Source organism: Ruegeria sp. BC1, from assembly GCF_056539305.1.
Window position 1 is genome coordinate 335,817 of record NZ_JBQFUT010000002.1, and the last position, 56,340, is coordinate 392,156.

57 protein-coding genes (1 of these 57 cut by a window edge) are annotated in these 56,340 nt (G+C 57.9%); 21 read left to right on the forward strand and 36 right to left on the reverse strand.

Annotated features, from left to right (window positions below; translation table 11 throughout):
* On the forward strand, positions 1-595 hold the 3' end of the coding sequence (locus tag ACR0IY_RS07415) for a bifunctional sulfate adenylyltransferase/adenylylsulfate kinase (RefSeq protein WP_480671788.1). It extends 1,124 nt beyond the left edge of the window; 595 of the gene's 1,719 nt are visible here — the last part of the coding sequence; its start codon lies off the left edge, out of view; the stop codon is at positions 593-595.
* A 125-nt stretch (positions 596-720) separates the two neighbouring features.
* A complete protein-coding gene (locus ACR0IY_RS07420) occupies positions 721-1,569 on the forward strand; it encodes a hypothetical protein (RefSeq protein ID WP_480671790.1) in 849 nt (282 codons plus the stop codon).
* A gap of 14 nt (positions 1,570-1,583) precedes the next feature.
* Here ACR0IY_RS07420 and ACR0IY_RS07425 read toward each other — a convergent pair whose 3' ends face one another.
* The 3 genes from ACR0IY_RS07425 to ACR0IY_RS07435 form a co-directional block, all read right to left on the reverse strand.
* Complete coding sequence (locus ACR0IY_RS07425) at positions 1,584-2,471, reverse strand: PhzF family phenazine biosynthesis protein (protein ID WP_480671792.1); 888 nt, start codon at positions 2,469-2,471, stop codon at positions 1,584-1,586.
* A gap of 82 nt (positions 2,472-2,553) precedes the next feature.
* Positions 2,554-2,778, reverse strand: coding sequence for a DUF1150 family protein (locus tag ACR0IY_RS07430; RefSeq protein WP_480671794.1), 225 nt, complete (start codon positions 2,776-2,778; stop codon positions 2,554-2,556).
* Positions 2,779-2,783: 5 nt separating this feature from the next.
* Positions 2,784-3,197 (reverse strand): Hsp20 family protein, encoded by a 414-nt coding sequence (locus ACR0IY_RS07435; protein ID WP_010441788.1) that lies wholly within the window; start codon positions 3,195-3,197, stop codon positions 2,784-2,786.
* Positions 3,198-3,361: 164 nt separating this feature from the next.
* Between ACR0IY_RS07435 and ACR0IY_RS07440 the strand changes: the two genes are divergently transcribed.
* Positions 3,362-3,586 (forward strand): YdcH family protein, encoded by a 225-nt coding sequence (locus ACR0IY_RS07440; RefSeq protein WP_170325931.1) that lies wholly within the window; start codon positions 3,362-3,364, stop codon positions 3,584-3,586.
* 88 nt (positions 3,587-3,674) lie between these two features.
* Here the strand turns inward: ACR0IY_RS07440 and ACR0IY_RS07445 are convergent, their stop codons facing one another.
* Positions 3,675-5,060: an FAD-binding oxidoreductase gene (locus tag ACR0IY_RS07445; protein WP_480671796.1), complete on the reverse strand. Its 1,386-nt coding sequence runs from the start codon at positions 5,058-5,060 to the stop codon at positions 3,675-3,677.
* 161 nt (positions 5,061-5,221) lie between these two features.
* On the opposite strand from ACR0IY_RS07445, the gene purE reads away from it, so the two are divergent.
* Together purE and ACR0IY_RS07455 are read left to right on the forward strand one after the other, a co-directional pair.
* Entirely contained in the window at positions 5,222-5,710 is a 489-nt protein-coding gene (gene purE / locus ACR0IY_RS07450; RefSeq protein ID WP_480671798.1) for a 5-(carboxyamino)imidazole ribonucleotide mutase, read from the forward strand.
* Entirely contained in the window at positions 5,703-6,770 is a 1,068-nt protein-coding gene (locus ACR0IY_RS07455) for a 5-(carboxyamino)imidazole ribonucleotide synthase (protein WP_480671800.1), read from the forward strand. Before purE ends, ACR0IY_RS07455 begins: the two co-directional genes overlap by 8 nt.
* A 13-nt stretch (positions 6,771-6,783) precedes the next feature.
* On the opposite strand, the gene ACR0IY_RS07460 is transcribed toward ACR0IY_RS07455, so the two are convergent.
* From ACR0IY_RS07460 to ACR0IY_RS07485, 6 genes are all read right to left on the reverse strand, one after another.
* A complete protein-coding gene (locus ACR0IY_RS07460; protein WP_480671802.1) occupies positions 6,784-7,935 on the reverse strand; it encodes an alpha-D-ribose 1-methylphosphonate 5-triphosphate diphosphatase in 1,152 nt (383 codons plus the stop codon).
* A complete protein-coding gene (locus tag ACR0IY_RS07465; RefSeq protein WP_480671804.1) occupies positions 7,932-8,705 on the reverse strand; it encodes an esterase/lipase family protein in 774 nt (257 codons plus the stop codon). The genes ACR0IY_RS07460 and ACR0IY_RS07465 overlap by 4 nt, the downstream gene beginning before the upstream one ends.
* Positions 8,706-8,743: 38 nt before the next feature.
* Positions 8,744-9,586 carry a DMT family transporter gene (locus tag ACR0IY_RS07470; protein WP_480671806.1) on the reverse strand — a complete coding sequence of 281 codons (843 nt, stop codon included), beginning with the start codon at positions 9,584-9,586 and terminating at the stop codon, positions 8,744-8,746.
* A 242-nt stretch (positions 9,587-9,828) separates the two neighbouring features.
* Positions 9,829-11,472 carry a chaperonin GroEL gene (groL, locus tag ACR0IY_RS07475; RefSeq protein WP_480671808.1) on the reverse strand — a complete coding sequence of 548 codons (1,644 nt, stop codon included), beginning with the start codon at positions 11,470-11,472 and terminating at the stop codon, positions 9,829-9,831.
* Positions 11,473-11,526: 54 nt separating this feature from the next.
* Positions 11,527-11,814 (reverse strand): co-chaperone GroES, encoded by a 288-nt coding sequence (gene groES / locus ACR0IY_RS07480; protein WP_039523824.1) that lies wholly within the window; start codon positions 11,812-11,814, stop codon positions 11,527-11,529.
* Positions 11,815-11,967: 153 nt separating this feature from the next.
* Positions 11,968-12,642, reverse strand: a complete 675-nt coding sequence (locus ACR0IY_RS07485; protein ID WP_480671810.1) for a DUF2161 domain-containing phosphodiesterase — start codon at positions 12,640-12,642, stop codon at positions 11,968-11,970.
* A gap of 135 nt (positions 12,643-12,777) precedes the next feature.
* Here ACR0IY_RS07485 and ACR0IY_RS07490 point away from each other — a divergent pair, with 135 nt between their 5' ends.
* From ACR0IY_RS07490 to ACR0IY_RS07510, 5 genes are all read left to right on the forward strand, one after another.
* Positions 12,778-13,758, forward strand: a complete 981-nt coding sequence (locus ACR0IY_RS07490) for a TraB/GumN family protein (RefSeq protein ID WP_480671812.1) — start codon at positions 12,778-12,780, stop codon at positions 13,756-13,758.
* Between the two features lie 110 nt (positions 13,759-13,868).
* Entirely contained in the window at positions 13,869-14,789 is a 921-nt protein-coding gene (locus ACR0IY_RS07495) for a manganese-dependent inorganic pyrophosphatase (RefSeq protein WP_480671814.1), read from the forward strand.
* 132 nt (positions 14,790-14,921) lie between these two features.
* Complete coding sequence (locus ACR0IY_RS07500) at positions 14,922-15,998, forward strand: DUF389 domain-containing protein (protein WP_480671816.1); 1,077 nt, start codon at positions 14,922-14,924, stop codon at positions 15,996-15,998.
* 95 nt (positions 15,999-16,093) lie between these two features.
* A complete protein-coding gene (locus tag ACR0IY_RS07505) occupies positions 16,094-16,969 on the forward strand; it encodes an HAD family hydrolase (protein ID WP_480671817.1) in 876 nt (291 codons plus the stop codon).
* 100 nt (positions 16,970-17,069) lie between these two features.
* A complete protein-coding gene (locus tag ACR0IY_RS07510) occupies positions 17,070-17,513 on the forward strand; it encodes a MaoC family dehydratase (RefSeq protein WP_480671819.1) in 444 nt (147 codons plus the stop codon).
* A 78-nt stretch (positions 17,514-17,591) separates the two neighbouring features.
* Here the strand turns inward: ACR0IY_RS07510 and ACR0IY_RS07515 are convergent, their stop codons facing one another.
* Together ACR0IY_RS07515 and ACR0IY_RS07520 are read right to left on the reverse strand one after the other, a co-directional pair.
* The gene (locus tag ACR0IY_RS07515) at positions 17,592-18,581 is read right to left on the reverse strand and encodes a methylenetetrahydrofolate reductase (RefSeq protein ID WP_480671821.1); all 990 of its coding nucleotides are present in this window, start codon (positions 18,579-18,581) and stop codon (positions 17,592-17,594) included.
* Positions 18,578-19,159 carry a methylenetetrahydrofolate reductase C-terminal domain-containing protein gene (locus tag ACR0IY_RS07520; RefSeq protein ID WP_480671823.1) on the reverse strand — a complete coding sequence of 194 codons (582 nt, stop codon included), beginning with the start codon at positions 19,157-19,159 and terminating at the stop codon, positions 18,578-18,580. The genes ACR0IY_RS07515 and ACR0IY_RS07520 overlap by 4 nt, the downstream gene beginning before the upstream one ends.
* Before the next feature lie 253 nt (positions 19,160-19,412).
* Between ACR0IY_RS07520 and ACR0IY_RS07525 the strand changes: the two genes are divergently transcribed.
* From ACR0IY_RS07525 to ACR0IY_RS07545, 5 genes are all read left to right on the forward strand, one after another.
* Entirely contained in the window at positions 19,413-20,345 is a 933-nt protein-coding gene (locus ACR0IY_RS07525; RefSeq protein WP_480671825.1) for a bifunctional riboflavin kinase/FAD synthetase, read from the forward strand.
* On the forward strand, positions 20,342-20,815 hold the full coding sequence (locus ACR0IY_RS07530; protein ID WP_480671827.1) for a YcgN family cysteine cluster protein: 474 nt from the start codon (positions 20,342-20,344) through the stop codon (positions 20,813-20,815). The genes ACR0IY_RS07525 and ACR0IY_RS07530 overlap by 4 nt, the downstream gene beginning before the upstream one ends.
* A complete protein-coding gene (locus tag ACR0IY_RS07535) occupies positions 20,815-21,849 on the forward strand; it encodes a threonine aldolase family protein (RefSeq protein WP_480671829.1) in 1,035 nt (344 codons plus the stop codon). The genes ACR0IY_RS07530 and ACR0IY_RS07535 overlap by 1 nt, the downstream gene beginning before the upstream one ends.
* Before the next feature lie 224 nt (positions 21,850-22,073).
* Positions 22,074-23,093 carry a ribose-phosphate pyrophosphokinase gene (locus tag ACR0IY_RS07540; protein ID WP_480671831.1) on the forward strand — a complete coding sequence of 340 codons (1,020 nt, stop codon included), beginning with the start codon at positions 22,074-22,076 and terminating at the stop codon, positions 23,091-23,093.
* Between the two features lie 180 nt (positions 23,094-23,273).
* Positions 23,274-24,092, forward strand: a complete 819-nt coding sequence (locus ACR0IY_RS07545) for a M15 family metallopeptidase (protein WP_480671833.1) — start codon at positions 23,274-23,276, stop codon at positions 24,090-24,092.
* 36 nt (positions 24,093-24,128) lie between these two features.
* On the opposite strand, the gene ACR0IY_RS07550 is transcribed toward ACR0IY_RS07545, so the two are convergent.
* From ACR0IY_RS07550 to ACR0IY_RS07580, 7 genes are all read right to left on the reverse strand, one after another.
* Positions 24,129-24,479: an H-type lectin domain-containing protein gene (locus ACR0IY_RS07550; protein WP_480671835.1), complete on the reverse strand. Its 351-nt coding sequence runs from the start codon at positions 24,477-24,479 to the stop codon at positions 24,129-24,131.
* Positions 24,480-24,595: 116 nt separating this feature from the next.
* Positions 24,596-25,006, reverse strand: a complete 411-nt coding sequence (locus ACR0IY_RS07555; RefSeq protein ID WP_170670045.1) for a F0F1 ATP synthase subunit epsilon — start codon at positions 25,004-25,006, stop codon at positions 24,596-24,598.
* Between the two features lie 12 nt (positions 25,007-25,018).
* Positions 25,019-26,443, reverse strand: a complete 1,425-nt coding sequence (atpD, locus tag ACR0IY_RS07560) for a F0F1 ATP synthase subunit beta (RefSeq protein WP_480671837.1) — start codon at positions 26,441-26,443, stop codon at positions 25,019-25,021.
* A 20-nt stretch (positions 26,444-26,463) separates the two neighbouring features.
* Positions 26,464-27,342, reverse strand: coding sequence for a F0F1 ATP synthase subunit gamma (locus tag ACR0IY_RS07565; RefSeq protein WP_480671839.1), 879 nt, complete (start codon positions 27,340-27,342; stop codon positions 26,464-26,466).
* A gap of 12 nt (positions 27,343-27,354) precedes the next feature.
* Positions 27,355-28,893 carry a F0F1 ATP synthase subunit alpha gene (gene atpA / locus ACR0IY_RS07570; RefSeq protein ID WP_480671841.1) on the reverse strand — a complete coding sequence of 513 codons (1,539 nt, stop codon included), beginning with the start codon at positions 28,891-28,893 and terminating at the stop codon, positions 27,355-27,357.
* Complete coding sequence (locus ACR0IY_RS07575; protein WP_480671843.1) at positions 28,894-29,454, reverse strand: F0F1 ATP synthase subunit delta; 561 nt, start codon at positions 29,452-29,454, stop codon at positions 28,894-28,896.
* A gap of 308 nt (positions 29,455-29,762) precedes the next feature.
* The gene (locus tag ACR0IY_RS07580; protein WP_480671845.1) at positions 29,763-30,497 is read right to left on the reverse strand and encodes a class I SAM-dependent methyltransferase; all 735 of its coding nucleotides are present in this window, start codon (positions 30,495-30,497) and stop codon (positions 29,763-29,765) included.
* A gap of 61 nt (positions 30,498-30,558) precedes the next feature.
* On the opposite strand from ACR0IY_RS07580, the gene gloB reads away from it, so the two are divergent.
* Both gloB and clpA read left to right on the forward strand, forming a co-directional pair.
* Entirely contained in the window at positions 30,559-31,326 is a 768-nt protein-coding gene (gene gloB, locus ACR0IY_RS07585) for a hydroxyacylglutathione hydrolase (RefSeq protein WP_480671847.1), read from the forward strand.
* A gap of 165 nt (positions 31,327-31,491) precedes the next feature.
* Positions 31,492-33,816, forward strand: coding sequence for an ATP-dependent Clp protease ATP-binding subunit ClpA (gene clpA, locus ACR0IY_RS07590; protein WP_480671849.1), 2,325 nt, complete (start codon positions 31,492-31,494; stop codon positions 33,814-33,816).
* Between the two features lie 49 nt (positions 33,817-33,865).
* Here the strand turns inward: clpA and ACR0IY_RS07595 are convergent, their stop codons facing one another.
* From ACR0IY_RS07595 to ACR0IY_RS07610, 4 genes are all read right to left on the reverse strand, one after another.
* A complete protein-coding gene (locus ACR0IY_RS07595) occupies positions 33,866-34,360 on the reverse strand; it encodes a phosphotransferase (RefSeq protein ID WP_480672098.1) in 495 nt (164 codons plus the stop codon).
* A 270-nt stretch (positions 34,361-34,630) separates the two neighbouring features.
* Positions 34,631-36,289 carry a peptidoglycan -binding protein gene (locus tag ACR0IY_RS07600; protein WP_480671851.1) on the reverse strand — a complete coding sequence of 553 codons (1,659 nt, stop codon included), beginning with the start codon at positions 36,287-36,289 and terminating at the stop codon, positions 34,631-34,633.
* Positions 36,290-36,292: 3 nt separating this feature from the next.
* On the reverse strand, positions 36,293-37,471 hold the full coding sequence (locus ACR0IY_RS07605; protein ID WP_480671854.1) for a biopolymer transporter ExbB: 1,179 nt from the start codon (positions 37,469-37,471) through the stop codon (positions 36,293-36,295).
* A gap of 69 nt (positions 37,472-37,540) precedes the next feature.
* Positions 37,541-38,071 (reverse strand): gamma-glutamylcyclotransferase, encoded by a 531-nt coding sequence (locus ACR0IY_RS07610; protein WP_480671856.1) that lies wholly within the window; start codon positions 38,069-38,071, stop codon positions 37,541-37,543.
* A gap of 67 nt (positions 38,072-38,138) precedes the next feature.
* Between ACR0IY_RS07610 and ACR0IY_RS07615 the strand changes: the two genes are divergently transcribed.
* A complete protein-coding gene (locus tag ACR0IY_RS07615) occupies positions 38,139-39,140 on the forward strand; it encodes a DUF2125 domain-containing protein (RefSeq protein ID WP_480671858.1) in 1,002 nt (333 codons plus the stop codon).
* Here ACR0IY_RS07615 and ACR0IY_RS07620 read toward each other — a convergent pair.
* The 4 genes from ACR0IY_RS07620 to ACR0IY_RS07635 all read right to left on the reverse strand — a co-directional run bounded on the left by ACR0IY_RS07620 (position 39,137) and on the right by ACR0IY_RS07635 (position 43,446).
* Positions 39,137-39,967: an extensin-like domain-containing protein gene (locus ACR0IY_RS07620; protein ID WP_480671860.1), complete on the reverse strand. Its 831-nt coding sequence runs from the start codon at positions 39,965-39,967 to the stop codon at positions 39,137-39,139. The genes ACR0IY_RS07615 and ACR0IY_RS07620 overlap by 4 nt on opposite strands.
* Positions 39,964-40,884, reverse strand: coding sequence for a prephenate/arogenate dehydrogenase family protein (locus tag ACR0IY_RS07625; protein ID WP_480671862.1), 921 nt, complete (start codon positions 40,882-40,884; stop codon positions 39,964-39,966). Before ACR0IY_RS07625 ends, ACR0IY_RS07620 begins: the two co-directional genes overlap by 4 nt.
* Positions 40,881-41,966 carry a histidinol-phosphate transaminase gene (gene hisC, locus ACR0IY_RS07630; protein ID WP_480671864.1) on the reverse strand — a complete coding sequence of 362 codons (1,086 nt, stop codon included), beginning with the start codon at positions 41,964-41,966 and terminating at the stop codon, positions 40,881-40,883. Before hisC ends, ACR0IY_RS07625 begins: the two co-directional genes overlap by 4 nt.
* A 64-nt stretch (positions 41,967-42,030) precedes the next feature.
* Positions 42,031-43,446 (reverse strand): aminotransferase class V-fold PLP-dependent enzyme, encoded by a 1,416-nt coding sequence (locus ACR0IY_RS07635; protein WP_480671866.1) that lies wholly within the window; start codon positions 43,444-43,446, stop codon positions 42,031-42,033.
* Positions 43,447-43,548: 102 nt separating this feature from the next.
* Between ACR0IY_RS07635 and ACR0IY_RS07640 the strand changes: the two genes are divergently transcribed.
* On the forward strand, positions 43,549-44,010 hold the full coding sequence (locus ACR0IY_RS07640; RefSeq protein WP_480671868.1) for an Lrp/AsnC family transcriptional regulator: 462 nt from the start codon (positions 43,549-43,551) through the stop codon (positions 44,008-44,010).
* A gap of 123 nt (positions 44,011-44,133) precedes the next feature.
* Here ACR0IY_RS07640 and rpsD read toward each other — a convergent pair whose 3' ends face one another.
* From rpsD to ACR0IY_RS07655, 3 genes are all read right to left on the reverse strand, one after another.
* Positions 44,134-44,754, reverse strand: a complete 621-nt coding sequence (rpsD, locus tag ACR0IY_RS07645) for a 30S ribosomal protein S4 (RefSeq protein WP_480671870.1) — start codon at positions 44,752-44,754, stop codon at positions 44,134-44,136.
* Positions 44,755-44,960: 206 nt separating this feature from the next.
* Complete coding sequence (locus ACR0IY_RS07650) at positions 44,961-45,473, reverse strand: hypothetical protein (protein ID WP_480671872.1); 513 nt, start codon at positions 45,471-45,473, stop codon at positions 44,961-44,963.
* 190 nt (positions 45,474-45,663) lie between these two features.
* The gene (locus tag ACR0IY_RS07655; protein ID WP_480671873.1) at positions 45,664-47,946 is read right to left on the reverse strand and encodes an adenosylcobalamin-dependent ribonucleoside-diphosphate reductase; all 2,283 of its coding nucleotides are present in this window, start codon (positions 47,944-47,946) and stop codon (positions 45,664-45,666) included.
* Between the two features lie 115 nt (positions 47,947-48,061).
* On the opposite strand from ACR0IY_RS07655, the gene ACR0IY_RS07660 reads away from it, so the two are divergent.
* On the forward strand, positions 48,062-48,493 hold the full coding sequence (locus tag ACR0IY_RS07660) for a DUF1489 family protein (RefSeq protein WP_480671875.1): 432 nt from the start codon (positions 48,062-48,064) through the stop codon (positions 48,491-48,493).
* Here the strand turns inward: ACR0IY_RS07660 and hisG are convergent, their stop codons facing one another.
* From hisG to hisS, 3 genes are read right to left on the reverse strand one after another with little or no spacing between them, the layout of a single operon-like run.
* On the reverse strand, positions 48,494-49,183 hold the full coding sequence (hisG, locus tag ACR0IY_RS07665; RefSeq protein ID WP_480671877.1) for an ATP phosphoribosyltransferase: 690 nt from the start codon (positions 49,181-49,183) through the stop codon (positions 48,494-48,496). It abuts the gene before it with no gap.
* On the reverse strand, positions 49,180-50,268 hold the full coding sequence (locus tag ACR0IY_RS07670) for an ATP phosphoribosyltransferase regulatory subunit (RefSeq protein ID WP_480671879.1): 1,089 nt from the start codon (positions 50,266-50,268) through the stop codon (positions 49,180-49,182). Before ACR0IY_RS07670 ends, hisG begins: the two co-directional genes overlap by 4 nt.
* 3 nt (positions 50,269-50,271) lie before the next feature.
* On the reverse strand, positions 50,272-51,759 hold the full coding sequence (gene hisS, locus ACR0IY_RS07675; protein WP_480671881.1) for a histidine--tRNA ligase: 1,488 nt from the start codon (positions 51,757-51,759) through the stop codon (positions 50,272-50,274).
* A 126-nt stretch (positions 51,760-51,885) separates the two neighbouring features.
* Here hisS and ACR0IY_RS07680 point away from each other — a divergent pair, with 126 nt between their 5' ends.
* Positions 51,886-52,080, forward strand: coding sequence for a SlyX family protein (locus tag ACR0IY_RS07680; RefSeq protein ID WP_480671883.1), 195 nt, complete (start codon positions 51,886-51,888; stop codon positions 52,078-52,080).
* Positions 52,081-52,083: 3 nt separating this feature from the next.
* Here ACR0IY_RS07680 and ACR0IY_RS07685 read toward each other — a convergent pair whose 3' ends face one another.
* The 3 genes from ACR0IY_RS07685 to dnaE all read right to left on the reverse strand — a co-directional run bounded on the left by ACR0IY_RS07685 (position 52,084) and on the right by dnaE (position 56,271).
* On the reverse strand, positions 52,084-52,455 hold the full coding sequence (locus ACR0IY_RS07685) for a hypothetical protein (protein WP_480671885.1): 372 nt from the start codon (positions 52,453-52,455) through the stop codon (positions 52,084-52,086).
* 2 nt (positions 52,456-52,457) lie between these two features.
* Positions 52,458-52,679, reverse strand: coding sequence for a YMGG-like glycine zipper-containing protein (locus tag ACR0IY_RS07690; protein WP_480671887.1), 222 nt, complete (start codon positions 52,677-52,679; stop codon positions 52,458-52,460).
* A gap of 88 nt (positions 52,680-52,767) precedes the next feature.
* Positions 52,768-56,271: a DNA polymerase III subunit alpha gene (gene dnaE / locus ACR0IY_RS07695; RefSeq protein ID WP_480671889.1), complete on the reverse strand. Its 3,504-nt coding sequence runs from the start codon at positions 56,269-56,271 to the stop codon at positions 52,768-52,770.
* Positions 56,272-56,340 lie beyond the last annotated feature (69 nt).

A 56,340-nucleotide genomic window follows, 5' to 3' on the forward strand; every position in this document is an offset into this window, starting at 1 on the left:
CAGCTTCCCCGAGGTTGTGGCCGAACTGCGCAAAACCAAGCCACCGCGCAGCCAGCAGGGCTTTACCGTCTTTTTCACCGGCTTCTCGGGTTCGGGCAAATCCACCATCGCCAACGCGCTTATGGTCAAGCTGATGGAGATGGGCGGACGTCCGGTAACGCTGCTGGATGGCGACATCGTGCGGAAAAACCTGTCGTCCGAGTTGGGTTTTTCTAAAGAGCACCGCGACCTGAACATCCGCCGCATTGGTTACGTGGCCAGCGAGATCACCAAAAACGGCGGTATCGCCATTTGCGCCCCGATCGCGCCCTACGCCAGCACCCGCCGTGCCGTGCGTGAAGATATCGAACAGTTCGGTGCCTTCTGCGAGGTCCACGTCGCCACCAGCATCGAGGAATGCGAACGCCGCGACCGCAAGGGCCTGTACAAGCTGGCGCGTGAAGGCAAGATCAAGGAATTCACCGGAATTTCTGACCCCTATGACGTGCCCGCAAACCCCGAGCTGAGCGTCGAAACCGAGAATGTCGAGGTTGACAACTGCGCCCATCAGGTTCTGCTCAAGCTGGAAAGCATGGGTCTGATAGCCGCGTCGTAACCTTCAGCGAAATGAAATCAAAAAACGGCCGCCGGAACCCGGTGGCCGTTTTTTCTTTGCCCAGATTGACAAGGCGCGTTTCAGTTGGTGCATTTGCCGGGGCAAGACCCAAAGGTATTGAGCCTATGACCTCGACCCTGCCCACGATAGCCAGCTTTTGGTTCGGACCCGACCTGAGTTGGCTTGAGGCGTTGTGCATCCGGTCCTATCTGGATAACGGCCACCGCTTTGTTCTCTATGTCTCGCATGAGGTCAAAGGTGCTCCCGTCGGAACCGAGATCCGGCATGCCAAGGAGATACTCTGGCCGCCTCCATTCGAATTACGCGCGGATGACCGGTTAGGCGTCGCGGTATTCTCAGATATCTTTCGGCTGAGACTGATGCGGGAAACCGAATTCATCTGGGTCGATCTGGACGCCTTGTGTGTCAGGCCATTTGACTTCGACACACTTTACATTTTCGGCCAGTCCCATACTGGGAACTTCCCAACCGGGGTACTGCGTTTACCGAAAGACTCCGAAACACTTGCCCTGATGCTAGAGTTTGTAACGTCGGCCAACCCCACGCCCCCCTGGCGCGGAGCACGAATGCATCGCCGTAACAGACGCCGCGTCAGAAAAGGTGAGGCGTGGGGGATCGAAGCGCTGCCCTGGGGAAGTTCCGGGCCCAAGTCCTTTCAACGTTTCCTGCACCAAACCCATGAAAGTCGTCATGCCATGTCGGCGGATGTTTTTTACCCTCTGCCCCCCAAAGAGCTGTGGAAGCTGCACGACCCTGACACCCAGACATCCGAAATCGAACGCACAGATGTTCATTCGGTCCATGTTTACGGCCACCAAAAGAAGATAATGTCACAACGGCTTGAGGGGCTGCCCGCCCGTGGATCATATCTGGACAGGCTATGTGACCGGCACGCTATTGATGCCTCTGCCAACCCGATTTTGCCAACGGGCTGGTTGGCCCCTACCGGATAAGATTGCCGCAACGGTCAATGCCGGGGCATCGGCAAATCAACCTGACCGCGCATCAGAACATGGCCGCAGCCCGAGACTTTTATGCCGGTCATTGCTTCTGCTGGGCCAACTCGCGTGACTGTGGCCTGACCGGGGCGGCCCATGTCGTGCCCCTGTTCAGCAACAAAACTGTCCGTTGGCATCAGCCCGTGCTTCCACAGATAGGCAGCCATCGCGCCGGTGGCCGATCCGGTGAACGGATCCTCGGGCGGGCTGGGCGGTGCCATCAGCAGGCGCGAGAAGGTGTCGCCCGCGTCGGTCGCTCCTTTGAGGGTTACCAGGAACGGCTCGGCCATGTCAGAACCGGAATAACCGGCTTTCTCAGTAATTCTGCGCAATGCCCCAAGCTCCAACTGCGCAGCACGCAGGGCCTCGTGATCACGCAGAACGGTGATACAGAAAGGTAAACCGGTCGAGACGAACTGCGGTGGTGAGACAATCGCATCCTCGGGCAACGTGACGGCGGCTGCGACCAGATCGGCGGGTACGAGATCGCCGAATTTCGGTGCGACCTGGGTCATCTCGATCTCGTCCCCGTTCAGGCGGATCGACACGACCCCTGCCCCGGTCTCCAACGTCAGCGCGTCGCCTTCAAACGCGCCGCGTGAACGCAACGCTGCAACAGTTGCAATCGTCGGGTGCCCGGCAAAAGGAATCTCTTTGCTGGCCAAAAAATAGCGAACCCGGATATCCGCCACATCGGACGGCCCGGTGAATGTACATTCGACCAATGAGGTTTCGCGTACATAGGCCATGCAGACATCTTCAGACAGAACTGCCCCACCGTGAACGACGGCACAACCATTGCCGCCAAACGCACGGTCGCTGAAGGCGTCCACCCAGTCAAAGTCAAACCAGCTCATGTCTCGCGCCCTCCGATATGCGAACCACATGGCCCGCATATCTGGCCCTTGGCAGGGCTTATGTCACGGGGAATTCTGAAATTTAGTGAACGGCGACCGGAGAAAAGTCGTGTTCACGCGCCAGGATGAATGCCAGCTTGCGATCAGCGACCAGCGCCAGTTGCTGACCATCGGAGTCATAGACCCCATAAAGCTGATCCAAATCACCGGCCTGTTCACGAACTTCCCGGGGAAGATCCGCGACTTCGACCGCTTTGACATAAACGATGCGGTCGCCTTCGGTGTTCAGTTCGATCGGTGTATTCATAGCTCTTACCCCTTCTTTATATTGATCGTTTGCACCACGGTTTCAGGCACAGCACGGGTCAGATCCACGTGCAGCAGACCGTTTTCCATGATCGCCTCGCCCACCTCGACACCGTCGGCCAGCACAAACATGCGCTGAAACTGACGCGCGGCGATGCCACGGTGCAGGAAAATACGCCCTTCGCTGTCGTCGCGTTGACGGCCCCGGATCACCAGCTGGCGATCCTCGATGGTGATCGACAGGTCCTCTTCTGCGAAACCGGCCACCGCAAGAGTGATGCGGTACGAAAAGTCCGAGGTCTGTTCGATGTTATAGGGCGGGTAACCTTCATTGCCAGCCTTTGCAGACCGTTCCAGAAGGCGTTCCAACTGCTCGAACCCCAAAAGATGCGGGTATGAGCCAAGAGTAAGTTTTGACACGTATTCTCGTCCTTTTTTGTCAAAGCGACGTGTTGTGCGGCCCCGTTGCGGCAACCGCGTGTTATAGAATATGGGAAGAAACCAGGATGTCCACAAGGTCTGGCCCGATAACGCCTGACACACTATCTTGTGTGACAAGCACCACAATAACGACTGAGTCGCCAATGAACGCGCCCACCGATCTTTCGATGAAAACAGATGAGGTTTTGCGGGTTGAACTGGAGGTTTTCCGCCGCCAGCACCGTGACCTGGACGAAGCGATTGAGGCGCTGCAGGCCACCGGCACGGCAGATCAACTGACGATCAAGCGGCTGAAAAAGCAGAAACTTCGTCTGAAGGACATCATCCGCCTGATCGAGGACCGTCTGACTCCGGACATTATTGCATAAAGACCCCGTGACAGACCAGTTATCCGGTCTGTCTGCCGATTGATGACATGTGCACGCTTTTTACAGATATTTTGCGTGGATGCCCTAGTCAGGGCGCAATGTTTGCATTTGCGCTGAAGAAATTGGTCGGGTCGTATTTCCGTTTCAGTTCCTTCAATTGCCCCAGGTTGTCTCCAAAAGCCGTGGCGATTGCACTGTCTTCGTCATCCCCCAGATAGTTCAGATAGGTTCCGCCTGTTGAATGTGGCATCATCGCAGCGTGCATCTGACGCGCCCATGCAATTTGATCGGCATCGTCAGCCGGATCTGTCCAAAGCGGCAGAATGGCAATAAGGAAATCGTGCCCGCGTTGCGCAAAGGCATTGTCACCATTTGTCTTGGATTTCGCGGCCCCGGCGCAATGTTCAATCAGAATACCGGAACCGGGAATGGTCATGCCTTCCGAGTGCGCAAAAATCGTATCGATTGCCTCATCCGACAGTGTGTCGAGATAGGCAGATTTCCAATAATTGCGGCTGCCGGGGCCATAGGCGGCATCCAGCATGGACTGCATGGCCGGAAACGGCATTTCCTGTACGTCGGCCACCAATGGTTCACCAATTTCCGCCAGCGGTTGGATGGCTTTGCGACCGGCCTCTTTGTCATCGCCAATCCAGCAAGGCACCAACGCAGTCAGCGGGGTCCCGTCCGGCCCCCAAAGCAGCGCGGCGTAAACCGTTAGCTCGTCCGGAGCCCGTGACATGATATCCCGATATCCCCGAAGAACTTCGGCTGCTGCAGCACGCGGATAAGCGATCATTCCGCCCAATACTGTGGAAAGAGGGTATGCTCTGTACAGAAACGATGTCACTACTCCGAAATTTCCACTGCCACCGCAAATCCCCCAAAAAAGATCGGGGTTATGGTTAGGGCTGGCAGTCCTGATCGATCCATCCGCTGTGACCACTTCAGCTTCGATGACATTGTCACAGGCCGGGCCGAATTTGCGCGCCAACCAACCGAAACCTCCACCGGTGGTCAGTCCACCGATACCGGTTTGCGATACGACACCCAACGGCACGGCAAGGCCATGAGCATGCGTTTCCCGATCTACGTCGCCTAGCAGCGCTCCGCCCTGCGCCCGCACGGTCTGAGCGCCCGGGTCGACATGGACCGCACGCATGTTGGACAGGTCGATGACAAGCCCATCGTCACAAACGGCGCGCCCACCTACGTTGTGGCCACCCCCTCGAACCGAAACCAGAATATTGTTAGCCGAGGCAAATCTGGCCGCAGCGGAAACATCGGCAGTACCGTGACACAAAAGGATGGCGCCGGGACGTTTGTCGATCAACGCGTTCCATATGCTGCGCGCGCGGTCATAATCCGTGTCACCGGGCAAAATTAAAGTGCCGCGAATTTGCGTTCTGAACTCTTCAATACGGTCCTTCGGTACGGCTTTGCCGTCCCGATCTTTCAAAACTGTAACTGTCATGGGTTCCTCCTCGGGGACCAAAGTCCCGAGGGAATTATACACTAATTCGAATGTATTTTCAGCCTCCCGCCAAATGGACCGTCGAGTGCCCATGCCACATTGCCTCTGGGTCCGATTTGGCTATAGTGCGCGCTCTTTCTGGAAGGCAGGGACGCAAGCGGATGAGCGATGTGAAAGTGGGTATCATTATGGGCAGTCAGTCGGACTGGCCCACGATGAAAGAAGCCGCGAATATTCTGGATGAGCTGGGGGTTGCGTATGAAAAGCGCATCGTTTCGGCACACCGCACACCGGACCGCCTGTGGGACTATGGAAAGACCGCCGTTTCACGCGGATTACACGTGATCATCGCCGGGGCCGGTGGTGCCGCGCACCTGCCGGGCATGATGGCGTCAAAGACCCGGGTGCCGGTGATTGGTGTTCCAGTGCAGACACGAGCGCTTTCCGGGGTCGATTCGTTGTATTCCATCGTCCAGATGCCCAAAGGGTTCCCGGTCGCGACCATGGCGATTGGCTCAGCCGGTGGTGCGAATGCCGGTCTGATGGCAGCTGGCATTCTGGCGTTGCAGGACGACGCACTGGCCGAACGGCTGGACGCGTGGCGAGATGCCCTGTCGGCCTCGATCCCCGAGGAGCCTGTCGATGACTGAGGCGCTGCAAACCGGAGCAAAAATCGGAATTCTGGGCGGCGGCCAGCTGGGCCGGATGCTGTCTGTGGCAGCGGCACGTCTGGGATTTGTGACCCACATATATGAACCCGGTGCCAACCCGCCCGCCGGGCCGGTCGCCGATCGCGTGACCACGGCGGCTTATGACGATGCCGATGCATTGCGCGCTTTTGCCGAGTCGGTCGATGTCATCACCTATGAATTTGAAAACGTCCCGACCGAGGCGTTGGACCTGCTGGAATCTCACCGCCCTATCCGCCCCGGGCGCGAGGCGTTGCGCGTCAGTCAGGACAGGCTGACCGAAAAAAACTTCCTGCAAGGGTTGGGTCTGAAAACCGCACCCTTTGCCGACATCACCGATCTGGACAGCCTGAATGCGGCGATTGACCAGATCGGAACACCCGCCATCCTGAAAACACGCCGGTTCGGCTATGACGGCAAAGGTCAGGCAAGGTTGCGAGCGCCCGAAGACGCCGAGGCCGCTCTGGCCGATATCGCCGGTGCGCCCGCCATCCTAGAAGGGTTTGTGGACTTCAGCCATGAGGTATCGATCATTGCCGCACGCGGACTGGACGGTCAGGTCGCCTGTTTCGATCCCGGCGAGAACGTACATCGGGATGGCATCCTGCGCACCACCACGGTCCCGGCTCGCCTACCTTCGGCGCAGCGTACCGACGCAGTATTGCTGGCGGCGAACATTCTGAATGCGCTGGATTACGTTGGTGTGATGGGAGTTGAACTGTTCGTGACACCTGGCGGCCTGATCGTGAACGAGATCGCCCCTCGGGTGCATAACTCGGGTCACTGGACACAGAACGGCTGCGCTGTGGATCAGTTCGAACAACACATCCGCGCCGTGGCCGGGTGGCCGCTGGGCGACGGGCAACGACATTCGGATGTAATCATGGAAAACCTGATCGGAGACGATATGGACCGCGTCCCCGAATTGGCCGGCACGCGCGACGTGGCCCTGCACCTATATGGCAAAGCCGAAGTTAAGGCGGGCCGCAAAATGGGGCATTTCAACCGTATCGCGAGATGAGCAACCTGCGCGGTCAGTTCATGAACCGCGCTGCAATATCACCTGACATATAGCTGACCCGCCCACCTGCCAGTGTGGCGGCAACGCGGTGGGTCTGCGCGTCCAGAATGACCAGATCGGCGCGCTGACCCGGAGCAAGGCTGCCCCGGTCCTGCAATCCAAGAACCCGGGCAGGGCCCGACGACACAAGCGCCCACGCGCCCGCCAAGTCCAGTAGGCCCGTCTTGGCCAGCATCAATGCCGCGCGTCGCGGGCTGGGATAGTGATAATCCGACGCCAACGCATCGCAAAGGCCCATGGTAATCAGGTCCAGCGCGCTGACATTTCCCTTGTGCGATCCGCCGCGCACGACGTTGGGAGAGCCTAAAATGATGTGATCCCCAGCGGCACGGGCAGCCTCGGCGGCCTCGAGCGTTTCGGGGAATTCCGCGATCTGAGCACCTCGGGCACGCCAGTCGGCCCGCATCTGGGCGGTGGCGTCGTCATGGCTGCCCATACGGACGCCTTTTTCCGCTAGATCCGCGCACAGATTATCCAAAGCCGCCGGAACCTCATCCTTGCGGGCATGCATGGTCTGCAACATTTCAAGGTGTTTTTCCGGATTGCGGCCAGCCTTCAGTGCCTGCCCGGTCAGGCGCGGCGGTGTGCGGCCCTGAGCCAAGCGGTCGTGCGGCAGATGGTCATTGAAGACCACGTAAGGAACCTGCCATGCTACGATGCGTTCGGGCAGATCGGCATAGTCGTCCAGCATATGCGTTTCAAACCGTAGCTGCGGCATCAGTTCCGTAACCACACGCCCCTTGACCGAGGCGATTGCGTCGAACACCTGACCTGCAAATTCAGGTCCGCGCACCCCGCCTTCCCAGCTGTGGAACTGTGCCAGAACGGCGGTAGTGATGCCGTTGGAAGCAAGCTCAGATTCAACCGAAAGTATCCCTTCGTCCATCTGTTTCATTGCGCCACGACGAGGCGCAATGTGACGTTCGAACCCGTCCCCGTGCAGATCGATTATGCCCGGCAGGACAAGATAGCCAGACAAGTCGATCTGTCGCCCGGTACGATCTTGCTGGATGACGCCGTCAGCCAGCGAAAGATCGGCAGTCGTCACGCCTTGATCCGGCAGCAGCACCTCTGCTCCGGTCAGCGTCAGGTTTAGTGAGGTCATTGCGTGGGCTCCGACTCGGGTTCTTCGCAATTTTGGCCGATACAGATCTCGTCGATAATTTCCATCACACCGTCCAGCCAAGTGATCTGCGGATCGAACTGTCCATATTCGATGAAATGCAGCACCTGTGCCATCACACGGGGATTATTCATCATAAAGGTGTGTGTCACCGGTAGAACGATATGATCCACCATGCCCTCGACCCTTGTCGTCTGGACCGAGACTTTGCCGTCATCCCTGCCATCGATCATTGAAGAAAACAGCGGGTTCAGAGAGTTCTCTCCGGCGATCACGCCCAGTTCGAAATCCACTGGCGGCAGCTGGCGCGGTATGCCCTCGGGACCGGTGCCCAGCGCCAGTCCGGCGGGTCCGTGCAAAATACCGAAGACCTCGTAGGCACCCAGTTCATCAACAAGCTGGCTACCCTGATTGGGTGGGCCCAGCATCACCACGCGACCCAAATTTTCCGGGTGATGATCCTGCAACCAATAGCGTAACAGAATGCCGCCCATCGAATGAGCCACTACATTCACCGGATCATCTCCGCACGCAGTAAACGCATCCGGCAGGGTCTGATTGGCCAGCTCTGGGATCGGCAAGTCGGTCGATGGATAGCCCGGTCGCACCACGGAATACCCATGCGTGGCAAACAGTTGCTCCATCACAGCAAAAGAGGCCTCGGTCCGCGCCAAGCCGTGCAAAAGCACAACGCATTTTGCATTGGCCGCTACGGGGATAAGGAACAGGATCAGCGCAACCAGGTATCTCATAGCCGCCAGATAAGCCCTAACCGCATGCGATGAAACCCCTAGCGCGGCGTCAGTCGCAGGACCGCAAGCGCGATACCGCCCAAAACAAGCACAGCCCCCAAGATCAACCTGAAAGAAGCGACTTCACCCAACAAAAGAACACCACCCACTATGGCGATAATCGGAACGCTCAATTGAACGACCGCGGCCGTAGTTGGGGCAAGCATCGGCAGCACCCGATACCAGAGCGCATAGCCCATTCCCGAAGTAACCCCACCAGAAATCGCGGCCAACACATACCCCAAGGCCGTCATGTGCCAATCACCGCCGATGGCCATCAGGGCCAGCCCTGTTACCGGAAGCGCCACGACGAAGTTGGCCGCAGTGCCAGTAAGCGCATCCGGCTCGGTGCGTCCGACCAGTGAATAGATTGCCCACCCAATCCCTGCGCTGGTCATCAGCGCTGCGCCCGCCGGGTTGACCTGAACAGCCCCGGACGGCCAAAGCACAAAAGCCAGCCCTGCCAGTGCAATCGCGGCCCCGGCCAACTGTCGGGCGGTTGGCCTGACGCCCACCACAGACGTCACGCCAAACATGGTGATCTGTACGACCCCAAATAGGATCAGGGCTCCAAGCCCGGCGTCCAGTGTTAGATAAGCAACGGAAAACCCGATCATGTACAGTGACAACGCCCCGGCACCGGCAATCCTGCGTCGTTTCCTCAAAGGCAAATGCCCTGCCTTCATGTAAACCAGAACGACCAATACCACTGCACCAGTCAGCACCCGGACAACAGCAAATCCTGCCGGGTCACTGACACCGCTGTCGATGGCCAGACGGTTCAGGATCGAATTCGCGGCAAACGCGCACATAGTCAGGGCGGTGAGCAGAAACAGTCGCATGTCAATCGCATACCGTTTTCACTGCCGATTGCACACTCACTTTCTGGCGCGGACAGCCCCTCTGCATCTTTTCCCGAATATTCCTGCTAGCGGCATTGCTGCATAGCGGCCTTTCTAACGAAACGGGGCTGCCCGAAGGCAGCCCCATCTTTCCTCTTTACGGCATCCCCTTTCGGCAATTTGACCACAATGGCCAAGCGCCTGTCGGGGTCGTCAGAATTCGCCTAAGCGAATTCGTCGTCTTACATCATGCCGCCCATGCCGCCCATGTCGGGCATGCCGCCGCCAGCAGGCGCGCCTTCTTTGGCGGGCTTGTCGGCAACCATTGCTTCGGTGGTGACCAGCAGACCAGCAACCGATGCCGCGTCTTCCAGAGCGGTACGGACAACTTTGGCCGGGTCGATCACGCCGAACGAGAACATGTCGCCATATTCTTCGGTCTGCGCGTTGAAGCCGAATGCCGCGTCAGCGGATTCACGGACTTTGCCCGCAACAACCGCACCGTCAACACCTGCGTTCTCAGCGATCTGGCGCAGCGGCGCTTCGATTGCCTTACGAACGATGTTGATGCCTGCGTTCTGGTCAGCGTTTGCGCCTTCCAGAGTTTCCAGTGCTTTACCGGCCTGAACCAGAGCAACACCACCGCCAACAACAACGCCTTCCTGAACGGCAGCGCGCGTTGCGTTCAGAGCATCGTCCACACGGTCCTTACGCTCTTTCACTTCAACTTCGGTCATGCCGCCGACGCGGATAACAGCAACACCGCCTGCCAGTTTGGCAACGCGCTCTTGCAGCTTCTCACGGTCGTAGTCCGACGAGGTTTCTTCGATCTGGGTGCGGATCTGAGCAACACGTGCTTCGATCTCGGCTTTCTCGCCAGCACCGTCGACGATGGTAGTTTCGTCTTTGGTGATTTCGATTTTCTTGGCGGTGCCCAGCATGTCCATGGTCACGGACTCGAGCTTCATGCCCAGATCTTCGCTGATGACCTGACCGCCGGTCAGGATTGCGATGTCCTGCAGCATAGCTTTGCGGCGATCGCCGAAGCCCGGTGCTTTGACAGCAGCAATTTTCAGGCCGCCGCGCAGTTTGTTGACAACCAGGGTTGCCAGCGCTTCGCCTTCAACGTCTTCCGCGATGATCAGCAGAGGCTTCTGCGACTGGATCACTTGTTCCAGCAGCGGAACCATCGGCTGCAGCGAGGACAGTTTCTTTTCGTGCAGCAGGATCATGCAGTCGTCGAGTTCTGCGATCATTTTGTCTGCGTTGGTGACGAAGTAAGGCGACAGGTAGCCACGGTCGAACTGCATACCTTCGACAACATCGGTCTCGGTTTCCAGACCTTTGTTTTCTTCGACGGTGATCACGCCTTCGTTGCCAACCTTCTGCATCGCATCTGCGATCTGGCTTCCGATTTCAGCTTCGCCGTTGGCCGAGATGGTGCCAACCTGAGCAACTTCTGCCGAGTCTTTGACTTCGCGCGAAGCAGCTTTGATGCCTTCAACAACCTTGGCGGTCGCCAGGTCGATGCCGCGCTTCAGGTCCATCGGGTTCAGGCCCGCTGCAACCTGCTTCAGACCTTCTTTGACGATGGACTGAGCCAGAACGGTTGCGGTGGTGGTGCCGTCGCCGGCTTCGTCATTGGTGCGGCTGGCGACTTCTTTCACCATCTGCGCGCCCATGTTTTCGAACTTGTCTTCCAGTTCGATTTCCTTGGCAACCGAAACACCGTCTTTGGTGATGCGCGGTGCGCCGAAGGATTTGTCCAGAACCACGTTGCGGCCTTTGGGGCCCAGGGTCACTTTAACAGCATCGGCCAGGATGTTCACACCTGCCAGCATGCGGTTACGGGCATCGGTGTCGAACTTGACGTCCTTTGCAGCCATGTCGTTTCTCCTTGAGAAAATGTATTGGAATGAAGATCAGAGAAGCGCGATGGCTTACTCGATGATCCCCATGATGTCGCTTTCTTTCATCATCAGCAGCTCTTCGCCGTTGACCTGAACTTCGGTGCCCGACCATTTGCCGAACAGGATCTTGTCGCCAGCTTTAACAGCCATTGCGATCAGTTCGCCGCTGTCCTTGCGTGCGCCTTCGCCGGTTGCGACGACTTCGCCTTCGCTGGGCTTTTCTTTAGCGCTGTCGGGAATGATCAGGCCGCCTGCGGTTTTCTCTTCGCTTTCGGTACGGCGAACCAGCACGCGGTCATGAAGCGGTTTCAATGCCATCTTTGCAGCTCCTTGGGCTCAAAGTTTATTATCCTCCCCTCGCCGGTTGGCGAGGCGTTAGCACTCAAGGGTAGAGAGTGATAACGCCGAATAGCTAGGGGGTCAGAAACCCCGAGTCAACAAGCTGTGATGGATTTTTTTTTGCGACGGCGCTCAATCGGGCTGTTCCCAGCTATATGCCCAATGCGTCAGACCTTCTTGCCCTTCCCCGGTCAGGCAGTAGATGCCCTTCTCGACCTTATCAAACCAGCCATAGTGATTGTCACGCATAAGGCGCGTGGCCTCGGCAACTCCGGTGGCCTGGGCGACGTCGCTCCCTTTGGTGGCCCCATATTCTGCCAGATGTGCCGCGCATTTCAGCGCGTCCTGCCGGTAGGCCGTGACAATGCCGTGCCGGGTGGCCCCACCCGCGTTGGGGTCGCCCTCCAACCGGTCGAATTCACGCAGCAGCCGGGCCGCCTTGGCTTTGTTCTTGCGTGGCGCATAGGGGCCGGGATCGCATTGCACCTCGACCGCGCCATCTGTGCGCACGGTGATCAGCCCCAATCCCAAACGTCGGCACAGCGCAAGATTGTCCTTCAGCGCCCGCCGGGCAGAGCGCCCCTTTGGCTTGCAGACACCGATATAGACCTGATCCGTCACCTTCAGCCGCGTGATCGCCTGATGAAACAATGCCAGCGAGAACCGCAGCTTTAGCTCTACGATCACTGGCTCATCCCCACCCCGCACCGCCACGATGTCTGCAGCGCCGACCTCGCCTTTGACGGTGTAACCCTGACGCTCCAACAGCGCTTTGATTGGAGGGTATAAATCCTGCTCGCGGTCCATAGCCCCATGCTAGGCGATTTGTTGTGGAATGCCAGACACAGATAAGCATCCAAATACAAAGGCGGGTTGCGCCGCCCCAAGACCATGGGCAAGCTTGATGCAGTCAAGAATTTTCAGTTATCCGGGATGGACCTGATGCGTCTATTTTTCCTTTTCATTTGCTTGTTCCTGCCTTTTTCGGCCCATGCCGCCTGCGAGGGGCGTGACTTGCGGCCGGATCTGACACCTGAGATACAAGCCGAACTGCAACAGGCTCTGGCCGACACGCCCTTTTCCGAAGGCAATCATTGGATCGCAACAAAGGGCGATGCGGTTTTGCACCTGATCGGGACGCTCCACACCAACGATCCACGCATGGATGCGGTAGTCGAGCGCCTTAGGCCGGTGCTGAGCACTGCCGATACGTTCTACTTCGAAGTCACCAAGGATGAGATGGCAGCTTTTGAGGCGGATCTGGCCAAGGATCTGTCACCCGTTCTGATCACATCCGGACCGACATTGATTGACCTTATGTCCGAAGAAGACTGGACCACTATCTCAAGCGAACTGGCCGAGCGTGGCATCCCCGGTTGGATGGCCGCCAAAATGCGCCCCTGGTTTCTAAGCATGATGCTGGGCATACCGCCCTGCATGATGCAGGACGTCAACGCAAAGCACGGGATGGATGCGCGGCTGACTGATCTAGCCGAGGAAAATGACATCCCCCAGCGTTCTCTGGAAGAGATTGCGGACCTGATGGCAATGTTCGACAGCCATTCTCTTGAGGATCAGGTGCAATCTCTTGTTCGTATGATCGGTGCGCTTGGAGGCAGTGAAGATCAAATGGCAACGATGGCGAATGCCTACCTCGAAGAGCAGCACGGGCAGATCATCCAACTGGCCCGTTTGCAGGGGCGCGCAGAGTCGGGCCTGGCGACCGAAATATTCGATGAAGAGTGGAACGCGTTCGAACAGCAGCTTTTGGTGGAACGCAACAATAACTGGATGTCGCATATTCTGAACATTCAGGATCAGACAGCCGTGATCGCCGTGGGCGCAGGACATCTCGGCGGCACACATGGTCTGTTGAGCCAGTTGCAGCAGGCTGGCTATACGCTGACCCGCGCCCCTTTCTGACCAATTTCGCGCAAAGTCAGACCAACCGTCGCAGCACCTACACTGCCGGGTGACAACCCCGGCAGTCCGCCCTATAACGCGCGCAAATTTATCATCCTCAGGACGCTGACATGACAACCCTCGTATTTGGTCACAAATCCCCCGACACCGATTCCACAGGTTCACCGATCCTGTGGTCGTGGTACCTGAATGAAGTCAAAGGCGAAAAAGCCGAGCCTGTTTTGCTGGGCGAGCCCAACACCGAAGCCGCGTTCATGTTGGAAAACTGGGACCTGCCCAAGCCTCGCATCCTCGACGATCTGGCCGCAGACACCCCGGTGGTGATCGTCGATACCAACAACCCCGCAGAACTGCCTGCTAACATCAACGATGCGGATATCCGCGCCATCATCGACCACCACAAGCTGGTCGGCGGCCTGGAAACCAAAGGCCCGATCGACATCACCGTGCGTCCGCTGGCCTGCACCGCAACCATCATGGTTGACCTGATGGGTGAAGACGCAGCCAAAATGCCTGACGCCATCAAAGGGGCGGCACTGACCTGCATCCTGTCGGACACGCTGGAATTCCGCTCGCCGACCACAACCGCGCATGATCGCGAAGTGGCTGAAAAGCTGGCATCGGAACTGGAGTTGGATATTTCGGCCTATGCTGCAGATATGTTTGCGGCCAAATCGGATGTCTCGTCGTTCTCGGACGCCGAACTGATCCGCATGGACAGCAAGGAATACGAAGTCGACGGCACCAAGTTCCGAGTCTCGGTGCTGGAAACCACCGCACCGGGCGTCGTGCTGGACCGCAAGGCCAGCCTTGCCGAGTCGATGGTCGACGTCGCCAAGGAAGACGGCGTTGATCAGGTTCTGCTGTTCGTAGTCGACATCCTGAACGAAGAAGCCACACTGCTGGTACCCAATGATCTGGTCAAAGGCGTCGCTGAGAAAAGCTTTGGCGCGTCGGTCGATGGCGACGCCGTGGTTCTGCCCGGCATCATGAGCCGCAAAAAGCAGATCATCCCGAACCTCAAGGTCTGAGCCTTAGAGCATATTTTCGGAAAGGCGCCCCTCTCGGGCGCCTTTTTTTGTAACCACTAAAGATTTGCGAGACTCGTTTCCGTTGCTAGTCTGATCCTGAAAGACACGTGACGAGTGAGATCAGACGTACGTATGAGTACGCGCAAGTTCAGTACGACGCGGGATATCCTGCTCTTTGAAGGCAAGGACAAGGCTGCCTACTGGCGGCGCTTTGCGATGCTACTGTCCCTGTCCGTTGTCATTGCCACTATGGGTTTGCTGCGCAATTCCGGGGCGGTTGTTATTGCCGCGATGCTGGTCGCCCCGCTGATGACACCTATCCTCGGCGTGGCTGCGGCAATGGTCATGGGATGGCTGGGACGGGCGCTAAACCTTGCACTGATCGTCTGCGGCGCGGCCGTACTTTGCGTTCTGACGGCGTGGATACTTGTGTATGTCGCTGATGTGCCACGCGGCATATTGATCCCTGATCAGGTTCTGGCGCGAACTGACCCCGGAACCGAGGATCTGATTGTAGCGCTGGCCGCTGGCGTAGCAGGGGCATATGTGCAGATCAATCGCTCGGAACTCAGCTTGTTGCCGGGCGCGGCAATCGGCGTGTCGCTGGTGCCGCCTTTATCCGCCTCGGGAATCCTATTGTACTTTGGTGAACCTGCCGACGCGTATGAGGCGGGTTTGCTATTTGCCACTAACCTTGGCGCAATCATCCTTTCCGCCTGTGCGGTCTACATTGTTTATGCCGCCCGGTCGGTCGTGTTCGGCAAGGGCAAACGCAAGCTAAATTTCACTGCCAGCGTGGTGGTGACCCTGGCCTTTCTGACGGTCGTCGTCATCCAACTCGGCAAGTCCACTTACAACCGTTACCTTGAAACACGAACCGAGGCGCAGGTAGCACAGACCATCCGCGATTGGGCGGATCCGGTATCCGTCGAAATCATTCGCATCGACGTTAACGCCAAACGTAAGCAGGCGGATATCTGGCTGATTGTCGATCTTCCCGTCGAGTCGGCCTACAAAGTGTCCTCCATCGTCGGACTGCTGCCCGAGAGCTTGCGAGAAACGCCTTTGGTGGACGTGTTAACGGAAGAGCTGGGCCCCGGTTATCTTGTCGTCGTTCGCTTTCAGAACAGAATTGGCGCGCAAATTATCCTGGGTACGGAAAATGTTCAGCAAGCGCCAGACGTTCAGGACAGTATCGAAGAAAACTGACCTCCACACCTGTCGCATTTTTCAAAGCGGGATGGTCAATATGCAAAAGCTTTGCCATAGGTGTGGCAGCTCCGATTTCAGATCCCGAGGTCCCCATGACGCAGATCATTCACGCGCTTTCCGAAATTTCAGACCGCTACAAGGCGCTGTTCGTTGATCTTTGGGGCTGCGTTCACAACGGGATCACCGCCTATCCCGAAGCTGTTGAGGCGCTGAAAAACTACCGATCGCAGGGTGGGATTGTTGTGCTGGTCACAAACTCTCCGAAACCACGCGCAGGTGTGGCCGAACAGCTGGCACAATTCAATGTACCTGACGACGCCTACGATACCATTGCAACCAGCGGAGATTCCGCGCGCTCGGCGATGTTCCGGGGCGAGGTGGGTCACAAGGTCTATTTCATGGGCGAATGGCAACGCGATGCCGGCTTCTTTGAACCACTGAAGCTGTTGCACCATCCCATTCACATCGAACGCGTTCCGCTGGATGAAGCCGAAGGGATCGTATGCTGCGGGCCGTTTGATCCAATGGCAGACCCATCGGTAAACCGTCCGGATTTCCTTTATGCCAAGCAAAAGGGCATGAAGTTGCTCTGCGCCAACCCCGACATTGTCGTGGATCGCGGTGAGGTCCGGGAATGGTGCGCAGGTGCCTTGGCCAAGCTCTATACCGAGATGGGGGGCGAAAGCCTGTATTTCGGCAAGCCCCATCCGCCCATCTACGACTTGGCGCGCCGCAGGTTGCAGGAACTGGGGCAAGACATACCGGATGGCGACATTCTGGTGATCGGCGACGGCCCCCACACGGACATTCTGGGCGGTATGGGCGAAGGGATTGATTCCCTGTTTATCTCGGGTGGATTAGCTGCGGCGGAAACAAAAACGTCGCACCATCCCCACCATGAATCCTTAACCGATTATATTAAAAGGGAAAATATTAACCCCACCTATACAATCGGTCGTCTACGGTAATCAAAAAAGACTTGATTTTCTGCAGTTGCGAAGTAATAAAGTTGCCGAACAGGGGCGGCTTTCGTTGTTTTGTTGCCCCGCGAATTCGAGTGAGGGCGACATGTTGGACAATCTTCCACGCGGAACGATCTGTATTGAAGACATTGAAATGGGTATGACCCGGCACCTGCGCAAAGTGGTGACGGACGAAGATATCGAAATGTTCGCCCAAGTTTCGACGGACCGGAATCCGGTACACCTGGATGACGATTACGCCCGTGACACGATCTTTCAGGGCCGTATCGCCCACGGTATGCTGACCGCTGGCCTGATTTCTGCCGTGATTGGTGAACAACTTCCCGGTCATGGCACGGTCTATATGGGCCAGTCCCTGAAATTCCTGGCTCCGGTCCGTCCCGGAGACATGGTTTACGCCGAAGTAAAGGTGATCGACATCGACTTTGCCAAGCGCAGGGTCAAACTGGACTGCCACTGCGCCGTCGAAGGTAAGAAAGTGCTGGTGGGTGAGGCGATGGTGCTGGCCCCGTCGCGCAAATTCGACTGATCAAACCAGGGACAAAACCGGAAAGGCGCCGGATCGGCGCCTTTTTTGTTGCGGGTCGCGTCACTCCAAACGCCCTACTTAGGTGCTGCGTGATCGCTTGCGCCCTTTCAAAGCCCCGGATTCCAGAATGATCTCGGACACCAAGTGTTCACGTCGATAGGCCATGACATGCACGCCAGCAACCCCGGCGATTTCCCGGATTTGCTGGATCAGCTCAATACAGATCTTTTTGCCTTCCTCGGCGGGCTTTTCCGCCTGCTCCATCCGGTCGATGACCTGATCGGGGATGTGAATCCCCGGCACGTTACTGCGCATCCAACGTGCGGCCCGCGCAGACGCGATTGGGCCGACACCTGCGACAATAAAAACCCTCTTGTCCAAACCGGTATCCCGCACCCGCGCCATAAAATTCTCAAACAGCGGAATGTCATAGATATAGTTGGTCTGAATATACTCCGCTCCGGCCTCGACTTTCTTGGCCAACCTTTCCGGGCGCCAATCATAGGGCGGAATACAGGGGTTTTCCGCAGCCCCTAAAAACAGCTGCGGTGGGCGCGAGATTTTTCGACCGGACAGAAACGTCCCCTGATCACGCATAGTGCGAATTGTGCGTAGCAAGGTCAGAGAGTCAAAGTCGAACACCGGCTTCGCCCCCGGTTGATCTCCGACGCCAACCCCGTCACCGGTCAGGCACAAGACGTTGCTTACACCCAATGCGGCCGCGCCCAGCACGTCGCCTTGAATTGCAATCCGGTTCCGGTCCCGACAGGAAATCTGGTAAACTGGGGAATATCCCGCGCGCGTCAGAAGCGCACAAATCCCGATTGACGACATATGACAGTTGGCACCCGAAGCATCCGTTGCATTGATCGCATCGGCCACTTCGCCCAATGGCTGAGCCGCCTGATAGACATCCGCGGGATCGGCGCTGTCAGGTGGGTTCAATTCTGCCGTGACCGCAAACCGGCCCGAGCGCAAAACTCTTTCCAACCGGCTGTGCGACACAAACCCCTCAGGTACCGGGACATAACCGATCTGTTCGACGTCCTGACCTTGCGCGTCGCTCATTTCTTCAGTTCCCTGTTCACAGCATTTGGCGGCTCGGTAGCCAGCGGTGCAGCCGAAGGCTCGTTCCTGCGTGCCTCGGGAAACGCTTGCGCCACAGTCATGCGCGCGGCATCCCGTGCTTCGCGCTCTTTCGCAGCAATTTCGCGACTGACCCGCAACCACGACGACGACCCGCGCAACGTGTGTTCCACTGGCGGCAGGACTTCTTTAATCTTCTCCGCACCGTTACGCATTCTGCTGGACCCGTCCCAGGCCAGAGCCCAGACACATTTCATGTCGGGTTTTACCTCGCAGAATTCACCGGGCCGCACGCCCCCGCACGGACCGTTGCGCAGTTGTTTCGGACAGTTCATCGGGCAGGACATACCAGTGGATGACAAGACGCATTGCCCGCACATCTTGCAGTCAAACAACAGCGTCTTAACACCTTTTTCCACCAGCGCGATTGGGCGTTCGACACGGTTGTAACCGATTTTCGCAAAGACCGGATCCAATGCGACCATGCCGCGTTCGACACATTTATAGATCCACTCAAAGATGCGGGAATGGCGAATCGCGAACAGTCGCAACCGATACATGGTTCTGCCTCCTGAGCTGGGTTCGTCCGAACCTGGCTACCCCCATTAATCAGGCGTGTTACATACCCAAGGGGCTGGACCTTCAGTCTACACCCGAAATTTTTTTCAACTCAAGCACTTGTACGCCCATAATGACGTGAACCATGGCCCGCCGTCCTTTCCCGAAAAGAGTATGTTGGGAAGTTTCGGCATTGCCCCCCAAAATTCATTCTTGCGCTTGAACATGTTTCCCGGCCCCGCTACGCAAACACTCATGCGCATCATCCGGGATTTTAAGTTTATCGAGCCTCAGGACCGCGACGCCACTGTGGCGATCGGGAATTTTGACGGCGTTCACATCGGTCACCAGTCGGTGATTGAACTGGCGCGCAATGCAGCCCCGGACGCGCCGTTGGGGGTACTGACGTTCGAGCCGCACCCGCGGGAGTACTTTGCGCCTGACGCCCCTCCGTTTCGTCTGATGCGGGGCAATGCCCGCGCGCACCGGTTGGAAAAGCTGGGGGTGCAAAAGCTGTACGAACTGCCGTTCAACTCTGCACTTGCCAGCCTGTCACCCGAGGAGTTCGCCCAGAACGTGATCTGCGAAGGGTTAGGCCTGTCGCATGTTGTTGTGGGTGCGGATTTCTGCTTTGGCAAAGGGCGCAGCGGTTCGGCGGAAGACATGGCCCGGTTCGGAGAGGAAATGGGGTTCGGTGTGACCATCGCCCCGCTTATGGAACGGTCTGAAAACGTTGTGTCGTCGACCGCGATCCGCACCGCATTGACCGAAGGCCGCCCCCGCGACGCGACGGCCATGTTGGGTCACTGGCACCGGATCGAGGGCGAAGTTATCGGCGGCGAACAGCGCGGGCGAGAGCTTGGATTTCCGACCGCGAACATGTCGATCGAAGGGCTGCACCCACCAAGATTCGGCGTCTATGCGGTGCTGGTCGATGTATTGGATGGCCCCCACCGAGGAAGCTATCACGGAGCTGCGTCGGTCGGGACGCGCCCCATGTTCAATGGCGAAGTACCGAATATCGAAACGTTTCTATTCGACTTCTCCGGCGATCTTTATGGGGCGACCCTGTCGGTCGGACTGGTCGACTATCTGCGACCGGAATTGACCTTTGATAGTCTGAACGATCTGGTTGCGCAGATGGACGTCGATTGTGACAAGGCCCGTGCCCTGCTGGCCGCATTATGACCACCGACCCGATAGACCGCGATAGCCTGCCCCGCAGGTTCTGGGAACGCAAACCGCTGACCAAGATGAACCAGCGCGAATGGGAGGCCTTGTGCGACGGGTGCGGCAAGTGCTGTCTGAACAAGCTCGAGGATGAAGACACCGGCGAAGTTGCCCTGACCTGCGTTGCCTGTCGCCTGCTGGACGATGAAACCTGCCGCTGCACACAATATGACATTCGTCACCAGTTCGTGCCGGAATGCATCGTGATGACGCCGGACAATATCGACGATCACGCCTATTGGATGCCGCAGACCTGCGCCTATCGGTTGCTGTGGGAAGGCAAACCCCTTTACGATTGGCACCCTTTGATATCTGGTACGCCGGACAGCGTGCATGCCGCCGGAGTCTCGGTTCAGGGGCGTACGGTGTCCGAGTTCGAAACCCCCATCGAAGAGTGGGAAGATTATGTCATCGAGGAACCCAACTGATGTATTTCGCCTCTGACAATTCCGGCCCGGTTCATCCTCAGGTCATGGCCGCGTTGAACGAGGCCAATCAAAGCTATCAAATGGCCTACGGGGCTGACACTTTAATGAACGAGGCGCGGGACCGCATTCGCGGCATTTTCGAAGCTCCGGGCGCGGCAGTGTATTTGGTGGCCACCGGGACAGCCGCAAATTCGCTGGCGTTGTCGACGCTGGCAAACCCGTGGGAGACGATCTTTTGCTCTCCTGTCGCTCATATCCACGAAGACGAATGCAACGCACCGGAGTTTTACAGCGGGGCAAAACTGACACTGGTGCAGGGCGGCGACAAGATGACCCCTGAGGCGCTGCGCGGTTCCATTCTGGGCGAAGAGACACGCGGCGTACACGGTCCGCAGCGTGGCCCGGTCTCGATCACACAAGTGACGGAACGTGGCTCGGTCTATTCGCTGGCCGAACTGCAGGCCCTGTGCGGCGTGGCAAAGGAATATGGGTTGCCGGTGCATCTGGACGGCGCGCGGTTTACAAACGCTTTGGTGGCGCTGAATTGCTCTCCGGCAGACATGACGTGGAAGGCGGGCGTGGACGCCGTCAGCTTTGGCGGCACCAAGAACGGTTTGATGGGGGTCGAGGCAGTCATCTTCTTTGACGAGACCAAAGCCTGGGAATTCGAGCTTCGCCGCAAGCGAGGCGCGCACCTGTTTTCCAAGCATCGCTATCTGTCTGCCCAAATGGCAGCTTATCTGAAAGATGATCTTTGGCTGAAACTGGCCCGTCAGGCGAATGAGAACTGTGCGCGCTTAGTAGACGGCCTACGCGCTAAAGGGGCCTTATTCCTGCACGAACCGCAGGCCAACATGGTTTTCGCGCAGTTCTCCCGCGCTCGACACAAGCAGCTGCATGATGCCGGGGCTGTGTATCACCTTTGGGGTGCCGAATTGAATGGGGCCGATGATCAGGAACTTCTGGCCTGTCGTTTGGTCTGTGATTGGTCGATCACCGGGGACGACATAGACCGGTTCCTGAACCTGCTATAGCGACCTAGGGCAAGGCCCATTCCCTTCCGCGTTGTCGAACACCTGTCCAGAAACAGCGCTTTTGTCATGCAGGGCACTGCGAAAGTGTCGCAAAATAGTGGCCAACGGCGGCCATATGTAAATTGTCCGCAGCGAAATCTTTGCGTGGCCGTAACGCCATGCTAAGCGGTGTCAACACCACGAATCTGTCACATTTGCCAATGCTGCCCGGGGACTTTCAGCCGATGCCGACACTCAACGAACCCAAGCTCATCGCTGGGAACGCCAATCTTCCGCTTGCCGAAACCATTACACGTCGAATGAGCCTGTATCGCGGTGTCGATCAGGGTCTGGTCGATGCGCGGGTCGAGCGCTTTAACGACGGCGAAATCTTCGTCGAAATGTTCGAAAACGTCCGCGGCGAAGATATGTTCATCGTCCAGCCGACCTCGAACCCGGCCAATGACAACCTGATGGAGCTACTGATAATCGCCGACGCGCTGCGCCGGTCCTCGGCCCAGCGGATCACTGCCGTGATCCCCTATTTCGGCTATGCCCGTCAGGACCGCCGCACCAAGGCCCGCACTCCGATCAGCGCCAAGCTGGTCGCCAACATGCTGACCGGTGCCGGGATCGAACGGGTTCTGACCATGGACCTGCACGCCGCTCAGATTCAGGGCTTCTTCGATATCCCCGTGGACAACCTCTATGCCTCGCCTATCTTTGCGCTGGATGTGAAGCACCAGTTCAAGGACAGCCTGGATGAGCTCATGGTTGTCTCGCCCGACGTGGGCGGCGTGGCCCGTGCGCGTGAACTGGCCAAGCGGATCAACGCCCCCCTCTCGATCGTGGACAAGCGTCGCGAAAAAGCGGGTGAAGTGGCCGAGATGACAGTTATCGGTGACGTTAAAGACAAGATCTGCCTGATCGTTGACGACATGTGCGACACGGCCGGCACGCTGTGCAAAGCGGCGCAGGTTCTGCTGGATAACGGCGCGAAAGAAGTCCACTCCTACATCACACACGGCGTCATGAGCGGCCCTGCGGTCGAACGTGTGACCAATTCGGTGATGAAATCTCTGGTGCTGACCGACACGATCCAGCCGACGGAGGAGATCCTCAAGGCCAAGAATATTCGCATTGTTCCCACGGCTCCGATCTTTACGCAGGCGATCCTGAACATCTGGAACGGCACCAGCGTTTCGTCCCTATTCGAAGACAAGACCCTGACGCCGATCTACGAGTCGATGTACAATATGGATTAATCCCGTGGGCGGCCCGGCGCGGCCGCCCTGCTTTTTCCGCAGGTGATGAGACGGTGGCGTTGGATCGCAAGACACTCGCTTGCGGTTGTCTCCTATAAGTAGTCCTTGACTAAAATCCGTTCTGGAATTGCAATGCCATTGCATCAGAATGTGATTTGAACAACCACTGAGGACAATGGGGTGCAGGATTTTTCCAAATCTCGGGGCCGCCCTATCCCCTTTGTCCCGAACTCTCCTTCTGCAATGAACTACAGCCACGTTCCGGTGGACCGGAGCGACCCGCGGTTTCAGGAACCTTTGGTTGAACTGTCGCAATACGGCATAGCCGGCGACAATTTTTATGCCCGGACAGACGGCCTGAACCCACCGTACAAGCGCAGTTTTTCCAGTGCGGATTCAAGTGTACGCGTACGCCTGTCTTTGGCCAAAAGGCTTTCGGACGTGAATGAAGAATTGGGCAATTTGGGGTTAGAGATCTTTGCCCTGAACGGCTATCGCCCCATTCCTGTTCAGCAAGAGCTTTGGGACTTTTTCATCTCTCAGGCCCGCAAAACTCTGAATGATCCCACCGAAGATGAATTCATAGATTTTGCAGGTCGGTACTGTTCCGATCCCCGCAGATTTGATCCGAATAATTCGGAAACATGGCCCACGCATATTACAGGCGGGGCAATTGATCTGACCCTTCGCAACCGGGCCACCAAAGAGCATCTGTTTTTTGGCAGTACGTTTGATGATCCCGCAGAGGTCACACACACAGCCTACTTCGAACAGCTTCTGGCGACGCACCACGGCGACCTCGACAGATTGTCTCTGAGCGATCAGGAGGCCCTGCAGAACCGGCGCTTGCTATATTGGGCGATGGGCAGCGCAGGCTTTACCAACTACGCATTTGAGTGGTGGCATTTTGATTTGGGCACGCAACTATGGGCTGCCAATCGCACGGCCGCCGACTCGGGCAATCCGCAATCGGCCTGGTACGGACCCGCAACGCCTTAGGCAAGGGCAGAGTTCTTTTTCAATGATCTCAAAAGATTAAGAAATATTCCAGTCGTCCTCATGCGCCACTTCACCGAATGCGGTCCAGGTGACACGGATACGGGCAATCCGCGTGTCTGACCACGTCCTAAACACAGCGCTGAACCCTTCGGGTGTGATGTCTTCTGCCGTCACCTCTGCGCGCAAAGCCGACGATGTATCCACGTCCCACAGCGAAACTCCGATCTGAACGACGGGCGCGGACCGAAAGGGCTGGCTGAATGTGATGGTCGTACGCCGTTCCCGCGGGCCTTCACCCGTCCACATCTCGCCGCCGTCGGCAAACTCGGAGAACAGCACCGTCTCGCCTTGATCAATACCAATTGGGTGGGTTCGAAAAGTTTTCATTCTGGTGTCTTTATCTTTGAATTCCTGCAACTTATCCCGCAGCTTCAACAAAATCACGACAAAAAAACGGCCCCGCACAGGCGGAGCCGTTCAAATTCTGAAGAGACGTCCGAGCCTTACAGGCTCATATGCGTTCCAAGGGCTTCCATGTCGGCCAGCAGCTTGGCGGCATCGTCAACGATGGTCTGATCGTCACCTGCCTTGGCCGCTTCATGCGACGCGCGTGCTTCGGCGATCAGGTCATCCAGATGCGACCGGGTCACTTCAGCCACCGGAATGGCTTTTTCGGCCAGAACAGACAGGCCGTCGCCGTTGATCTGGGCAAACCCGCCGGTGACCAGGTATTCGCTGGACCCTTCGGGCGCCTCGACCTTCAGGATGCCCGGGCGCAGCGTGGTAATGGTGGGGGCATGATCGGGCATCGCCGTCATGTCCCCGTCCGCGCCGGGAATCTGGACCGCCGTCGCCGCAAGCGAAGCAAGGCTCCGCTCGGGGCTGACGAGGTCGAATTGCATCGTGTTTGCCATCAGGTTTGCTCCTTAGGCGGCTTCTGCGGCCATCTTTTCCGCTTTGGCGATCACTTCGTCGATGCCGCCAACCATCAGGAAGGCCGCTTCGGGCAGGTGATCGTATTCGCCGGCTACAACAGCCTTGAACGACGCGATGGTGACATCCAGAGGAACCTGAACACCCGGCGAACCGGTGAAGACCTGAGCCACGTCGAACGGCTGCGACATGAAGCGTTCGATCTTACGGGCGCGGGCCACGGTCAGTTTGTCCTCTTCCGACAGTTCATCCATGCCAAGGATGGCGATGATGTCCTGCAGCGACTTGTAGCGCTGAAGGATCTGCTGAACGTCGGTCGCAACCTTGTAGTGCTCTTCGCCGACGATGGCCGGGTCAAGCAGACGCGAGGACGAGTCGAGCGGGTCAACAGCCGGGTAGATACCCTTTTCCGAGATCGCACGGTTCAGAACGGTGGTTGCGTCCAAGTGCGCAAACGACGTTGCCGGCGCAGGGTCGGTAAGGTCGTCCGCAGGCACGTAGATCGCCTGCACCGAGGTGATCGAGCCCGACTTGGTCGAGGTGATGCGTTCCTGCAGGGCACCCATGTCGGTGGCCAGCGTCGGCTGGTAACCCACCGCCGAAGGAATACGACCCAGCAGAGCCGAAACCTCGGAACCCGCCTGCGTAAAGCGGAAGATGTTGTCGACAAAGAACAGAACGTCGGTACCGGACTGGTCGCGGAACTGCTCGGCCAAGGTCAGGCCGGTCAGAGCAACACGTGCACGCGCTCCCGGAGGTTCGTTCATCTGACCGTAAACCAGGGCCACCTGCGATTCCGACAGGTTGTCCGGCTTGATCACGTTCGATTCGATCATCTCGTGGTACAGGTCGTTCCCTTCACGGGTCCGTTCACCAACGCCCGCGAACACCGAGAAGCCCGAGTGCACTTTTGCGATGTTGTTGATCAGTTCCATGATCAGAACGGTTTTACCCACGCCGGCGCCGCCGAACAGACCGATCTTACCGCCTTTGGCGTAAGGGGCCAGCAGGTCAACAACCTTGATGCCGGTCACCAGAATTTCCGACTCGGTCGACTGTTCGTCGAAGTCCGGTGCGGGCTGGTGGATGGCACGGGTTTCGGTTGCGGCAACTTCACCCTTTTCGTCGATCGGCTCGCCGACCACGTTCAGGATACGGCCCAGGGTGGCGTTACCCACCGGAACCGAGATCGGTGCGCCGGTATCGGTGACAGCCTCGCCGCGGACCAGACCTTCGGTCGCGTCCATCGCGATGGTACGGACGGTGTTTTCACCCAGGTGCTGGGCAACTTCCAGTACCAGGCGCTTGCCGTTGTTGGTGGTTTCCAGCGCGTTCAGAATTTCAGGCAGCTGATCTTCGAAGTGCACGTCGACGACGGCCCCGATGATCTGTGTGACTTTGCCTTTTGCATTCGCCATGTTTCGTCTCCGGTTTGTCTCTACAGCGCTTCGGCGCCGGAAATAATTTCAATCAGCTCGTTGGTGATCACGGCCTGACGCGAGCGGTTGAACTGGATCGTCAGCTTGTCGATCATCTCACCCGCGTTACGTGTTGCGTTGTCCATTGCGGACATCCGTGCACCCTGTTCCGAGGCTCCGTTTTCGAGCAGAGCCGAGAAGATCGCGGTCGCAACCCCCTTAGGCAGCAGATCGGCCAGAATGGCCTCTTCGCTGGGCTCGTAGTCGAATACGGCACCGCTGTCGTCACCCGTCGCTTCGTCTTCGAACGAGGCAGGGATGATCTGCTGTGCCGTCGGGATCTGGGTCACGACGTTTACGAACTTCGAGTAGAAGATCGTGGCAACATCGAACTCAGCCCCGTCAAAACGGGACAGGATGTCCTTGGCGATGTCCTGCGCATTGGAATATCCAATACGCTTGACCTCGCTCAGGTCGATATGTCCTACGAACAGATCGCTGAAATCACGCTTGAGCGCGTCACGGCCTTTTTTGCCAACGGTCAGAACTTTGACCGTCTTGCCTTTGGCGCGCAGCTCGTCCGCCTTTTGGCGAGCCAGTTTGGCGATGTTCGCGTTGAAACCGCCGCACAGGCCGCGTTCAGCCGTCATAACAACCAGCAGATGGACATCATCACTGCCCGTACCACGGAGCAGCTTGGGGGCGCTGTCGCTGCCCCCGACCGACGCCGCCAGCCCCGCCATCACGGCATTGAACCGCTCGGCATAGGGGCGCGAGGCTTCGGCAGATTCCTGGGCGCGGCGCAGTTTTGCAGCCGCGACCATCTGCATGGCCTTGGTGATCTTGCGGGTCGACTTGACCGACTCGATCCTGTTTTTAAGGTCCTTCAGACTAGGCATCGGAACCTCCTATCAAGCGAAGGTTGCGGCGTATTCGTCGATCGCTGCCTTGATCTTGTCGGACGCTTCACCTTTGATCTTCGGATCTTCGTCGGTGAGCCACTGAAGCAGATCGGCGTGCTTGCCGCGCAGGTGCGACAGCAGACCGGCCTCATAGCGGCCAACATCGGAAACGGCGATCTTGTCGAGGTAACCGTTGGTACCAGCGAAGATGACGCAGACGATTTCCGCGTTGGTCAGCGGCGAGTATTGCGGCTGTTTCATCAGCTCGGTCAGACGTGCACCACGGTTCAGCAGCTGCTGGGTTGCGGCGTCAAGGTCGGAGCCGAACTGCGCAAACGCAGCCATTTCACGGTACTGAGCCAGTTCCAGCTTAACCGGACCGGCGACCGATTTCATCGCGTTGGTCTGGGCGGACGAGCCCACACGCGAAACCGACAGACCTGTGTTCACAGCAGGACGAATGCCTTGGTAGAACAGCTCGGTTTCGAGGAAGATCTGACCGTCGGTGATCGAGATCACGTTGGTCGGAATAAACGCCGAAACGTCACCACCCTGGGTTTCGATGACCGGCAGAGCGGTCAGCGAACCGGCACCGAAGTCTTCGTTCAGCTTCGCCGAACGTTCCAGCAGGCGCGAGTGGAGATAGAAAACGTCACCCGGATAAGCTTCACGTCCAGGCGGGCGGCGCAGCAACAGCGACATCTGACGATAGGACACAGCCTGTTTCGACAGGTCATCATAGATGATCAGAGCGTGGCGGCCGTTGTCACGGAAGAATTCAGCCATCGCGGTTGCGGCGTAAGGTGCCAGGAACTGCATCGGCGCCGGGTCGGACGCGGTCGCAGCCACAACGATCGAGTATTCAATCGCGCCGGATTCTTCCAGCTTCTTCACCAACTGCGCAACGGTCGAACGCTTTTGACCAACCGCAACATAGATGCAGTACAGTTTCTTCGACTCGTCGTCGCCTGCCGCATCGTTGTAGGTTTTCTGGTTCAGGATGGTGTCCAGAGCCACAGCAGTTTTACCGGTCTGGCGGTCACCAATGATCAGTTCCCGCTGGCCGCGGCCGATCGGGATCATCGCGTCAACCGATTTCAGACCGGTTGCCATCGGCTCGTGCACCGATTTACGCGGGATAATGCCGGGGGCTTTGACGTCTGCAACGCCACGCTTGGTTGCGTTGATGGGGCCTTTGCCATCAATCGGGTTGCCCAGACCGTCAACAACGCGGCCCAGCAGTTCGTCACCGATTGGAACGTCCACGATCGAGTTGGTGCGCTTGACGGTGTCACCTTCTTTGATGTCACGGTCAGAACCGAAGATAACAACACCCACGTTGTCGCTTTCCAGGTTCAGGGCCATGCCCATGATGCCACCGGGGAATTCGACCATTTCACCCGCTTGCACATTGTCCAGGCCGTATACACGGGCAATCCCGTCACCGACGCTCAGCACGCGACCGATTTCGGCCACTTCGGCTTCCTGACCAAAATTCTTGATCTGGTCCTTCAGGATTGCAGAAATCTCTGCAGCTTGGATTCCCATTTATCCGACCTCTTTCATTGCATTCTGTAGGGAGTTCAGCTTCGAACGGATCGAGCTATCGATCATCTTCGAACCCACTTTAACGACAAGACCGCCGATGAGGCTTTCATCCACGGTCGCATTGATTGTCACGGTCTTGCCCACACGCTCGGACAGCGTCTTGGACAGTTTTTCCATCTGAGTCTTGGTCAGCGCCTTGGCCGACGCAACATCCGCAGTCACTTCACCGCGCTCATCCGCCAGCATATCGCGCAGGACCTGAATCAGTTGCGGTATGACAAACAGGCGGCGTTTCTCAGCCATCAGGCCCAGCGTGTTGCGCAGGATGGTATGCAGACCCATTTTGTCGGCAATCGCGGTAATCGCTGCTTCCTGTTCGGAGCGTGAAACCAGCGGCGAGGCGATCAGGTCGCGCAAGTCGGCGCTTGCGCCCAAAGCTGCTGCCAGATCGTTGATGCCGGTTTCCAGACCTGCAAGGTCATTATTCTCTTTGGCGATCTCAAAGATCGCGGTGGCATAGCGTTCAGCAATGCCAGTGGAAATCGAAGCTGGTTCGGACACGTCCACCCTTCCGATACTTGAGGCCCCGAAGATGTAGCGGCCGCTACGCGGGGCGTGAGGAAACCCCGTCCAGAAAGGGCGGGGATCAAAATCACCGGGGATGTAGCAGAGCCAACCTCAGCTAGCAATATATTATAGTGGTCTGCCGTTTATCCACAAAATGTTTTATTTCAATAACTTACATAGGGTGCGACCCTTTTATCCGGGGAAAGGGCCGTAAAAATGTTACGAAAGTGTAGGTTTTTGCGATTCCTTTGATCAAATTTATGCAGTTTTGCGCTTTGACATGGCTCAAAATGGCACAAAACCTACGCTGGCTTTAAAAGACCATCCAGCGCCTTGATCGGACGGCGCTCGGCGTCTTTGGTGACTCTTCCGCTGGGCGGCCGGATATGTTTGGTAACCTCAACCATCAACACGCCGCCCGCCATGACCGTTGGAACACGCTGTCCGGTTTTCTCGATCAGACTGCCCGACTTTAACCAAAACCGCCGAAAGGACGGTGGCAGATACAGCGCGGAACAATGATTCTCGGGGATAAAGTGATGCGCCTTTAGCTGACTTTCCAACTGGGACGCCGAATAGGGTCGACCAAACCCGAAAGGTGTTCGGTCTGTTCGGGACCACAATCCAGCCCGGTTAGGAACTACGAACAAGGCTCGTCCGCCCGGCCCCAATACCCGCCAGCATTCATTCAACAGCTCACTGGGGCGGCTGGAAGTTTCCAGCCCATGCATTACCACCAGCTTGTCTACATGCCCGGTTTCGATGGGCCAGAGTGTTTCTTCTGTCAGGACCGAAACATTGGGCATTCCTGCAGGCCACGGCATCACCCCCTGCGGACCCGGCATCAATCCGATCACACGCCTTGCGTCCGCCAGATAGGGGCGCAGCAACGGTACGGCAAACCCGAACCCAGCTACAGTTTGACCTTTGGCCTCGGGCCACAATTCGATCAGTCGACCTCGTATTGCCGCCTGCGCCGCACGTCCCAGCGTGCTGCGGTAATAGAAGTTCCTCAGATCCTGCACATCAAGATGCATTGCGGACACCCGGTCAATCGGCTTAGCTGGGCGCAGTCTAGCAACGAAAGGGCAAAAGGCCATGCCTCTTGAGATCGTAACCATCCCATGTCTCAGCGATAACTACGCCTTTCTGGCGCATGATGCGGCCAGTGGCCAGACCGCGCTGATCGATGCGCCCGAGGCCGGCCCGATTCTGGCCGAGTTGGACGCTCATGGCTGGACCCTTTCTCATGTCCTGTTAACTCATCATCATTGGGATCATGTCGACGGTTTACCCGGAATCCTTGAAAAACAACCGGCCAAAGTCATCGGCGCCGCAGCAGATGCATACCGCCTGCCCCCTCTGGATCAACAGGTAAGGGAAGGAGATCGTTTCGATATCGGAGGTGAACAGGTCGAGGTGTTAGATGTTTCAGGTCACACCGTAGGCCATATCGCGTTTTACATGCCGGTAAGCGGAGTGGTTTTCACCGCAGACAGTCTGATGGCACTGGGATGCGGCCGCCTGTTCGAGGGAACTGCGCCGCAGATGTGGGCCTCTCTCAGCAAGCTGGCCGCGCTGCCAGACGAAACAATTGTCTGCTCAGGCCATGAATATACACAAGCCAACGGTAAATTTGCCATAACCGTTGATCCGAACAATGCCGCACTGCAACAACGCATTGTCGATACCGACCGCGCTCGTGCCGCCGGAAAGCCCACGGTTCCATCAACTTTGGCGCTGGAAAAGGCCACGAACCCGTTCCTGCGCGCTGCTGACCCTTCGATTAAAGCGAATTTAGGTATGGAAAATGCCGACCCTGCGGAGGTTTTTGCCGAGATCAGGGCTAGAAAAGACCGTTTTTAGAGCTTATTTCGCTCTCTTCACGGCAACGGTCACGTTAAATGTGACTGTCAAGTGAAAGAAAACCCTTGAAGCCGGGCCACGATCAACCAAACTCTAATAGTATGAGGACATGGTTGAACCGGGGCCACATCCTGCCCCTTCGACCCAAGACAGAGGAGCACCCGCGTGCCTTCATTCTCGAGCACATTAGAACAAGCCATTCACGCGGCCCTGGCAGCTGCGAATGAACGGCGCCATGAATTCGCAACGCTAGAGCATCTGCTGCTGGCGCTGCTGGAAGAACCCGATGCCATTCGCGTCATGAAGGCCTGCAGTGTCGATCTGGACGAGTTGCGCAATACTCTGGTCGAATTCATCGACGAAGACTTGTCAAACCTTGTCACCGATATAGACGGGTCCGAAGCGGTGCCCACGGCGGCATTCCAGCGCGTGATCCAGCGCGCCGCGATCCACGTCCAAAGCTCGGGCCGGACCGAAGTGACCGGTGCCAATGTGTTGGTTGCCATCTTCGCGGAACGCGAAAGCAACGCTGCCTATTTCCTGCAGGAACAGGACATGACCCGCTATGACGCGGTCAATTTCATCGCGCATGGCGTTGCCAAGGACCCCGCCTACGGCGAGAACCGCTCGGTCTCTGGCGCGGATCAGGTCGAGGAAGAAGTTCAATCCAACGCCAGCGAAGGCGAGCAAAAAGAAAGCGCGCTTGGGAAATACTGCATTGATCTTAACGCCAAGTCTCGCGCAGGCGACGTCGATCCCCTGATCGGCCGCGCCGACGAGGTTGAGCGTTGCATTCAGGTCCTGTGCCGCCGCCGCAAGAACAACCCGCTGTTGGTGGGCGATCCAGGCGTGGGTAAAACCGCCATTGCCGAAGGTCTGGCCTATAAGATCGTACAGGGCGAAGCACCCGAGGTTCTGTCAGAGACCACAATCTATTCGCTGGACATGGGCGCACTGTTGGCAGGCACCCGTTATCGCGGCGATTTCGAAGAACGGCTCAAGGCCGTTGTGACCGAATTGGAAGATCACCCTGACGCCGTTCTGTTCATCGACGAGATCCACACCGTGATCGGCGCCGGCGCCACTTCGGGTGGTGCGATGGACGCGTCTAACCTGCTAAAGCCTGCGTTGCAGGGCGGCAAACTGCGCACCATGGGTTCGACCACTTACAAGGAATTCCGTCAGCATTTCGAAAAGGACCGCGCGCTGAGCCGCCGGTTCCAGAAAATCGACGTGAACGAGCCTTCGGTCGAAGACAGCGTGAAAATTCTGCGCGGTCTGAAACCCTATTTCGAAAAGCATCACGATATCAAATACACCGCAGATGCAATCAAAACCGCGGTGGAGTTGTCGGCACGCTATATCAACGATCGCAAACTTCCCGATAAGGCAATTGACGTAATCGACGAGGCTGGTGCAGCGCAGCATCTGGTCGCGGAAAGCAAACGCCGCAAAACCATCGGCGTGAAAGAGATCGAAGCTGTCGTAGCCAAAATCGCGCGTATTCCGCCCAAGAATGTCACCAAGGACGATGCCGAGGTCCTGAAAGACCTCGAAGCCTCGCTTAAACGGGTGGTGTTCGGACAGGACGAAGCCATCGACGCGCTGTCCAGCGCGATCAAACTGGCACGCGCCGGTCTGCGTGAGCCCGAAAAGCCAATCGGCAACTACCTGTTCGCTGGTCCGACCGGCGTGGGTAAGACCGAAGTAGCAAAACAACTGGCGGATACGCTGGGTGTTGAATTATTGCGGTTCGACATGTCGGAATACATGGAGAAACACGCGGTTTCCCGCTTGATCGGCGCGCCTCCGGGTTACGTCGGGTTCGACCAGGGTGGTCTGTTGACCGACGGCGTCGACCAGCATCCGCATTGCGTGTTGCTGCTGGATGAGATCGAAAAAGCCCATCCTGACGTGTTCAACATCCTGCTTCAGGTGATGGACCACGGTGAGCTGACCGATCACAACGGCCGCACGGTGAACTTCCGCAATGTGGTGCTTATCATGACCTCGAACGCGGGTGCGCAGGAACAGGCCAAAGCCGCCATCGGCTTTGCCCGTGACCGTCGCGAAGGCGAAGACACCGCCGCGATCGAACGCATGTTCACACCGGAATTCCGCAACCGTCTGGACGCGGTGATTTCATTCGCACCACTGCCGAAAGAGGTCATCTTGCAGGTGGTCGAGAAGTTCGTGCTGCAACTTGAAGCGCAGCTTCTGGACCGCGGCGTGAGCATCGATCTGACACCCAAGGCCGCCGAATGGCTGGCTGACAAGGGCTATGACGACAAGATGGGTGCGCGTCCGCTGGGCCGCGTCATTCAAGAGCACATCAAGAAGCCGCTGGCTGAAGAGCTTCTGTTCGGAAAACTGGCTAAGGGTGGTGTGGTTCGCGTCTCGGTTAAGAAGGGCGAACTGAACCTGGAAATCCTCGGTCCCGATCAGCCGCGTATTCCGGGAGACAAGCCTCCGTTACTGACCGCTGATTGATCGCATCCGCGACAAGAAAGAAACCCGCCCTCTGTGGCGGGTTTTTTAGTTATTCGGTGCGCTGCGGAAACGGGTTGATAGGATATTCTGACCGGCGATACTGAGTTGCCCGGTAAGCAGACAAAAGGGCATGCGCATATCGCGGCCCGTTGATCCCCTGACACAAAGCCGACACTAGCGCGATACCAACGTCCCTGACTTTGCGAAGCCACCCAGCCCTGGTATGTACGAAATACTCGAAATCAATGAACCGAATTTGCTTTCCGTCCCAGCACATGTCCCGAAAAGCCGGGCGACCGTGGGTCACATCGGCAGAATGCAAGCGCGCCAACGTTTGGCCCGCCGCGCGACATACCTTTGCTTTTTCCTGGACCGTCAAAGAAGAACATGCACAGATGTTAGTCAGACTGGCCCCCGCATCTTTAATAACGATGTAATCCGAACCTTCGGAAACAATTTCCGGGACGGGTGCACCGCTGTTCCATAGAAAACGATGTGAACGCCGGTCACGGTTGAACGCTTTTTTCGGAGTTCCCTTTACCACCCAAAGCAGGGGTGAGGATCGTTCAACGCGTTTCAGCCACAACCGTGTTCCTCGCAAGGTTAGGCACGGTGTTATTCGTCGGTAGGGCGCACGCAGAGCCTTTTCGACCGCGCCTCGCAGTTCTGCTGCTATTTCGTTCAATTTCTGTACCTGCTCAACCTATGGCACAGATATAGAAGCGAATTTCTTGCCGTCCACCCCGGGCACGCCGTTAACCGGCGCTCATCGGTCCTGTTTTCGACCGCATAGCAAAACGCCCAATCAGGGTGCTCACCGCTCTGTCAATTTCAACTCGATCCGACGGTTCTGAGCGCGGGCTTCTGGTGTGTTCGCCGGATTGACGGGTTGGAATTCACCAAACCCATTGGCAGCCAGCCGGTTTGGTGGAATACCCAGCGCATCGACCATGTAGCGAACGACCGACAAAGCCCGGCCCTGGCTAAGTTCCCAGTTGTCGCGATAGCGCCCTGCCCCGGCCAAAGGTACGTCGTCCGTGTGGCCGTCGACCCGGATTACCCAGTTCAGACCCTCGGGGATCTCTGCCGCTACGCTGCGCAGAATGTTGGCCACCTTGGCGACCTCTTCCCGGCCTGCACCGGAAAGAATCGCAGAGCCTGTATCGAACAGAACCTCGGACGAGAATACAAAGCGGTCGCCTTCAATCCGGACGCCCTCCTGGTCCCCCAGCACATCTCGCAGGCGACCGAAGAATTCAGACCGGTAGCGCTGTAGTTCCTCATTCTGGCCCGACAGCGCCTCGGCTTCGACCTCCAGCCTCGCGCGTTCGGCCTCTTCCAAAAGGCGGCGGCGGCGTTCTTCAGAGGCGGCCCGGGCCAGAGCCGCGTTCAGGTCCTGACCCAGTGTCTGAATACGGATATCGGCGGCAGCATTGCGTTCTTCATAGTCATCAAGCAGGGCCTGCAATCCACCCAGCTGTTCTCGTAAAGCGGCCATTTGTTGGTTCAGCAAAGCCGTTTCGCGTTGCGCCTTTTCCGAGATGGCCTGTTCGCCCGACAGCGCATCGCGCGCCACTGCCAAAAGGGCGGCACGTTCGTCGGCCAGCGTCCGCTGTTCAAGCGCCTCGGCCTGAGCTTCAGTTTGGGCCGCCAACGCGGTCTCAAGCCGGGCTTTCAATTCTTCGGGTTTCAATTCCCCAAACTGCCGTTCCAACTCTACTTTGGCGGCCTGCGCAGCCGCCAAAAGGGTCAGCGTCTCTTCAGCCTCTTTCCGCTGCGCTTCCAGCGCCAATGTCATTGCCGTCAGTTCGGCGTCCGCATCTTGCAAGCGGTTACGAAGGTTCTCGGCTGCGGCAGCCTCGGCCAGCTTGGCGGCCTCTTCAGCGCTCAACTCCTCTTCAAGCTCCGAAATACGAGTGGTTTGTGCGGCGTCACTTTGCTCAAGATCGGTGACCAGGGCCTCCAGTGCTTCGCGTTGGGCAGCAGCCAGGCGGGCGGCTTCGGTCTGCGCATCGATTTCGGCGCGGCTTTGCGCAAGAGCGAGGTTCAGGGCGCTCTGCTCATCCAACAACTCATCCCGTTGGGTCTGAAGCGTTTCGATCTCACCTTGCGCGCGGTCCTGATCAACCAGCATAGCTGCAACCTGAGCTTCGAAATCGGTGAGTTGAATCTGCGCCTGTACCAGTTCGGTTTCAACCTGCGTCAGCGTGGAGTTCAGCACCCCCAACCGGGCTTGCAAGCGGCTGTTCTCTCGCTCTTCCAGTCCCAGCGCGCCAGCCAACGCGGCGATCTCGTCGGACAGGGCGGTCAGTTCATCCTCCTGCCCCGAAATGGTTTCACGTAGCACGAACTGCACCACCATGAAGATGGTCAACACAAAGGTCAGCACCATCAGCAGCCCGGTCATCGCATCTACGAATCCGGGCCAGACAGAGCCCTGGAACCGCTGACCTGTGCGACGGGAGAGCGCCATGGCTTACTCTCCTTCCGGAGCGGTTCGCACTGCGCCTCGGGGCAGAGTCAGAGCTTTGACAAGCAATTCGATATCCTTGCGCAGCTCGCTCATGCTTTCTTGCCGGCCAGCCGATATTTCTTCGAGGATGCGCAGCAATTGCACGTCCATCGAGCGCAGGCGCATCCGGCTTTCGGCATCGATCCCTTCGCCTGTGCCTTGTTCGCGAAGCTGGTCCAGCAATGCGTCCTGACCCATTGCCACCTTTTCCAAGGCCGCAGTCACCCCATCGGAATTGGCTTGTCGCGCGTTCATTTCGCCAATCGAATCCGCCAATTGGCCCAATCTGGACGAAACCGCCGCCCGGTCAGCCTCCTGCGCCGAGAACAAATCCTGCAGCGCGTTCATCTGCTCCGACATGGCATCGAGAACCGGTGTCAGCACCGCAAGTTCCGCACCGCCTTCATCGCTTGCCGCAAAACCGACGCGGGTGATCGAAGACAACCATTCCTCCAGCTCGCGATAAAACCTGTTCTGACCGTGGCCCGCGAACACCTCCAGAAGACCTACAATCAGCGACCCTGCCAGACCCAGCAGTGACGATCCAAACGCCACGCCCATGCCCTGCAACTGGGATTCCAGCCCGACCATCAGGCGGTTGAACACGGCCAGCCCCTCTTCACCTTCTTGTGGGTTGAGGCTGCGGATCGTGTCGACAATGGCAGGGACCGTCGTAGCCAGACCAAAGAACGTACCCAAAAGACCCAGATAGATCAGAACGTTCGTGATGTACCGCGTGATCTCGCGTTCTTCCTCAACGCGTTCAGCAACCGAATCCAAAATGGATCGGGTCGAGGTCGAGCTGATCTGTGACCGCGCGCCCCTTTCGCGCAACAGGGAGGCAAGCGGTGCCAGCAGCTGCGGCGTGCGCGCGTCTTCGTGTACGACACCGCCAACAAAAGCCTCGATCCAGCGAACTGAGCCGATCAGCTGCGTGACCTGATAGAAACAGGCAAAGACGCCGATCACAAAGACCAGCAGGATAAAGCCGTTTAAGTAGGGGTTGGCGTAAAAGACCGGCAATACATAGGGCAGTGCCATAAATATCCCGAACCCGGCCAAAGCGATCGCAACAAGCATGGTGACGATCTGACGAATGGGTTGCGAGAAATGCGGTCTCGCGCCCTGATGTGCCTGCGCCATGCGCGTGGTTCCCGATTTTGCCCTGCTCTGCGGCGAATCTAGCGAAAATCCGCCGTTGACGCCAAGTGTTTATGCGGTGATGCCACGAACCCGTTGCGCTAACCACTCAAGATCGGGGTCGTGCAGGCCGATCTCAGTCAGATGTTCCGCCGTATTATACAGGTATTCGGTATTGGGTCCGCGCCCGCCAACCGCGTGGGCGATGATCTGCGCCTGCTGCTCCAACGGCATTCCACCGCAGTACTGCACGTGGTCGGCGTCGATCACATAGGTCACGGCATTCACCACTTCGCCGCTGTCCAAGTCCACATCCAGCATTTTCTCGATGTAGGCCGAGGAAATCAGCTCGCGCTCACGCAGTTCATGCAATGTGCGCTCTTCGTGTCCGGCCTCAACCGCCAAGGCCAAACCTTTGCAATTGGCATCTGCCTGTTCGTCCAGCGCCAGAACCAGACCGGGATGTTCCTCTGTGCCGCGATGGTGGATCGAACTCATGCAGAATGACCGCGCGTACCCGTGCAATGTGGCGCGTTCACTGCGCGCTACCGGAAAGCCCGGATTCCACAGCAATGATCCATATCCGAAAACCCACATCGTCATAGCACTGGTCCTTGCCCGTTTGCGTCTATAAACATCAAATCCGAGGTGGGAAAAAGGGCCATATGACATGCGCGGTCTGGTGCGGGTTATCATTTTCATCATTGTTGCATGGAGCGCCTACTGGTTCATCGCCGGATATGGGCTGCGCAACGGCATCACCACCTGGTTCGATGCGCAACAGGAAAGGGGCTGGCAGGCTGACTTTTCAGATTTCGAAACAGCCGGATATCCGTTTCACCATATTACACGCCTGAACAGTCCTGCACTGGCCGATCCCGTAAACGGCACCGCCTGGAGCGCCGACTGGATTGAATTCCAAAGCCCCGCGATCTGGCCCGGACGTCAGGTTTTGCGCTTTGCCGACACACCACAGCGATTGTCGTATTTCGATCAGACCGCGACTATTGAGGCCCGCGAATTACAGGCAGAACTGCAGCTGAAGCCCGGCGTGGCTCTGGCCCTTGAAAAGATGGCGCTGACCGCCGGGCCGTGGTCAATCACGGATGACGCCGAAGCGCTGGCTGGCGGTGACACACTGGCGCTGGTGATGGAGCAGACCGACACGCCGGAAGCCTATGTGATCAGCGCCCGAATGGATGGGTTCACCCCCGGAGACGATCTGAGAACCCTGATGCGTTCGGCCACTACGTTGCCGCAATCGTTTGAGACGCTCGAACTGGATATGACCGCGACGTTCGACAAGGCCTGGGATCGGTCCGCTCTGGAACAAAGCAGACCGCAGCCAGTAAAGATAGATTTGCGCCTTGCCGAGATGAAATGGGGCGAACTTCGGCTGTTCGCCACCGGAGACCTGGACGTGGACCCGCAAGGCATTCCGACGGGTGAAATTGCCATCAAAGCCGAGAACTGGCGGGACATGATTGCCATGGCGAACGCGGCAGGTGCACTGCCCGATCAGGCCGTTGATCCGGTCACACGCGCACTGAATTTCATGGCCGGCCTGGGCGGCAACCCCAACGCGCTGGATATGCAACTGAATTTTCGCGATGGCGTAGTTGCCTTGGGCCCCCTGCCCCTTGGACCCGCGCCGCGCTTGATCCTGCGTTAGCGGCAGTAGGAACCGCTGCGGTGGCGGGCCGTGTCCAGATGGAAATGATCACGGTGATATCGGTCCGCATTTGGCCCCAAAACCGTGCCAAACGGGCCACAAGCCCCGCGCCAGACCTTGATCAACTGTTTCTGCGACGGGTTCTTGCGCCAGCCTTTCAGGACTGACACGACCTCTCCGTCCGCCATCTTGAAGCCCGAGATATCGATCGCCCGGCCTTTGCCGTGCTCTGATATCCTTGCGCCTTTGCGGTTGTTCCGGGTTCGGCAAGCATAATGCGCCGCGACCTGCAGCTCGACCACCGGACCACGCCGTTTGAAGGTTGGTTTGACGGTTTTGTCGACCCATGTGTTCAGCGCAATCGCGGTGCCACAGTCCATCGTTGAGGGTCGGCTCAGTCCGACGCCTGAAACCGAGGTGATCTGGACCGCGTCCTTGATACCGCAGGCCTTGATCTTGCCGGGCACCTGACCCACAGGCTTGCCCTGAATCGCAATATCACCACACACCGAAGTTTTACGCAGCTTGCGTTTTTTGAACAGCGCCTCCTGCTCCAGCGCCTTGGGGCGCAAGTAGGGCATCAGCGACGTGTCCGGCCCCAATAAAGGCAAATCTGACGGCCGCGCGGCCACGGCCCGAACCTGAGCCGAAGCCGGGCGCGGTTCGGGGCGAATTTTCGCATCAGGGACCGGACTGGCGAAGGCCAGAACGGGTGCCGTTGACGGGCGAACCGCAGGGAACAATGAACGGTCAGGAGGGGCAGCGTTGGAGAGACTGGCGCTTGTGGCCAACATTCCAATCAGCAAGCCCGTCCAAACACGTGTCATGGCTTTGTTGCCCCCCGTCCGAAATCAGGCGCGTCCGTATCTTGCCCGGCATCGATAATCCCCCGCCGGATCGCGCGCGTGCGGGTGAAATAATCAAACAGATGTTCTCCATCGCCGGTGCGGATGGCCCGTTGTAAGGCAAAAAGCTCTTCGGTAAAACGCCCCAGAATTTCCAGTGTCGCATCCTTGTTGGTCAGGAACACGTCGCGCCACATGGTCGGATCCGATGCTGCGATCCGCGTGAAATCCCGGAACCCGGCGGCCGAGTATTTAATGACCTCGGTATCGGTCACACGGCGCAGATCATCGGCCACACCCACCATTGTATAGGCGATCAAGTGCGGCGCGTGCGAGGTCACAGCCAGAACCAGATCATGGTGATCCGCGTCCATCTCATCCACATTCGAGCCCATGCCTTCCCACAATGCACGCAAGCGGGCGATCGCATCAGGGTCGGATCCGTCGACCGGCACCAGCAGGCACCAGCGGTTGTCGAACAGCTCGGCAAAACCGGCTTCCGGCCCGGAATGTTCGGTCCCGGCCAACGGGTGCGCGGGGATGAAATGCACACCCTCGGGAATATGCGGAGACACGGCCTGAATCACGTGCCGCTTGACCGAACCAACATCCGTCACAGTGGCCCCGGGCTTCAGAACCGGAGCCATATCCTGTGCCACCGCACCCATTGCCCCAACTGGCACACAGAGCACGATCAGATCGGCCCCTTCGACCGCCTCTTGTGCACTGTCGCAAACCCGGTCGCACAGACCGATACGTTTGGCGGTGTCGCGCGTGGCTTCAGACCGGGCATAGCCGGTGACCTCACCTGCAAGTCCAGCGCGTTTGATAGCCCAGAACATCGAAGATGCAATCAGGCCCAGTCCGATCAGGGCCACACGGTCGTAAATCTGGCTCATGCGGCGCCCCCTTTGAACGCGGTAATGGCCGCGACAACACGGCGGCAGGCCTCTTCATCGCCCACGGTGATCCGCAGTGCGTTCGGCAGGTTGTACCCCGCAACACGGCGGACGATCAAACCCTGCGTTTTGAGGTAATCGTCACATGCCTCGGCCTCGGCCTGATCGGCAAAACGCGCAAGGATGAAATTAGTGCAGGACGCGTCTGACGGCACACCGATCTTGTCCAGTTCCCCGGACAGCCAAACCCGCAAACGCGCGTTTTCGGAATGGCAGAAGGTCAGATAATCCTCATCCTTCACCGCTGCCTCAGCCGCGGCCAACGCAGTCAGCGACAGGTTGAACGGCTGGCGCACCCGGTTCAGCACATCAATGATCGACTGCGCCGCATACCCCCAGCCAACACGCATGCCGCCAAGACCGTAAATCTTGGAAAAGGTCCGCGTCATAATCACATTCTCGAACCGATCCACCAGAGATGCACCCCCGTCGAACCCGGCCACAAACTCGGCATAGGCGCCGTCGATCACCATCAGGCAGGCCTTCGGCAAATCTTCGGCCAAACGCGCCAGTTCCGCGTCAGAGATCATGGTCGAGGTCGGATTGCCGGGGTTTGTTACAAACACGATCCGGGTTTTCTCGGTGACAGCGGAAAGGATGTTGTCCACGTCCACATGACGGTCTTTTTCGGACACCATCACAGGGGTCGCTCCGGCCATTCGGGCGATGATCGGGTACATGGAAAACCCGTGCTCGGTATAGATGACCTCATCTCCTACCCCGGCATACGCCTGAGCGATGAATTGCAGCACCTCGTCGCTGCCTACACCACAGATGAGCCGCGCCGGGTCCAGCCCGTGCCGGTCGCCAATTGCTGCGCGCAGGCTGGCGTGGTCGGTGCTGGGATAGCGATGCAGGGTAGCCGCGCTTTCACGGACGGCTTCGACGGCCTTGGGGCTGGGGCCAAACGGGTTTTCGTTGGAACTCAACTTGATCACCTGCTCGACCCCGGCCACATGCGACTGGCCGCCCTGATACAGCGCGATGTCCATTATGCCGGGTTGTGGGGTGATCTTGGTCATGAGGGGCTCCGTTGATTGGGCCCCTCATACCTGTCTCAACGGGTTGAGAAAAGCGGCAATTCCATCAGGCCGCCTTGAACCGAGCCGTTGCCGGGTCCGCGTTGTAAAGCGGCGCGAATTCCTCGGTACGGCGCGACAGGTCGTTGACGCTGTCGATTATGAACTGAACCGTTTCCTCGCTCATCAGATACGAGAAGTTCAGCCGCACCCAACCGGGTTTCTTCATCTCTTCGCCTGCAGACAGCGCCGCGTGCAATTCATCTGATGTCGCCCGGTCGATCCCTAACAAGCGATGCGCGTATGGCCCAGCACAGGCGCAGCCGCCCCGCGCCTGAATGCCATAAACATCGCTGAGCATCCGCGTGAACAATTGCTGGTGTACAGGCTTGCCGGAATTGTCCCGCACAAGGAAAGAGTAGATCGGCAGACGATGCGGATTATCCACGCCCAGCAAAGTCAGGTTCGGATTGTCACCCCAGCCGTCCAGCGCCATGCGATTAAATTGCGCCTCACGTCTTGCAATCTCATCGGTGCCCACGACATCCTTAACGATAAAGGCCAGTGCGGCGCGGATATCACCGATCACATTGGGCGTTCCGGCCTCTTCCCGTGTTGCCAGATCCTCGCTGTAGTCATGCCGCCAGGGCGAAACAAAACTGACCGTGCCCCCCCCGGGCCAGCTGGGGCAGGCCCGCTGTACGACGTTTTGATTGACAATCAACACGCCCGACGCGCCTGGCCCACCGGGAAATTTATGGGGCGAAACGACAATAGCATCTTTGCGCGCATCTTCCGGCCCCATATCCATCGGCAAATAAGGCCCACCACCCGCAAAGTCCCAAACCGACACGGCCCCATGCGCCTTGAGCATCCGAGTCACTGGGTCGGGATCAGTGATAATACCGGTCACGTTCGATGCCGCCGAAAACGACCCAATAATCAGATCAGAACTTGCATTATCGACCAAAGCCTTTTCGAGCGCAGTTAAGTCGACCCCGCCTTCGGCTGCTTCGGGAATTTCGATCACCTCGGCTTTGCTTTCGCGCCAGGGAAGAATATTCGAGTGATGCTCGTATGGTCCGATCAATACAACCGGCCGGTCAGCCGCATCCACACCAAGTAAACTGACCAGCCGGTTGAGACCCGCAGTGGCACCAGACCCGGTAAAGATTACCGCGTCCTCTCCCCGTGCGCCAACGATGCGGGCGATCTCTGCGCGCGCCTCGCGGCGCAGCCTCGTCATGTACGAGCCGCAATAGGAGGCCTCGGTATGGCTATTCGCATAGAAGGGCAGCACCTGTTCGGTGACAAAGTCCTCAACCTGCTGCAACGCACGGCCCGAAGCGACGTAATCCGCGTAAACCAGCGGAACGTCCCCGTGCAGACCCGGGATCAGAACATTCTCTCCGATCAGCCCGTCGCGCAGGCTGAAATTGCGAGTGGTGGACTGTATGTCTGCGCGAAATTTGGACAGGGTCATGTCAAAGGCTCCATATTGCCTTCCTAATATGATTGATAGTTTTTGAGAAAACTTCACCATTCTTTTGGTAGTTATCGAAATTATTGTGTCATATGATCAGAAATGAGCAAAAATTTAGATCAAATCGACAAACGCATCCTTCGCGAGCTTCAAACCGATGCCACTTTATCCCAACGCGAGCTGGCCGACCGGGTAGGCTTGTCTCAGAATGCGTGCTGGCGGCGCTTAAAGGCGCTGAACGAAGATGGGGTTATCACCGGCTCGACCGCACAGATAGCGCGGGAAAAACTTGGGTTGAGCCTGGTTGTTTTTGTCATGCTGCGCACCCGCCACCATTCAGCCGAATGGTTGCAGGCCTTCCGCAGTCACGTGCTGACTATACCCGAAGTTGTGGATTTTCACCGGATTGGTGGCGACTACGACTATCAGTTGAAGGTCGTGACCGAGGATATGGCCTCTTACGACAAGGTCTATCAGCGCCTGATCGAAAAGGTCGAACTGGACAGCGTGACCTCATATTTCGCAATGGAAGCGATTGCCGAAGGGCGACCATTGCCAATCTGACCCGTCCTTCATCTGGCCCAGCATATCCCCGGGGAATCCCATTATGTCGCGATAGGTCAGAGCCCCTGAAACAAAAAAGACCGCGCAAACGCGCGGCCTTTCGGAATTCGATATCGGCGAAGATTAGTTCTTCGCGTAGAATTCAACCACCAGGTTCGGTTCCATCATGACCGGGTAAGGTACATCGCTCAGGCCCGGCGCGCGGACGAACGTCGCAGTCAGTTTCGAATGGTCGGCGTCGATGTAGTCAGGCACATCACGCTCGGCCAGAGCAACAGCTTCCAGAACAACAGCCAACTGCTTGGACTTGTCACGCACTTCGATCACGTCGCCTTCTTTGACACGGTAGCTGGGGATGTTGACCCGCTTGCCGTTTACTTTGACGTGGCCGTGGTTCACGAACTGACGTGCAGCAAACACGGTCGGTACGAACTTGGCGCGGTAGACGACGGCGTCCAGGCGGCGCTCCAGCAGACCGATCAGGTTTTCACCGGTGTCGCCTTTGACACGCTCGGCTTCGGCGTAGATGCGGCGGAACTGCTTCTCGGTCAGGTCGCCATAGTAGCCTTTCAGCTTCTGCTTGGCGCGCAGCTGCAGACCGAAGTCCGACAGTTTTCCCTTTCGGCGCTGACCGTGCTGGCCGGGGCCGTATTCACGACGGTTGATCGGGGATTTCGGACGACCCCAGATGTTTTCGCCCATCCGGCGGTCGATTTTGTACTTGGCAGACGTGCGTTTGGTCACGGCTGATCTCCTTCTTAAGGTCGAGGCCCTGACGGCCACTATGAAGGGCGTTGTCCTCTTGAGGTTTCCCCCATGACAGGCATCCCCTTGCGGGGGCCACCAACACCAATGAAGCCGCGCTTATATCCGCGAAACCGTCAGAGTCAACATGGCTTACAGCGTAATCTTGGAAAAATTGCCAAAGCAGATCCGGCCCGATCTACGACTCAGTCGCTTCTGTGCCCTACAGCAATCACTGGCTTGCCGCCCGTGACATCCCTGCCCGTCTGTGGCTTCGGTCGCGATGGAAAGGCAACAACCGTGTCATCCATCCGAACAGCTTCGCCGCTCTGGTGCTCGGTCACTTTGATTTCACTGATCCAAAAGTCCTGATCTCGTGAGGGACATTCACCTTCGAAAACCAGCATCGGGGCTGGTTCTCCTACTAGTGAAAACATGAAAGCCGTGAACTGCTGCGCGCCGTTGGTCAAAACGATACGACCGCTCGATTCGTCCGGCAGGCCTAGTGCGCTTGCAGATCGTTCCACAGTCGCAGTGCTGCTCAGTACGCCCCCGGATTTTTCATAGATCTGTTCGGCAGGTTCACCCAAATACCGAGCTTGCCCCCGCCAGGACCAAGCAGCCCCTATACACAGAAAGGACAGAGGCGCAGCCTCAAGCCCATCGATTTCTGTCTGACCCCACGAAATGGCAATACGACCGTTTTGTCCGGCTCTCATAACACCCGCCTGCACCTTCAACACTTCACTGCTCGTTGGGCCAGTCTTATCAATGCAAAATGAGGCGGAAAAGAGACGTTAATGCAACGTTAACAAAATTGTTGCGCTAAGGATTCAATAAAATTTCCTCTGGCGGCCGAACTTCCCGCCAGAAGAGATTTCACATAAAAAGAACTCTACCTATGCGAGTTTATCCACACTTGGAATGGCCGCAACTGCGGCAGGTCATGCATCCTTCGATCATCACCATGTCGAACTGGCCGCAAGACGGGCAGGCCTTACCGCGCGGGCCGTCCATGTTGACCACCTGTGCCTGTGGGTCGGATTTTAACCCCATGCCTTCGCCTTCCAGAAACCCGATCGCAACCATGTGCTGCTCGATCACACCACCGATCGCGGCCAGAATCGAAGGAATGTACTTGCCCTGCACCCAGGCCCCGCCGCGCGGGTCAAACACGGCCTTCAACTCTTCGACGACAAACGACACGTCACCACCCCGCCGGAACACCGCCGAGATCATCCGCGTCAACGCCAATGTCCAGGCGTAGTGCTCCATGTTCTTCGAGTTGATGAACACCTCGAACGGGCGACGGCGACCCCCGATAACGATATCGTTAATGGTCAGGTAAATCGCGTGCTCGCTGTCTGGCCATTTCAACTTATAAGTCGACCCTTCCAGCGCCTGCGGGCGGTCCAGAGGTTCGGACATATAGACGACTTCTCCGCCATCGACCTCATGTGGAGCGTCAGCACTTTCACCCGGTGCCTTGTCGTCATTTTCCGATACGGTCAGAACCGATCCGGTCACGTCATTCGGGCGGTAGGTCGTGCATCCCTTGCACCCTTGATCCCACGCCTGCATGTAGACGTCCTTGAACGCATCAAAGCTAATGTCTTCAGGGCAGTTGATCGTCTTCGAGATCGAACTGTCGATCCATTTCTGTGCCGCGGCCTGCATTCTGACGTGATCGTACGGAGACAGCGTTTGCGCGTTGACGAAATAGTCCGGCAGTTCCTTGTCACCAAACTTGTCGCGCCACATCTGCACGGCGTAGTCCACCACCTCTTCCTCGGTGCGCGAACCATCCTTCTGTAACACCTTGCGCGTGTAGGCGTAGGCAAAGACAGGTTCGATTCCCGAGGATACGTTCCCGGCATAAAGTGAAATCGTTCCGGTCGGCGCAATCGAGGTCAGCAACGCATTACGGATGCCATGCTCGCGGATCGCATCGCGTACGTCCTCGTCCATCTGCTGCATCGTGCCACTGGCCAGATATTTCTCGGCGTCGAACAGAGGGAAGGCCCCTTTCTCCTTCGCCAAGTCCACTGACGCCAAATAAGCGGCGCGGGCGATCGCGTGCAGCCAGCGCTCGGTCTGACGCGCCGCCTCGTCTGTGCCATAGCGCAAACCCAGCATTAGCAAAGCATCGGCCAAACCTGTCACGCCCAGCCCGATCCGGCGCTTATCCTGCGCTTCGGCCTCTTGTTCGGCCAGCGGGAACTTTGACGCGTCCACCACGTTGTCCATCATGCGGACGGCAGTGGCGACCAGTTCCTGCAACGCAGCCTCGTCCAGATGCGCAGCGTCCTCGAATGGCTCTGCAACCAATCGCGCCAGATTGATCGAGCCCAGCAGACAAGCACCATAGGGCGGCAGAGGCTGTTCTCCGCAAGGGTTGGTTGCCGCGATAGTCTCGACATAGCTTAGGTTGTTGGCCGCGTTGATCCGGTTAATAAAGATCACGCCGGGCTCGGCGTAGTCATAGGTAGCCTGCATGATCTTGTTCCACAGATCACGGGCCTGAACGGTGTGATAGACCTTGTCGCCAAAGACCAGCTCCCACGGGCCGTCCGCCTTGACCGCCTCCATAAAGGGATCGGTTACCAGCACAGACATGTTGAACATGCGCAGGCGGGCCGGGTCGGATTTGGCGGTGATGAACTGTTCGATATCCGGGTGGTCACAGCGCATGGTCGCCATCATCGCGCCCCGGCGCGAGCCTGCCGACATGATCGTCCGGCACATCGCGTCCCACACATCCATAAAGCTCAGCGGCCCCGAGGCATCCGCCGCCACCCCATGCACATCTGCACCGCGCGGGCGAATGGTCGAGAAGTCGTATCCAATCCCCCCACCCTGCTGCATGGTCAGTGCGGCCTCTTTCAGCATATCGAAAATACCGCCCATGCTGTCGGGCACAGTTCCCATCACGAAACAGTTGAACAAGGTCACCTGCCGTGCTGTACCCGCGCCGGCTGTAATGCGCCCAGCTGGCAGGTATTTGAAATCTTCCAGCGCCTCAAAGAACTTTTCTTCCCAATGCGCCGGATCCTTTTCGACCCGTGCCAGATCTCGTGCGATGCGTCGCCAGCTATCTTCGACCGTTTGGTCGATGGGCGTACCATCCGCCTTTTTGAAACGGTATTTCATATCCCAGATCTGCTCGGCGATGGGGGCGGCAAAGCGGCTCATTGGTGATTCCCTGTGCTGAATGAGGTAGACAGCCTAGCACCCACAAGACCTTGATGAAAGCGAATACCGAGCTACAATATCAAGCAATACCTCGGGACGACTCTGTGGGAAAGCTGTGGATAACTACGTAAACCTCATAAAACTCTCGGTCGGATCAGAAAGCGTCGACTCGCTGATCGCGTGGCAAGACAGCCGCAAACCGCTGTACGAGGACGGCTGCCCGCGCCATGTCACCCGCATGTGGCCCAAACGCGAAGCCGAGATTCGGAATGGCGGATCGATCTATTGGGTGATCAAGGGCGTCATTCAGTGCCGACAGCGCATCCTGCGTCTGGACGAAGTGCGTGGTGAAGACGGTATCCGACGCTGCGCCATCGTGCTGGACCCTGAACTGCACCGCACACAGACCGCCCTAAAACGTCCGTTTCAGGGATGGCGTTATCTCAAACCCGAGGACACCCCTGCCGACTTGCCAGAAGGACGCGAACAGGACGACGCTCTGCCTGACGATTTGAACCGCGCTTTAGCGGAAATCGGGGTGTTGTAATCAATTCAGACGATCCAAAAATTCGGACAAAACAGCCTTATCAGCGGCATTATAGTTGGCCATCCGGCTGCGCCACAGCGTTGCCTGCGATTGCAGAACCAACCCGTCCGACAGGATTTTCAGGTGGTTCGCCCGCAAGGTTTCGCCGGTCGAAGTGATGTCGGCAATCGCCTCGGCGGTTTCATTCATCACCGTCCCCTCGGTCGCGCCCTGACTGTCGACCAGCGTATAGTCGGCCACGCCAGCATCTGTCAGAAACTCGCGCACAAGACGGTGATATTTTGTGGCTATCCTCAAACGGTGGCCATGCACTTTACGAAATGCAGCCGCCGCCGCATCCAGATCATCCAGCGTGTCTACATCTACCCAACAGGCGGGAGTGGCGATGATCAGATCAGCCTTACCAAATCCAAGCTGAGAGACTTCTTCGACCTGCTGTTCCCAGCGCGGCAGCTTTTCCTGCACGAGGTCGATCCCGGTCACGCCCATATGGATGCGCCCGGCGGCCAGTTCACGAGGGATTTCCCCGGCAGACAGCAGAATCAGCGAGACACCGTCGATGCCTTCGACCTTACCCGCGTATTCCCGGTCGGAACCGCTGCGCGACAAGGTGATCCCGCGCTTGTCAAACCACGAGAATGTCTTCTCCATCAATCGGCCCTTGGAGGGTACGCCAAGTTTCAGGCTCATTGCGCGCCCTCCTCAATCTCGAGCATCAGATCGGGGCGCAGCACGCCACCCACGGCGGGGATTTCAGCACCGTTGCCCAGTTGACGCGTCAGCGCATCATAGCGTCCACCAGTGGCCACGGGTGGCAGATCGGGGCGACCCTCGGCGTAGAAGCCAAAGACAAACCCGTCGTAATACTCCATCGAAGTCCGGCCATAGGAGGCTTCGAAATCCAGCCGCTGAACATCGACACCACGCGCCTGCAGGGATGCGATCCGCGCTTCGAGTCGGTTCAGCGCAGGCGTGATCTGCGGCAGGTCAACAGCCACATCGCGCAGTTGTTCCAACGCAAAGGGCATGGTTTCGCGGACGTTCAGCAACGTTTCCAGCCCCGCCAGTTCACTGTCGGAAATCGGCGGTGTGTCACGATCTTCGCGCAAGGCTTCGATCCGCGCCTCTATTTCGGACGCGCGGCGCTTGCCGATCATCGGCACATCAATGGCCAAAGGGTCATCGGCATCCAGCAAGGCATCGCGTCCTTCTGGCATGGGTTTCCGCCCTGCGAAACGATCCAGCAAATTGCGGAACCGGCGCGGATGCCAGAGGTGCCGCATCAGCGCCACTTTGCGCCTTTCGGTGGTGCGCAATCCCTGAACCGCTGCTGTCAGGATACCGATATCCCCTGTCGCCGCGCGTAACGGCAAGCCCCGCAATTGCAACGCAAAAAGCGAGAACACCTCGGCATCCGCCCCAGCCGGATCGTTGCGGTCGAACACCTCATACCCGACCTGAACGTATTCGTTGGACCGATCCGGATCGTGCTCTTGTCGGCGGAACACCTCGCCGGAGTAGGTATACCGCGCGGGCTCCGCCCCCTCGTTCATATGCATCTGCACGACGGGCAGCGTGAAATCCGGACGCAACATCTGTTCACCGCGCAAAGCGTCCGAGGTTACATAGGCGCGGGCGCGGATATCCTCTCCGTATAGGTCCAGCAGCGTTTCAGCTGGTTGCAGCAGGGGCGTATCGACGACCTGCGCGCCTGCGGCTTCGAACCGGACACGCATCATTGCGGCGCGGGCCTGTATCTGGGAACGGTTGGCCATGGCTCAGTCCTGACTGTCCAGAATTTCACGCACTTTGGAGATCAGGTCACCGCGTGGCACTTCGAACTGGCTGGGGCGTTCTTTCCATTCCTCCAGCGTCGCACTTTCGGCGATTTTGGCACCCAGGATCAGGTCCTTGATCTGCACGATGCCATTGGCCTTTTCATCACCGCCTTCGATCACCGCAATCGGAGAGTTTCGCTTATCCGCGTATTTCAGCTGATTGCCGAAGTTCTTGGGATTGCCCAGATAGACCTCGGCCCGGATACCTGCATTGCGCAGTTCTGCCACCATCGCCTGATAGTCAGCCATCCGGTCGCGATCCATGACGGTCACCACCACGGGGCCTGTCGCCCGCGCGGCGATCCGACCCTTTTCACGCAGGGCAGCCAGCAGGCGGTCGACCCCGATTGAGATACCGGTCGCCGGCACTTCCTGTCCGGTAAACCGCTTGACGAGATCGTCATAACGTCCGCCGCCCGAAACCGAACCGAACTGCCGCTTGCGGCCTTTTTCGTCAAAAATCTCGAAGGTCAGTTCTGCCTCGTAAACCGGTCCGGTATAATAGCCCAGACCGCGCACGACCGAAGGATCGATCTCGATCCGGTCGGAACCGTAACCGCCCGCATCCAACAGCGCTCCTATCTGTTCCAGTTCGGTAATGCCATCCGCGCCGATCTGGCTGACGCCGACGGCTGCACGCAGATTGGCCAAGGTGCCCGCGGTATCTGCAGCCTTGGACGTGAGGAAGGCAAGCACCGGCTCGGCCTGGTCGTCGCTGAGGCCCACGCCGTCGATAAAGGCGCCAGACGCATCCAGACGACCTTTGGTCAATAGTTCGCGCACTCCGTGCTCGCCCACCTTGTCGAACTTGTCGATGGTGCGCAGAACGTTGTCGCGGGCGGCTAAGTCATCACCAAGGCCCATCGCCTCAAGCACGCCGTTCAGAACCTTACGGTTGTTGACCCGCACCAGATAGTCGCCGCGCGGGATGCCGACCGTCTCCAAAGTGTCCGACAGCATCGCACAAATCTCGGCATCCGCTGCCATCGAGGCTGTTCCCACCGTGTCCGCATCGCACTGATAAAACTGGCGAAACCGCCCCGGCCCCGGCTTTTCATTGCGCCAGACCGGGCCCATCGCATAGCGGCGATAGGGCGTTGGCAGGTCGTTGCGGTGCTGCGCGTAGACGCGGGCCAGAGGCGCGGTCAGATCATAGCGCAGGGCCATCCAATCGCCGTTTCCGCCTTCGTCGAATTCCTGCCAGGCAAAGACACCTTCGTTCGGGCGGTCCACGTCGGGCAGGAATTTGCCCAGCGCCTCGACGGTTTCGACCGCGCTGCTCTCCAACGCGTCAAATCCGTAACGATGATAGACGCCCGCAATGGTCCGCAGCATCTCGGTGCGCTGCGTGACTTCCTCGCCGAAATAGTCACGGAACCCTTTCGGCGTTACGGCCTTGGGGCGGGGCTGTTTCTTGGGCTTGGCCATGTGGGGCGTCCTTGGGCGTATAGTGTTCCGCGCGCGGTCTATCCCATGGCCTGCATCGGGGCAAGGCGCGGTTTTACTGGCCTTGGCTTCGCAGGCCCGCTATGACCGGCAAAGAAGGAGGCCCCCATGCAGCATCTGGAAGAACAGATCGCCCACCTGACCCGCACACTCGAAGAGCTGAACACAGTCGTCACCCGCCAACAAGGCGAGATCGACCGCCTGACCCGGCGTGTCGAAATGCTGTTGCAGCGCGAGGCTGAACGGGCGCAGGAAGGATCCGGCGGGGTCGTGTTCGGAGACGAACGCCCGCCGCATTACTAAAGGCTAAAACCCCAGCGCCGTTTTCACTGCGTTATCGACCACCCCGCCCAAAAGAGCGTTCTTGTCTGCGGCACAGCCTTCGGACAAGGCGGCAATGAAAGCTTCGCGCAATTGGACCTTTTCCTCGTCCGAGGTCGCATGGTCTTCGATATTGATCTGTCGATTATGAAGCGAAAGTGCCGTCATCTTTCCAACAACGGCAACAACAAACTCTTCATCACCATCCGCTTCTTCTGCGATCGAGGCACAGGTGTAATGCATTACGGGCAGGGCATCCTGTACCATTTGATCAGCCGCTTCATCGGCCACCGCCACAAACGGTGCGACCAGGATTGCGGCGCAAAATGACAGTCTAAGTCTAAGAAACCGCATCATCATCACTTCCAGTTATGTCCGATAATCGCACCGGCCACGCCACCGATCGCTGCGCCCTTACCATCGCCGACAAGCGCTCCGACACCCGCACCGATCAACGCACCCTCGATGGTGTTCTTTTTTTTCTTGTCATCCTTGTCATCCGCCAGACCGGACGTGGCTACTGCCAGCGACGCGATAGCTGCCAAGGTAAGAGACTTAAAACCAATTCGTGCAATCGTCATTTGAGTGCCCTCCTATGACCCGAACCAAAAAAGTGTCTGATTTCAGCCTAACTGCGCACCGTCATTCTGGCAACAAACCCTTGAAGGTTCAGATTTCTTCGACCGACATCACTCCGTCCAGCGATTTTATCGCTCCCTTGATCTGAGGGTTGATAGGGAAGTCCTGTCCCAAATCCATTTCCACGTCTCCAGGCAAGCCGGGATCTAGCAGGCAAAGTTGGATTGGCCCTTTAGACGACCCCTTGGCTGCACCCGCGGCGTCCTCAAGAACCTTTGCGACGGTCGGCACCACCTGCGGCTGATCCAGAAAAATACGCAGGCCGGTTGCCCCGGCCTCGGCCACTACAGAATCCACCGGTCCGACAGAATTTACAAGCAACTTCAGCTGATCGGCTTCCATCTCCGCTTTGGCAGTAATTACTACTTGCGACCCGCTCTCTAGAAACTGGCGGGACTTCTCAAGCGTCTCCGAAAACAGCGTAACTTCATATGCTCCTGACGGATCGGAAAGCTGGACAAAGGCAAACCGGTTTCCTTTCGCCGATTTTCGTTCCTGTCGCCCGGCCACAACACCGGCCATTTTTACCATTCGCAAACGATCTTTACGCAAGCGTTCTATCACTTGTTCTAGTGTCATTACATCACTACGCTTTAGCGCGGGCATATAGTCGTCCAGCGGATGGCCCGACAGATAGAAGCCGATGGCCTTGAATTCTTCGCTGAGGCGTTCAGCAGGAAGCCAATCCGGTGTCGACGACAAACGCGGCTCTGGCAGGTCGTCGCCAGCCTCACCAAACAACGACACCTGGTTCGAGTTCTTCTGTTCATGGATCGCTGCCGAATACTGCACCAGCGGATCAAGGCTTTCAAACACACGACGGCGGTTCTTGTCCAACTCGTCAAATGCCCCGGCCCGCGCCAACATCTCAAGCGGGCGCTTGCCGACCTTCTTCAGATCAACCCGGCGGGCAAAGTCGAACAGGTTAACGAAGGGTTTCCCGTCGCGCCCCTCGACCACCAAATTCATTGCTTCAACGCCTACGTTTTTCAGCGCGCCCAGCGCATAGACCAGCTCTCCGTTCACCACGTCGAATGTCGCTAGGGAGCGGTTCACGCAGGGCGGCACATAGGGCAGTTCTAGTCCCTTGCGGACCTCTTCGAAGTAAATCGCCAGCTTGTCGGTCAGGTGAATATCGCAGTTCATGACCCCCGCCATGAACTCGACCGGGTGGTTCGCCTTCAGCCAACCGGTCTGGTAACTCACCACCGCATAGGCCGCCGCGTGGGATTTGTTGAATCCGTAGTTGGCGAACTTCTCCAGCAGGTCAAAAACCTCACTGGCTTTCTTGGCGTCCACGCCATTCTCGCCCGCGCCCTTTTCGAATTTGGGGCGTTCGGCGTCCATCGCCTCTTTGATCTTCTTACCCATCGCGCGGCGCAACAGGTCGGCGCCACCAAGGCTGTACCCCGCCATCACCTGTGCGATCTGCATCACCTGTTCCTGATAAACGATGATGCCCTGCGTTTCCTCAAGGATGTGATCGATCAGCGGATGCACGGATTCAATCTTCCGCAGCCCGTTCTTAACCTCGCAATAGGTCGGGATGTTCTCCATCGGGCCGGGACGATACAGCGCCACAAGCGCCACAATGTCTTCGATACAGGTGGGTTTCATACGTTTGAGCGCATCCATCATGCCCGAGGATTCCACCTGGAAAACCGCTACTGTCTTGGCTGCCGAGTAGAGCTTATACGTCGCCTCGTCGTCCAGCGGGATGGCGTTGATCTGGTTCTCGGCCCCCTCGGCCGGTTCATAAAGCTCTGTACCATCCGCAGCGACATGTAGGGGTCGACCGGATTTGAAAATGATGTCCATCGCGTTCTGGATCACGGTCAGGGTTTTCAGGCCCAGAAAGTCGAATTTGACCAGACCCGCCTGTTCCACCCATTTCATGTTGAACTGGGTTGCGGGCATATCCGAACGCGGGTCCTGATAGAGCGGCACCAGCGCGTCCAGCGGCCGATCTCCGATAACCACCCCCGCCGCGTGGGTCGAGGCGTTCCGCAGCAACCCTTCAACTTGCTGGCCATAGGTGAGCAGACGATCCACCACCTCTTCATTGCGGGCCTCTTCGCGCAGGCGCGGTTCGTCTTTCAACGCCTTCTCAATCGAAACCGGTTTGACCCCCTCGACCGGGATCATCTTGGACAGGCGATCCACCTGCCCGTACGGCATTTGCAGCACCCGCCCGATATCGCGCACGGCCGCCTTCGACAGCAAAGCTCCAAAGGTTATGATCTGCCCCACCTTGTCGCGCCCGTATTTCTGCTGCACATAGCGGATCACCTCTTCCCGGCGATCCATGCAGAAGTCGATATCGAAGTCCGGCATCGAGACCCGTTCCGGATTGAGGAAGCGTTCGAACAGCAGCGAATAGCGCAGCGGGTCAAGGTCGGTGATCGTCAGCGCATAGGCCACCAGCGAGCCCGCACCCGAACCCCGCCCTGGCCCCACCGGGATGTCGTGGTCCTTGGCCCATTGGATAAAGTCCGCAACAATCAGGAAATAGCCGGGAAAGCCCATGCCTTCGATGATGCCCAGCTCAAAATCCAGCCGTTCCTGATATTCTTCAGGCGTCACCGCATGCGGGATCACGGCCAAGCGTTTTTGCAGGCCCTCATTGGCGATGCGACGCAGCTCGGCCACCTCATCATCGGCAAATTTCGGCAGAATCGGATCGCGACGAAAGGCCATGAAGGCGCAGCGTTTAGCGATCTCGACCGTGTTCTCGATGGCCTCGGGCAGGTCGGCGAACAGGGTCGTCATCTCTTGTTGCGATTTGAAATAGTGCTGTGCCGTCAGACGGCGACGGCCATCCTGCTGGTCAACATAGGCCCCCTCAGAGATACAGATCAGCGCATCGTGCGCCTCGTACATATCCGTGGTCGGGAAATAGACGTCATTTGTGGCCACCAGCGGCAGGTTCTTGGCATAGGCCATTTCGACGTGGCCGCGTTCGGTCAGACGTTCGGCCTCGGGCTGGCCTCCCTCGCCCGGATGGCGCTGCAGTTCGACATACAGGCGATCGGGGAACATTGTCGCCAGGCGATCAACCAAAGCCTCAGCTGCCGGGCGCTGACCCTGTTGCAACAGCATCCCAATCGGGCCGTCCGGGCCACCCGTCAGACAGATCAGACCATCCGCCCGTTCCGCCAACTCGTCCAGCGTGACCTGTGGCAACTGCCCCCCTTTGTCCACGTAAAGGCACGAGCTGAGCTTCATCAGATTCTCATAGCCGACCTCGGATTGCGCCAGCAGTACCAGTGGCGCGGGAAGCTTGGGCTTTTCACCCGGCTGCGCTTGCACGTAGGTCAGGTCGACCTGACACCCCATGATCGGCTGCACCCCGGCCCCGCTGGCGGTGACCGAGAATTCCAGAGCTGAGAACATACTATTGGTATCGGTGACCGCGACGGCGGGCATCTCCAAATTCTCGCAAATGCCGGGCAGCTTTTTTAGCCGCACGGCGCCTTCCAACAGGGAATATTCGGTGTGTACACGGAGGTGAATGAATCGAGGAGTTCTGCTCATGTCACCCACGCTATCCCAGCCTTGCGCGCGGCAAAAGCAGCTTTTGAGGCCGTGAAAGATCAGCTTTGA

Coding starts and splice junctions, on each gene's coding strand:
- ACR0IY_RS07420 (WP_480671790.1), top strand. CDS start 721: ATGACCTCGACCCTGCCCACGATAGCCAGCTTTTGGTTCGGACCCGAC.
- ACR0IY_RS07425 (WP_480671792.1), bottom strand. CDS start 2,471: ATGAGCTGGTTTGACTTTGACTGGGTGGACGCCTTCAGCGACCGTGCG.
- ACR0IY_RS07430 (WP_480671794.1), bottom strand. CDS start 2,778: ATGAATACACCGATCGAACTGAACACCGAAGGCGACCGCATCGTTTAT.
- ACR0IY_RS07440 (WP_170325931.1), top strand. CDS start 3,362: ATGAACGCGCCCACCGATCTTTCGATGAAAACAGATGAGGTTTTGCGG.
- ACR0IY_RS07445 (WP_480671796.1), bottom strand. CDS start 5,060: ATGACAGTTACAGTTTTGAAAGATCGGGACGGCAAAGCCGTACCGAAG.
- purE (WP_480671798.1), top strand. CDS start 5,222: ATGAGCGATGTGAAAGTGGGTATCATTATGGGCAGTCAGTCGGACTGG.
- ACR0IY_RS07455 (WP_480671800.1), top strand. CDS start 5,703: ATGACTGAGGCGCTGCAAACCGGAGCAAAAATCGGAATTCTGGGCGGC.
- ACR0IY_RS07460 (WP_480671802.1), bottom strand. CDS start 7,935: ATGACCTCACTAAACCTGACGCTGACCGGAGCAGAGGTGCTGCTGCCG.
- ACR0IY_RS07465 (WP_480671804.1), bottom strand. CDS start 8,705: ATGAGATACCTGGTTGCGCTGATCCTGTTCCTTATCCCCGTAGCGGCC.
- ACR0IY_RS07470 (WP_480671806.1), bottom strand. CDS start 9,586: ATGCGACTGTTTCTGCTCACCGCCCTGACTATGTGCGCGTTTGCCGCG.
- groL (WP_480671808.1), bottom strand. CDS start 11,472: ATGGCTGCAAAGGACGTCAAGTTCGACACCGATGCCCGTAACCGCATG.
- groES (WP_039523824.1), bottom strand. CDS start 11,814: ATGGCATTGAAACCGCTTCATGACCGCGTGCTGGTTCGCCGTACCGAA.
- ACR0IY_RS07485 (WP_480671810.1), bottom strand. CDS start 12,642: ATGGACCGCGAGCAGGATTTATACCCTCCAATCAAAGCGCTGTTGGAG.
- ACR0IY_RS07490 (WP_480671812.1), top strand. CDS start 12,778: ATGCGTCTATTTTTCCTTTTCATTTGCTTGTTCCTGCCTTTTTCGGCC.
- ACR0IY_RS07495 (WP_480671814.1), top strand. CDS start 13,869: ATGACAACCCTCGTATTTGGTCACAAATCCCCCGACACCGATTCCACA.
- ACR0IY_RS07500 (WP_480671816.1), top strand. CDS start 14,922: ATGAGTACGCGCAAGTTCAGTACGACGCGGGATATCCTGCTCTTTGAA.
- ACR0IY_RS07505 (WP_480671817.1), top strand. CDS start 16,094: ATGACGCAGATCATTCACGCGCTTTCCGAAATTTCAGACCGCTACAAG.
- ACR0IY_RS07510 (WP_480671819.1), top strand. CDS start 17,070: ATGTTGGACAATCTTCCACGCGGAACGATCTGTATTGAAGACATTGAA.
- ACR0IY_RS07515 (WP_480671821.1), bottom strand. CDS start 18,581: ATGAGCGACGCGCAAGGTCAGGACGTCGAACAGATCGGTTATGTCCCG.
- ACR0IY_RS07520 (WP_480671823.1), bottom strand. CDS start 19,159: ATGTATCGGTTGCGACTGTTCGCGATTCGCCATTCCCGCATCTTTGAG.
- ACR0IY_RS07525 (WP_480671825.1), top strand. CDS start 19,413: ATGCGCATCATCCGGGATTTTAAGTTTATCGAGCCTCAGGACCGCGAC.
- ACR0IY_RS07530 (WP_480671827.1), top strand. CDS start 20,342: ATGACCACCGACCCGATAGACCGCGATAGCCTGCCCCGCAGGTTCTGG.
- ACR0IY_RS07535 (WP_480671829.1), top strand. CDS start 20,815: ATGTATTTCGCCTCTGACAATTCCGGCCCGGTTCATCCTCAGGTCATG.
- ACR0IY_RS07540 (WP_480671831.1), top strand. CDS start 22,074: ATGCCGACACTCAACGAACCCAAGCTCATCGCTGGGAACGCCAATCTT.
- ACR0IY_RS07550 (WP_480671835.1), bottom strand. CDS start 24,479: ATGAAAACTTTTCGAACCCACCCAATTGGTATTGATCAAGGCGAGACG.
- ACR0IY_RS07555 (WP_170670045.1), bottom strand. CDS start 25,006: ATGGCAAACACGATGCAATTCGACCTCGTCAGCCCCGAGCGGAGCCTT.
- atpD (WP_480671837.1), bottom strand. CDS start 26,443: ATGGCGAATGCAAAAGGCAAAGTCACACAGATCATCGGGGCCGTCGTC.
- ACR0IY_RS07565 (WP_480671839.1), bottom strand. CDS start 27,342: ATGCCTAGTCTGAAGGACCTTAAAAACAGGATCGAGTCGGTCAAGTCG.
- atpA (WP_480671841.1), bottom strand. CDS start 28,893: ATGGGAATCCAAGCTGCAGAGATTTCTGCAATCCTGAAGGACCAGATC.
- ACR0IY_RS07580 (WP_480671845.1), bottom strand. CDS start 30,497: ATGCATCTTGATGTGCAGGATCTGAGGAACTTCTATTACCGCAGCACG.
- gloB (WP_480671847.1), top strand. CDS start 30,559: ATGCCTCTTGAGATCGTAACCATCCCATGTCTCAGCGATAACTACGCC.
- ACR0IY_RS07600 (WP_480671851.1), bottom strand. CDS start 36,289: ATGGCGCTCTCCCGTCGCACAGGTCAGCGGTTCCAGGGCTCTGTCTGG.
- ACR0IY_RS07605 (WP_480671854.1), bottom strand. CDS start 37,471: ATGGCGCAGGCACATCAGGGCGCGAGACCGCATTTCTCGCAACCCATT.
- ACR0IY_RS07610 (WP_480671856.1), bottom strand. CDS start 38,071: ATGACGATGTGGGTTTTCGGATATGGATCATTGCTGTGGAATCCGGGC.
- ACR0IY_RS07615 (WP_480671858.1), top strand. CDS start 38,139: ATGCGCGGTCTGGTGCGGGTTATCATTTTCATCATTGTTGCATGGAGC.
- ACR0IY_RS07620 (WP_480671860.1), bottom strand. CDS start 39,967: ATGACACGTGTTTGGACGGGCTTGCTGATTGGAATGTTGGCCACAAGC.
- ACR0IY_RS07625 (WP_480671862.1), bottom strand. CDS start 40,884: ATGAGCCAGATTTACGACCGTGTGGCCCTGATCGGACTGGGCCTGATT.
- hisC (WP_480671864.1), bottom strand. CDS start 41,966: ATGACCAAGATCACCCCACAACCCGGCATAATGGACATCGCGCTGTAT.
- ACR0IY_RS07635 (WP_480671866.1), bottom strand. CDS start 43,446: ATGACCCTGTCCAAATTTCGCGCAGACATACAGTCCACCACTCGCAAT.
- ACR0IY_RS07640 (WP_480671868.1), top strand. CDS start 43,549: ATGAGCAAAAATTTAGATCAAATCGACAAACGCATCCTTCGCGAGCTT.
- ACR0IY_RS07650 (WP_480671872.1), bottom strand. CDS start 45,473: ATGAGAGCCGGACAAAACGGTCGTATTGCCATTTCGTGGGGTCAGACA.
- ACR0IY_RS07655 (WP_480671873.1), bottom strand. CDS start 47,946: ATGAGCCGCTTTGCCGCCCCCATCGCCGAGCAGATCTGGGATATGAAA.
- hisG (WP_480671877.1), bottom strand. CDS start 49,183: ATGAGCCTGAAACTTGGCGTACCCTCCAAGGGCCGATTGATGGAGAAG.
- ACR0IY_RS07670 (WP_480671879.1), bottom strand. CDS start 50,268: ATGGCCAACCGTTCCCAGATACAGGCCCGCGCCGCAATGATGCGTGTC.
- hisS (WP_480671881.1), bottom strand. CDS start 51,759: ATGGCCAAGCCCAAGAAACAGCCCCGCCCCAAGGCCGTAACGCCGAAA.
- ACR0IY_RS07680 (WP_480671883.1), top strand. CDS start 51,886: ATGCAGCATCTGGAAGAACAGATCGCCCACCTGACCCGCACACTCGAA.
- ACR0IY_RS07685 (WP_480671885.1), bottom strand. CDS start 52,455: ATGATGCGGTTTCTTAGACTTAGACTGTCATTTTGCGCCGCAATCCTG.
- ACR0IY_RS07690 (WP_480671887.1), bottom strand. CDS start 52,679: ATGACGATTGCACGAATTGGTTTTAAGTCTCTTACCTTGGCAGCTATC.
- dnaE (WP_480671889.1), bottom strand. CDS start 56,271: ATGAGCAGAACTCCTCGATTCATTCACCTCCGTGTACACACCGAATAT.